Here is a 54,840-nt window from a genome sequence, read left to right as displayed (position 1 = left end):
TGGCGCTGACCGGATTCACCGTGCTGGCCATGCTGCTGGTGAGCGGGGTCTTCGTGCTGTTTGGCGCCCTGGCCGGCATGTTTGCCCTCATCATCAAGCTGGCGCCCTGGTTGCTGGTGGTGCTGGTGGTGTGCTGGCTCCTCAGCAACAGGCGCAAGCAGTCGAACACCTACCGTTAAGCCTCCCTGATTTCGCATCCTTCCTTGGCCACTGCTTGCAGTGGCCCTTTTTATGGGGGCGACACAGGGTCGGTGTGCGGGTTGGCAAGCCAGGAAAGGCTCCAGCCGTGCCACAGCGCCGGCTCGTGTACCAGGCGCTCCTTGAACGCCTTGCTCTGCTGCTTGAGGCGGTACTCGAGGCGCAGCGCCTCGCGTTGGCTGGGGACCTCCTGCTGCCATACCAGGGAGAGGGGCCCCTTGCCGCGCAGGGCTCTGGCCCCCTTGCCGCTCTGGTGCTGACGCAGTCGCCGCTCGGGATCCGTGCTGATCCCCGCATAGAGTGCCCCGGTGCCGGTGCGCACCAGATAGACAAACCAGCGGGAGGGAGTGGTGGTGGCGAGGGTCACGAGGTGCGCCACCTGGCCCGCTGGCGCCCAAGCCGGTGCAGGGGCAGCAGGCTCACCAGCAGGCCGGCCCAGACGAAGGCAAAGCCCACGGATTTCACCGGATCCGGGATCTCGCCAAACCAGAAGAGGGCGAGCAGGAAGGCGAGGCTCGGCTCTATGTATTGCAACAGCCCCACCGTGCTCATGGGCGTGCGCGCCACTGCATAGCAGAACAGCCCCACCGGCAGCAGGGTGGCGGGGGCGCTGCCCATCAGCAGCAGTCGCTCGGTCCAGTCACCGGCCATAAACTGGCTGGTGCCCTGCAAGGTCAGCCAGCCGATGATGAGAAGGGCGATGGGCAACTGCACCAGGGACTCCAGATAGAGGCTGGTACCGGCGTCCAGTCTCACCTTCTTCTTAATGAGGCCGTAGAGGGCGAAGTTGGCCCCCATCACGAGGGAGAACCAGGGCAGTTGGCCGTAGGAGAAGAGCATGTAGGCGAGCCCCGCCAGGGCGAGCGCCACCGCCAGGTGTTTTTGCGGGGTGAGCTTCTCTTTGAGGAAGAGCACCGCAAAAGCGATGTTGAAGAGCGGGGTCATGAAGAAGGCGAGGCTGGTGGCCAGCACCTGGCCCGTGGTCAGGCACCAGGTGAACATGCACCAGCTGATGGACATCACGGGGCCCGCCAGCAGCACGAGGCCGAGCTGCCGGGGATCGCCGCGCAGGGCCCCCCAGGGCACCCGCTGGCCGAGGAGCAGAAGCAGGCCTCCCAGCAGCACCACGGACCAGAGCACCCGGTGGGAAAGCAGTTCCCACATGTTGATCTCGGGCATGAACTGGTAATAGAGGGGCAGCATGCCCCACAGCACGAATGAGAGGGCCGCGCTGCCGGTGCCCATCCAGTTCTTCATCTCTCTCCGTTTATTAAACTAAACAATGGCGGCTGCATGATAAGTATCCGCCGCCCCTTTCACAAGCGGGAGCGGGGAGAAAACTCTGGTACTATCGGGCCCATGAACCGACTCGATCCCCTGTTTGAACAGATCCGGGCCTGCCGCCTGTGCGAGGCCCACCTGCCGCTCGGCCCAAGGCCGGTGATCCGCGGCAACGAGCGCGCCCGTCTGCTCATCATCGGCCAGGCCCCCGGCACCCGGGTACACGCCAGCGGCATCCCCTGGGATGATCCCTCCGGCGATCGGCTGCGCTTGTGGCTCGGGGTGGACAAGGCCACCTTTTACGATGAATCCCGCATCGCCATCATGCCCATGGGGCTCTGTTACCCGGGCAGGGGCAAGTCGGGGGATCTGCCGCCGCGCCCGGAATGTGCCCCCACCTGGCACGACAAGGTACTGATGCTGCTGCCCAACATCGAGCTGACTCTGCTCATCGGCCAGTATGCGCAGGCTTACTACCTGAGGGCGGCGGCGAAAGGATCGCTCACCGAGACGGTGCGACACTGGGCGGACTATGGCCCGGCCTGGTTGCCGCTGCCGCACCCGTCCCCGCGCAACACCCTCTGGCTCAGGAAGAACCCCTGGTTCGAGCAGGCAGTGATCCCCCATCTGCAGCAGAGGGTCGCCCCCCTGCTTGACCCGGCAGGCTAGAGCGCCGGCTCGGCCTGGGGCTTGGGCTTGCTGCGGGCCATGGCGACCAGCGGCAGTATGATGCACAGGCACCCCAACAGCAGCGGCAGCCCCGGCTGTTCGTCAAACAGCCAGACCCCGATGGCGACCGCCATCAGCAGCCCGGTGTACTCCGCCGAGGCGATCTTGCTCGCCTCCGCCTTGCGATAGGCCATCACGCACAGCCCCGCGTAGACCATGATGAGCGCCGAGGAGCCGAAGGCGGGCCACCACATCTGCCATTGCCACTCGCCCCCTTCCCACCAGGCCAGCGCCAGGATGAAGGGCATGCTCAGCACATTGGTGAAAAACAGGGTCTGGGCGATGGGCTGCTGGAGCGGGATGCGCTTGATCAGCAGGTTGTTGACCGCCAGGGAGAGCGCCACCCCGAGCGCCGCCAGGGCGGCCCAGTTTACCTCGGTCGGGCGCAGCACGATGAGCACTCCGACGAAGCCGAGCAGCGCCGTCAGCACCTTCTGGCGCGAGAGTGCCTCCCCCGCCAGCCAGACCGCGAGCGGCACCATCAGCAGCGGGGCGGCATAGAAGAGGGCGTTGGCGGTGGCGAGCGGCAGCCGGGTGAGGGCGACCACCATCAGGCAGACACCGACGGCCCAGATATGGGCCCGCAGCAGGTGCCACTTGAGGGCTACCGGCGGGTTGCGCCGCCAGGACCAGAGCAGCCAGGGGGCGAGCAGCAGGGCCGCGGAGAGCTGGCGGAAAAAGACAAACTGGAAGATGGGCTGGTCCGGCTCCAGCACCTTGACCAGGGCATCGGAGAAGACCGCCACCATGTTGCCGAGCACCAGATAGAGGATGCCTATTCCGACTGCATTCATACCACCTCCAGATTCAGATGAGGGGAGGGTAGCCCGCGGCCTGTTATCCAGTAAAATGATAAAAAATCATCACGCATGAGAAATTTGGATAATGAAGCTGCCCCCCCTGCGCGCCGTTCAATATTTCGAGGTGGTTGCCCGCCTGCTGAGTTTTTCCCGCGCCGCCCTGGAGCTCAATGTCAGCCAGAGTGCGGTCAGTCACCAGATCCGTCTGCTGGAGGATTTTCTGGGGGAGCGGCTGCTGCTGCGCCAGGGGCGGCTGCTCTCCCTGACGCCCCAGGGGGAGATCTATTTCGAGGGGATCGCCGCCGGGCTGGTCCAGATTGCCCAGAGCAGCGAGCAGTTGCGCGGTGGCGGCGAGATGCGGGTGCGGCTCGCGGTCTACAGCTCCTTTGCGGTGAAGTGGCTGATCCCGCGCCTGGCCGGGCTGCGCCAGCTCTATCCCGAGCTGGATCTCAGCCTGGAGATGGTGGCGGAAGATCCCGAGCTCTCCGACAGGGTGGCGGACGGTTTCATCACCGTCTCCCCCGAAGGGCCGGGTTACATGCACGATCTGCTCTATCGGGAGCGGCTGATGCCGGTGTGCAGTCGCCGGATGTGGCAGCAGGTGGAAGGGGAGTGGCCCGCCACCCTGTGGCAGTTGCCGCTGCTCTCCATCCAGGCTATCTACCGCGAGAAGGGGGAAGATTGGCGGCGCTGGGCCGAAATGGGGGGGCTGACCATTCCCCCCGAGGCGAGGGTGCACCATTTCAGCCATATCCTGCTCGCGCTGGAGGCGGCGAACTGGGACCAGGGAATGGCGCTCATCAATGACTACATGTTGCAGCCGGAAGATCCGCGTCTGGTGCGGCTGCCCCTGCACGCCCTCGAGACCGGCGACAATTTCTATTTCGTCTTCAAGCGCTCGCGCGCCCATGAACCCGCCATCAGCCGGTTGCGTCAGTGGCTGTGGCAGGAGTCGCAGGCGAGCCTGAGACCCGGGGAAAACGAGCCTCTCAGGCGCGTCTGAACGGGCTGGGCGCCCTATGCAGAATGGACGGCACAGCCCACGACGCAGGAGTCTGATTCGGGAGGCCTGATGGCACTGGCGAGACCAGGGCCATCAGGAGCGGGTCAGGTGCGCTTGAACTGGCTCAGTACAAAGAGGGTGGTGGCGCAGACTACGACCGAGGGACCGGCCGGGGTGTCCTGATACGAGGAGAGGGCAAGGCCCCCCAGCACGGCGAGACAGCCTGTCAGGGCGGCAAAGCCGGCCATCTGCTCCGGAGTCTGGCTGAAGCGGCGGGCGGTGGCGGCGGGAATGATCAGCAAGGAGGTGATGATGAGCGCCCCGACGAACTTCATGGCCACGGCGATGACCAGGCCTATCAGCAACATCAGCACGCAGCGCAGCACATCCACCCGCACCCCTTCCACCCGGGCCAGCTCTTCCGAGATGGTCATGGAGAGCAGGGGGTCCCAGAGCCGCCACAGGGTGAGCAGCACCAGGGCGCCGCCGCCGTAGATCCAGAGCAGGTCCATGGGCTGCACCGAGAGCAGGTCGCCAAACAGGTAGGCCATCAGATCCACCCGCACGTTGTCCATGAAGCTCAGGGTGACCAGACCCAGCGACAGGGCGCTGTGGGCCAGAATGCCGAGCAGGGTGTCGGTGGCCACCTGCTGGTTGCGGCTCATGATGACCAGCAGCATCGCCATGGCGAGGCAGCAGACCACGACCGCCAGGGTGAGGTCCACCTGCAGCAGGATGCCGAGGGCGATGCCGAAGAGGCAGGCATGGGAGAGGGTGTCGCCAAAATAGGCCATCTTGCGCCACACCACGAAGCTGCCAAGCGGCCCGGCCAGCAGGGCGATGCCGAGTCCGGCCGCGAGGGCGTATAACAGAAAGCTGTCCACGTGAAGATCCTAGTTGTTGCGAGAGGGCAGGCGGATGACGGGAGCCTGCGGTTCATGATGATGGTGTTCACCATCGCAGCGGTGATGGTGGGTATAGACCGCCAGCACCTCCCGCTCCGGCCGCCCGAACAGGCGGGCAAATTCCGGGTGGCGGGCCACGCTCTGTGGCTCGCCGTGGCAGCAGACGTGGCGATTGAGGCAGATCACCTCGTGAGTGCTGGCCATCACCAGGTGCAGATCGTGGGAGACCATCAGCACGGCGCAGTGGAACTCGGCGGCCAGCTGGCTGATGAGGGCATAGAGCTCGATCTGTCCCGTGATATCTACCCCTTGCACCGGTTCGTCCAGCACCAGCAGCTCGGGTTTGACCAGCAGGGCGCGGGCCAGCAGCACCCGCTGCATCTCGCCACCGGAGAGCTTTTGCATCCGGTTGTCCAGCAGATCCTGGGCACCGACCCGATTGAGCGCCTCCTCGATGGAGAGGCGGCTGTTCTTGCCAAGTTGCAGGAAGCGGCGCACCGTCAGGGGGAGGGTGGGGTCCAGATAGAGGCGCTGGGGTACATAGCCGACTCGCAGATCGCGGCGGCGGACGATGTCCCCCGAATCTGGGCGGAGCAAGCCCAGCACCAGCTTGCTCAGAGTGCTCTTGCCCGCCCCGTTGGGGCCGACCAGGGTGGTGATTTTGCCTTTGTTCAGGGTAAAGGAGACCTTGTCGAGCACGAGTCGTCCGTCAAATGAGAGACAGACCTCTTTCAGCTCCACCAGTTGGGTCATGACAGCTCCGGGGTTTACAGCCTGTGAGAGTTATAATATAACAGCGACGTTGGTTTGTTATATTATCACACACATATTCCCTGACGAGACCTCTATGCGAATTCTTGCTCTGATCACTGCCCTGATGGCGGTGAGTCTGCCTGTCCGTGCCCTCGAGGTGCTGACCACCATCAAACCCCTGGGCTTCATCGCGGCGGCGATCACCGATGGCGTGAGCGAGCCCGGGGTGCTGCTGCCCACCGGCGCGTCGCCCCACGATTTTTCCCTGCGCCCTTCCGATATTCGCAGCATCAACGAGGCCGATCTGGTTGTGTGGGTCGGTCCCGAGCTGGAAGGCTTCATGGCCAAACCCCTGGCCCAGCATCCTCATGTATTGACCCTGACCCAGGTTCCCGGCATGCCGCTGTACAACTATGCGACCCAGGGGGAACATGACGATCATCACCATGATGACAAGGATCATGACCATGCCGCCCACGACCACGGCTCGCACGACGAGGGCCATGAAGGGCACCACCACGAAGGGGTGGATCCCCACATCTGGCTGGGTCCAACCCAGGCCAAGGTGATTGCCAAGGCGATTGCGACCGAACTGGGCAAGCTGGATCCTGCCAACCAGGCGCGCTATGCCGCCAATCTCGCGGCCTTCGAAGGCAAGGTTGACGCCCTGGACAAGGTGATCGCCGTGCAGATGAAGGCGGTGGATCAGAAGGGCTACTTCGTATTCCACGAAGCCTATGGATACTGGGAGCGTCACTACGGCATGAGCTCCAAGGGACACTTCACCGTGAGCCCGGAGCGTCGCCCGGGAGCCAAGACGCTGATTGACATCCGCAAGGCGCTGGAAGAGAAAAAGGCGAGCTGCATCTACGCCGAGCCGCAGTTCTCCCCGGCGGTGATCGAGTCGGTTGCCCGCAATACCGGGGCCAAGGTGCTGCTGCTGGACGAAGTCGGCGAGCAGGTGCCGCTCGGTCCGGACGGTTATCCGCAATTCATGCAGCAATTGGCGGACGCCTTCGCCCAGTGCCGCTAGGCCTTGCCCGACATTGACGATAGAGGCGGCGCGGCCAACTATACTGACCTCCAGCATCTGATATGGAGTGTCAGTCATGAAATGGTTGCTCGTCTCTGTATGCACGCTGACCCTGCTGGGATCCGGCATACAGGCATCCGGTCTTTCCGAACACATCGCCAGCCCGGAACTCAGGGCAAAAATGCAGGCGGTCTATGGCGCCAGAGCGATCCAGCGGTCCGAGGCCTTCTCTCGTCTGCTGACGCCAAGGGCCGGAACGACGGACCAGCAGAAGCTGGAGCTGGTGAATAACTACTTCAACAACCTGACCTACAGCGAGGATCCCAGACTGTGGGGGGATGATGATTATTGGGCCAATCCGCTGGAGTTCATCGGGGCGAGAGGAGGGGATTGCGAGGACTACAGCATCGCCAAGTACTACACCCTGATGGAGCTGGGGGTCGACGAGAAGAAGCTGCGGCTGGCCTATGTGAAGGCAATTCGTTACAACCAGTTCCACATGGTGACGTTGTACTTCCCGACCATCAAGTCAGATCCCCTGGTGCTGGACAACATCAATGGCCGCATCCTGCCGGGGAGCAAGCGCAATGATCTGCAGCCGGTTTACAGTTTCGATGCCAAAAGCATCTGGATCATGAAATCTCGTCGCGAGGGAACCCTGGCGGGGAGCGCCGATCGCCTGGCCCAGTGGACCTCAATGCAGAGCCGCTTCTCCAGCGAGCATTTGCGCTCCCCCCGTCGCCAGCTATAACTTGTCCGCCGCCTTCAACTCCTCGAAATATTTTGCCGCGCCCGGATGCTGTTCGACACTCAGCACCGGGCCAATCTTGTTGCGCGCCTTGTGAAACAGGTTCGCATAGCCATAGGTCTGTTCGTTGAAACTGGTTTGCTGGCTCAGCATGGCCCGGGTCAGCCGATAGACCTCGTCATCCGGGGTGGCGGCATTGGTCACCAGGGTGGCCGCGATGGCGAAGGTCGGGGTTGCCTTGAGGTTGCCCGGGTAGATGCGTGCCGGCACCTGGCTGCGCTGATAATACCTGACCCCCTTGAGCAGCTGGTCCCTGACGGGCCCCTCGATCGCCAGGAAGCGCACGTCGCAGCGCTTGGCGGTGTCGAGCACGATACGGTTGGGATGACCCATGACGAGGCCATAGGCATCGATCTGTTTATTGCACAACGCTTCGGAGAGATTGGCGACGCTCTTCAAATCAAGATCCTGCTCCTTTGCACCCAAAACATTGAACAGGGCCAATGCCGTTTGACGAGTCCCTGAACTCTTCAGGCCCATGTCGATGGGGGCCAGCTTGAGCTGCTCCAGGGTGGTGATATCCCCATCGGCTCGCACCACTATGGTGAAAGGTTCGGCGTGGGTGGCAAAGAGCGCTCTCAGCTCGCGTTGTGGTTGGGCAACGAAAGGCCCCGTGCCCTGGCTGGCCTGATAGAGCCAGTCTGACTGGACGAGGGCATAGGGGACCTCTCCCGCTTTCAGCTGGCGGAGATTTTCGATGGACCCGGAGCTGGCCTGCAGTTTGCAGGGCATCGTGGGGTCACTTTTTTTGGCCAGTCTGCAGAACTCCTTGATGACCTGGTAATAGATGCCTTGCTCCCTCCCGGTGCCTATGGTCATGGTGGTCGCGTGCAGGGTCGGTTGCCACAGCAGGGCAAGCAGCAGCAGCGGGATCCTCATGATGCATTCTCCTGAGTGGCATAACCATCGATGCCCCAACTGCGCAGCATGTCTACATCGCTCACGTCGCCGGCTTCCGCCAGCAAGGTGTAGCCGGAAGCATGGAGGCATTGGGAGAGCAGGTTCCAATAAAGGGGGGACTGGGTGAGCTGGCAACTGATGAAGACGGGTCTGATGGGGTCGAGCCTGGCCAGATTGTCGTTGTTCATCGGGATATTGCTGAACGCCAGCTCAATCCCCTGGGACTGGAGTGCAGTCAGTCGCTCCTCGGCCAGGGGAGGGAAGATAGCCAGATCCCAGCGCCAGTCCAGTGTCTTGCCACGAGCGCTGGCCAGCACGGGGGCAAACTGCGCCCAGTCTGGATGGCCGAGCAGGCTGAGAGGCAGCTGGAGCCCTTCCGCCTTCTGGGTCAGCCAGTTGTTGAGCAGCCCCCGAATTTCATCCGGCGAACTGTCCGTGGTGGGGGGGTGCTTGGGTAGCAGGCGGCTGTAGAGCCTGATACTCCCCTGAGTGGAGAAGAAATGCTGCTGATAGGTGTTGCCATCGGTGTCGACCAGCCCAACGAGCTTCTGGTGGGTCGGGAGAGCGTCGTGCTTGCCAAGCTGGGTGATCTTGAGCCGCTGTTGCAGCAGGTCCCGCTTGCGTTCAGAGACCAGCTGGTTGATGGAGACAACGACTTCCTGCAATTCGCGAAGCCACGGGGTTGGCAGGTTGCCGCTGAACTGGCGTTTGCGGATCCGGGCCAGTTGCAGACTGATCTGTTCGAGGGGGCGCAGCAGGCGGCGGCACACCCAGGTGATCACCAGGCTGAACACCAGCAGGCCGGCGAGCAGCGCAAGTCCGGTACGACTGATGGCGTTCCACAGATGCTGGTAGGCGTAACCCTTGTGTCCCTCGAGCGTGAGGGTACCGAGAATGCGCCAGCCGTCGGTCAACTCCTGCTCAATCTTGACCGGTGGCATGTCGATAACTGAGGGGAGCTAGCCTGGAACATTTTGCTGTGCGGTGTGGAACACCTTCTGGAACAGCACCTGGCCATCCGGATCCAGCAGAACGACGGAGTTGACGAAGCCTCCGTCGAACATGGCGTTCACTATGGTCTCGGCAAGGACCTTGTCATCTTTGAGCAGAGTGCCCTGCAGCACCAGCCCCAGTGCGGTGATGGCGGTTTCAAGGTTGGCCGACATCTGGTCGAGAATAGACTGTCGTACCGTCGTGATCTCCAGCACGAGCAGCAGCGCGGCGCCGATGGTGAAGAGGATTAGGATGATTACATTTAACAATTTTGCCAATGACATACCCACTCCATGGAGATGTTTTTGCAACATTTTCTGGGCCGGAGAGCACCACAACCGGACTTGATTCTTAAAAATAGAAAAAAATGGCTGAAAATGACGATCATTTCTGCCCATGCTGGAAGGTTATGCATAAAATGTGAGTTTCGTGCATGGAGCTATGAACTTTTTGTAAGTATTTAGGTCTAAAAGCCAGATATTCGGTTTTCATAATAAAAACTCATAAAAACAGACCCACAACCACCACCCTTAGATCTAATAACAGGATAGCGGATGAAACGTCTCCGTCCCTTGGTAGCCCAGGCTGCCAATTGGGAACCCCCGGTTCCCCGCAAGCATTTCTATGCCATGCTATTGCTCACGGCCATGACGCTGTCAGCGGTAGCCGTATTGCCAGCTCCCGGTGACATCCTGGAGCGGCCACTGCGTCTGGAGTTGCCGATCGCCACCACGGGCACCGCAACCAACGAAGACAACACCGACTTCAACGACATTCCGGATCACGAGCTGGTCGAGTCAGCCGCTCCCGAAGACGACATCCCGGCGGATGCCACGCCTCAATGGCAAGATTACCGGGTTCGCAATGGCGAGAACCTGACCACCATCTTCAACAACCTGGGGCTGTCCACCACCACCCTCTACAAGGTGCTGGATGCGGATGCCAAGAACAACCTGGCGCGTCTCAAACCCGGTCAGACCATCGAGTTGCTGATCGATCAGGACAACATTCTGCAGCAGTTGAAGATCCGCCTGAACATCAAGCAGACCCTGGTGCTGGAGCGTACCGACGACACCTATAGCGCCAACATGCTCAATGAAGAGGTAGAGTGGCAGCAGAAGAGCTATGACGGTGTCATCAACGGCAGCTTCTACGTCAGCGCCCGCAATGCCGGTATCCCGGCCAACCACATCCAGAAGATTGCCAACCTGTTCCAGTGGCGCCTCAACTTCGCCAAGGATTTGAAAAAAGGTGACAAGTTCAAGGTGCTGGTCCGTCAGGAGACGGTCGACGGTAAGAGTACGGGCAATACCCAGTTGCTGGGGGTCGAGGTGTTCAGCCAGGGCAAGGCCGTGTCAGCCTGGTTGTCGGAAGATGGCAACTATTATGACGGTCAGGCAAACAGCCTGGAGCGCGGCTTCCGCCGTTATCCGACTCACAGCCGTTACCGGGTCAGCTCCAGTTTCAACCCGAATCGCCGTCATCCCATTACCGGGCAGGTCCGGCCCCATGAGGGGACCGACTTTGCCCTGCCGGTAGGCACGCCCATCATGGCGACCGGTGATGGTGTGGTCCTCAAGGCAACCAGCCACCCGCTGGCAGGCACCTATGTTGTGATCAAGCACGGCCGTACCCTGATGACCCGTTATCTGCACCTGAGCAAGCTGCTGGTCAAGCCGGGTCAGAAGGTGAAGATGGGTGACAAGATTGCCCTCTCCGGCAACACGGGCCGCTCCACCGGTGCTCACCTGCACTACGAGGTGCGCATCAACAACCGCCCGGTGGATCCCATGAAGATCAAGCTGCCGATGGCGGAGCCGCTCTCCGGTAAGGACAAGCGTCAGTTCCTCGCCAAGGTGAAGAGCTACCGCAAAGAGATGGAGGCGGGCTGAACGGCTCCCTCCTGACGAAAAAGGCCCCGCAAACTGGCGGGGCCTTTTCATTGCAGAACGGCTTCAATAACCCTTGTCAAAGTCGATCCTGCCGTCCAGCTGCTGACCATCGATGAAGCGGATGTAGTTGCGGATGAAGATCTGGGCCACATCTTCCGGGAAGCTGTAGGCGCTGTTGTGGGGCGTCACGATGAGATTGGGCTGGTGCCAGAGCGGGCTGTCAGCGGGCAGGGGTTCCTGCTCGAACACATCGAGCACCGCCATGGCGGGCTTGCCGGCTTGCAGTGCCGCCAGCAGATCCCCCTCATGGACGGCATTGCCCCTGCCGACGTTGAAGAAGATGGCGCCCGGTTTGCAGTGGCCGAAGCGTTCGGCGGTGAAGAGATGGCGTGTCTCGCGGGTGGCGGGCAGCACGCTGACGATGACATCGGCCTGGGCCAGCATCTTGTTGAGTGCCGGCAATTGGTACACCTGATCGAACCCGGCACGCTCACGGCCACTGTGGCTGATGCCGAGCACCCTCATGCCAAAATGTTTGCCGGTGTGGGCGATATGCTGCCCTATGCTGCCGGTGCCGAGCAGCAGCAGCGTCTTTCCCTTCAAGCCCTGATAGGGATGGCTCTGCCAGACGCCCTGTTGCTGCTGCTCGCGATAGAGTGGCAACTGGCGGGTCAGGCTGAGCAGATGGCCGAACACATACTCGCTCATCAAGGGGCCGAAGATGCCGCGGACATTGGTGAGCAGGTAGTCGCGGCGGCAACTGGCGTCCAGCAGCACGTCGACCCCGGCATAAGTGGACTGGAGCCAGCTGAGCTTGCCGGCCTTGGCCAGCAGCGGCTTGGCCCGGGCAGGCTCGGCCATCAGGATATGAGCGTCACCGATAAGCTGTTCGGCCTCGGCCTGATTGTCGGCCCGAAGAATGTGCAGATGGGGAAGATGGGCCGCCTTGAGCAGGCGTTCATAGTGGCTGTTGTCCTGACTCAACAGCAGCAGGGTACGTTGGCTCATACTCTTGTTCCTTATCGTGTTTATGGCAAGGCGAGAGGGATGCTGTCTCCATCTTACCCCAGTTGATCGGGCAAGATAGTCGAGCAGGGCGCTTTTTCATTTTTAGACGGGGCCCTCGTGGGCTACAATCTGCCCCACATTTTGCAAAGGATCCGACTCCAGTGTTTGGTGACAAGTTTTATAAGCGACTGGCCGAGCTGCAGCCCTGGCAGCAAACCGTCTATACCCTGGCGCTGGCAGAGCGCATGTACCCCAACTATGTGCTCTTTACCCAGGCCTCCGGTTTCGGGGATGCGAGGGCATTCCGTCACGCGCTGGATCAGATGTGGAACTACCTGACGGTCAAGGGATCCCGCGTCAATCTTGGTGCCATTCTGGAAGCGTTTGAAGTCTACATTCCCGATCCCCGCAAGTTTGAATCCTACGGCGCCTATCCGGCACTGGACGCCTGCGTGGCGCTGGGTTGTGCCTACAACTCGGTGATCTGCCGGGTGGGGGAAGAGGCCAACGACGCCAGCCATGCGTCTGTCGGCACGGTCGCCGGCTTCATAGAGATGCTGGAAGAGCGGGATCTCAGCGATGAGGAGCTCTATGAGCACGAGTACATGGAGGCCGAGCTGGAGTTCCAGGTCGAACTGCTCAAACGGGTGGCCCATGAACGGGACAGCGATCGCATCCTTGCCATCCGCGCCTTCGCGGCCCAGGACGGCGTCTCCAACATCGGCATCAGCCTGGAGGCGTAACGCCATCGCGTACTGCCCATAGAAAAAGCTCCCGGTCGGGAGTTTTTTTTATCTCTGAGCGTTCATTTTTTGGTGTGTGAGAAAGCATTTATGCATTTTTTTCAAATGGTTAACTTTTTTTCTCCTGATTCTTAGGGGCCATTCGTTGCTGTTGTAAGCTCGCTTCTATTGGTTGCACTTGACAGAGAATCACCGACGAGAACAACTCCATTACTGAGGTCATCTATGAATGCAACAGAGCTTTGGCTGCTTTCCCCCGAGCAATTCAACGAGTGACGGCGTGAGAACGATTATCCCCGTATCTGGGCGCTGCTGGTGGCGTCGCTGCCCCATTTCGACGACTGGATGGCGGAGCAGAAGATAGAAAAAAGCGTGATCTTCCAGATCGGCATCGCCCGCTTCATCAGCTCCCGCTGCGTGCTGAGCCTTTGTGTCTACATGAGCGACGACAAGGTCCGCCTGTATGAGAGCGCCTCGAGTGCACTGGAATCCCTGCGCAAGAGCGGCCTCATCCGCTCGGAGACCCGTTTCGAGCCTTACAGCATGTGGCTGGCGGGAAAACATGGCAATGACGAGGTGAAACGGGTGCAAAGCCTGCTTTCGGTCTCGGAGAACAACAAGGGGGAGGCCCAGGTGCTGGGCAAGCATCGTTTGCTCAACATCGGCGGTGTTACCCTCAAAAGCCCCATCATCTCCGGCCGGTTGCTCGATTTTACCTGTCTCGACGAGCTCTCTCTCGATGGGGCCGTCAACAACTCCAAGGTTTATCTGTGGCACTGCTCGGCCAAGGGGGTCAGGGTCAATGGCGGGGTGATCGGGCTCGATCTGTTCGACTCCCTGCTGTGGGACCACAGGGCCTGGGCCAAGAAGCGGGAGCTGGCGCTGGAGGACGGGGTCTTTCAGGACTTCACCATAGAGTGCGAGGAGATCCGCTTCCACTCCTCCCGGGCGGTGCTGAAAAACTTCAGCGTCAGCGCCAAGAACTTCGATGCCACCATGGAGCACACCAACCTGGACAAGGTGGAGGTGGTCTACAACGACAATGGGCGGATCGACCACAACGAGGCGAGCAAACTCTATCGCAATGCCAAGCGTCTCTTCTCCAGCGTGGGTGACACCGTCGACGCCGGCGAGTGCTACTACAAGGAGAAGCTGCACGAGATGAAGTCCCTGGCGAGCCCGCGGGAGCTGTTCCGGGAGCGCTGGTTGCGCAGCGGTCCGATGACGAAGTGCTGGCTCTCCCTGTTGTGCTATCTCAAGTGCGCGGGCAAGTTCATCAGCTTCATCACCTGGGGGTTTGGGGAGCGTCCCATCAGAAGCCTGCTGATGTCGATGGGGGTGATCCTGCTGGCGACCCTGACCTATTTCCTGGCACCGGAGTCTGCAACCCACGGCCATCTGGGGCGCTCCCTCTATTTCAGCATCGTCACCTTCGTGACCCTGGGTTATGGGGACATCTCCCAGACCTCCTCGCCGCTGCAACTGCTGTCGGCCATCGAAGCCTTCTGCGGCATGTTCCTGACCGGTCTCTTCCTCGCGGGTTTTGCCTCGAAAACCAAGCAGTATTGACGGGAGTGCCGGCGGCGGGTGCCATCAGTGCCCGCCTCCGGTGCCCTCCTGCTGTCTTCCCATCCCTCCCGGCTGGCTCGGCGACCCTGCTTGACGCAGCGGCGGTGGAGCGACTTTATTTAAAGTCATCGCATGCCATGGCAAGCGATGGCGCCACCAGCGCCCGGACATGACGCAATCAGAGGAGAAAGCCCGGTATCGATCCGCCAACCACCGATGTAGAGAAGGAATAACGCTATGATATTGAATCACTTATGGGGATTGTATGCCCATCCCCACACCGAATGGCATACCATAGACGAGCGGCACGACAGCTTCAGAAACAGTCTGACCCACATCCTGCTCGTGGCCCTTATCCCTCCCATCTGCGCCTACTATTCCGCCGTTCACATCGGCTGGAGCATCGGGGTCGGTGATCCCATCACCCTGACCGCCAACAGTGCATTCAAGCTGTCGGTCGCCATGTACGTGACCCTCATCATCGGCGTGCTGGCACTCTCCTATCTGGTGCACTGGATGGGGCATACCTTCGGCTCGGATCCCAGCTACACGACCTCGCTGGAGCTGGCGGCCTACACCTCCACGCCACTCTTCATGGTGGGCTTCTCCGCTTTCTTCCCGCATCTCTGGTTCGTGATGCTCATCGGTTTGGTCGGGCTGACCTATTCCGTCTACCTGCTCTATATCGGCGTGCCCATCCTGATGCACATCACCAAGGAGCAGGGATTCATCTACGCCAGCTCAGTGGTGACGGTCGGCCTGGTGTTGCTGGTCTGCGTGCTGGCTGCCACGGCCATCCTGTGGGGATCCGGCTTCGGTCCCGTCTTCACCCAGTAGCCGTGCGTGCCGACGGCAACGACGACAAGGGCGCCTTGATGGCGCCCTTGTCGTTGATCTCTCGCCTGGTCGGCGTGTCTTTGCCAGACCCTGGAGGGAAGTCGTCTGCGTTGATCAGCGGGGATTGCCGCTGCCGATGCCAAACGGGATGCGGTAATCGCTGCTCTGATCGCCGAGGCTGACGGTCAGGTTGCCCTGGGCGCGGCTCGGGATCTGTACCTGTTGGGTACCCATCAGGTTGGCGTGGACGGAGGCTACCAGATCACCGGATTCATCGCGCACCTCCAGCATGGGGTTGGCCTTGCCGGCCATGGCGGCGCTGGCATGCCAGTTCACGAACAGCACACCCGGGGTGGCGTTGAAGTCGGCGGGGACGGAAGCCTGGGCAACACCGGCGCTCATCAGGCCTGCAACGGCCAGCATCTTGATCACGTTTTTCATGTTCATTCACTCTCTTGGTTTTTATGTCATTGGCAAGGCCTGACAGGCCTGCATCAATGCATCCTTGCAAGAGGTCATTCAAATGGTGTGTTGTTTTGTCACGGATGTTTGTCACCCATATGGATGGGGGACGGCCATGAACGACCAGTTGTTTTGCGGCTTGGCGCTCCTGCCTAAGCGATGCGTGAATATTAAGCGCCTCACCCGGTCATTGTTAGCGAGATAAACTGGCCTACACGTTCAAAAAATATGAATGATGTTTTGTGGGGGGGACATAGACGGGTTGGAGGGGAGTCACCCTTCCGGAGAGAGGTGCATGTCCCAGACCTGACACCGGATTGTCACATCCGGTGCGTACTGTGCGGTTTCATTTTAAAACTGCTTCAAGGATGGCTATGTTTCGCGTCTCTTCCCTTGCCGCCTGCGTGGCGGCCACCCTGCTGAGCGGCTGCAATTCGGGCAACGACTCCTCCTCGCCTGCCGTCGGCGACTATCAATACAGCACCAAGGCGGTCTATGCCGCCCGTCAGGCAATGAACAGCTATGAGGTTGCCCCTGAAGGCTTTAGTCCCGTCTTCACCGAACTGGTGGCACGCCATGGCTCCCGCTCGCTGTCCAGCCCCAAATACGATGTGCTGACCAAGCTGGTGTGGGAGGATGCCGCGAGGCAGGGGGCCTTGACCGAGCTGGGCCAACGGCTCGGCGCCAAGGTGGACGCCGTCACGGCCGCCAACCAGACCCTCGGCTATGGCCTGCTGAGTGCGCTCGGTAAGGAGGAGCACGCCAACCTGGCGACCCGGCTCGCCGAACGGCTGCCCACCCTGCTGGCCACTGAATCGACTCCCCTCTGCCTCAAGGTCGAGACATCGGGCAAGGATCGCGCCAACGAAAGCGCCTACTTCTTCATGCAGAGCCTGGCCAAACGGGTCTCTCTGGTGACAGACAGCCCCGACTGTTACGTCAGCCAGGAGAACCCTTCCGAGATCGACAAGGGGCTGCGCAACAAGTTCGAGCTCTACTTCCACAAGACCGAGCCGCAGGGGGAGTACACCCGGTATCTGCCCACCTTCCAGGCCTATCAGGCCTTTGTCGGGGACGAAGATAACGGGGTGGCTCCCGCTCCCGAGCTGACCGAGGCCCTCGATGCGCTCAAGGCCCTGCCCAGGACCCGGGTGATGGCCCGCGAGATGCTCGAGCGTCTCTACAGCAAGGCCTTCGTCGACGAGCTGGCCGCCGGGGTGGATTACGTGGCGGTGAATCCGGAAGACGGCGGCAAGACCCATGTGCGCGACGAGGTGGACGCCGCCCTCATGCTCTACAACCTCTTCATCATCGGCCCGGGGATGATCCGGGAGGCGCAGGCACAAGGCGGGTCCTGGGATTTCGAGCAGTTCATCACGCCAGAGGAGTCTGCCTGGTTCTCCTACCTTTCCGATGCCGAGGACTTCTACGAGAAGGGGCCGAGTCTTGCCAGCCAGAGCACCACCTACGCCGTGGCCCAGCCCCTGCTTGACGGCCTCTTCAACGAGGTACAGACCCAGGTGGTGGAAGAGGCGGGCGAGCATGTCGCCAAGCTGCGCTTCGCCCATGCGGAGACCCTGATCCCGCTGGCGGCCCTGATGAAGCTGGAAGGGAGCCGCCAGAGCGCCCAGCCCGGCGTGCTGATGAGCCAGGAAAACAACGAATGGCGTGGCGGCTGGGTCTCTCCCTATGCGGCCAATATCCAGTGGGATGTCTACCGCAACGAGGCCGGCCGGGTGCTGGTGAAGATGCTTTACAACGAGAAGGAGCTCGCCTTCAAGGCAGGTTGCTCCCCCATTGCGGTGGGCAGCTTCTTCTATGACTTCGGCGAGCTCAAACGCTGTTACGACTACTCGTCCTGACGCGCTCGTACCATCCCCGGGGCCGGTCATCGCCGGCCCCGATTTTTTTTGGTTCAGGCGGAGCCGGCTTGTCGACGACCCGCCTGCCAGGTGGTGCCCATGGAGGCGGCGATGATGGCGGTTATCCCGAGCCATTGGGACGGGGGCAACTGCTCGCCCAGCCATACCAGTCCCATCAAGGCTCCCATGGCCGGTTCACCGCTGGTGAGAATGCCGTAGCTCTTGAGGGGAAGGCGGCGCAGGGCAAACATCTCGAGAGAGTAGGGGATGGCGCTCGAGAGCAGCCCCACCCCGATGATGGTGAGGATCACGGGGACGGTGAATGAAGCCTCGATCGCACCCTCAAGCCCGAAGGGCAATACCAGCAGGGTGCCCACCCACATGCCCAGCGCCGGAGCCTGTGCGCCCAGCAAGGCTCCTGCCCGCTTTCCGGTGAGCATATAGAGCCCCCAGAAGAGGCCAGCCCCGAGAGCCAGTGCGGCACCCAGGGGATCGATGGCCTGCTGTGTTGCCCGCAGGGGCAAGAGCAGCAGCAGCCCGGCGATGGCCAGTATCAGCCAGATGAAGTCCGCCCGGTGGCGTGAGGAGATCAGAGCCACCGTCAGGGGGCCGATGAACTCGATGGCCAGGGCTACGCCGAGGGGAATGCGTGCGATGGCCAGATAGAAGAGCAGGTTCATGGCCCCAAGCGACAGGCCGTAGGGGATGGCGCCCAGCAGGGTGCGTCGGTCGAGGGGGGCACGCCAGATGCGAAACACCAGGGAGAGGAGGAGGGCGGCGCACCCCAGCCGGAACAGGGTCGTACCTGCGGCACCCAGCAAGGGAAACAGGGATTTGGCCAGGGAGGCGCCGAGGGTGATCGACAACATGGCGAGCAGGACGGCCAGAAGAGAGGAGAGGGCATTGGGATTGGGTTGCATGGTGTTCATACCGGGCAGGACGATGAGCAATAAAATATATCTGGATACTTGGGTAAACCGGTCTAATACTGGCCTTGTGCGATAATTTTTATCTAATGAACCCCATGACCGACAAATTTGATCTGCTCATCCTCGCCGAGCTGCAACAGGATGCTCGTCTGCCCACGCCGGAGCTGGCCCACAGGGTCGGTCTTTCCGCCCCAGCCTGCTACCGCCGCGTCCGCGCCTTGCGGGAGTCCGGTCTCATCGAGCGGGAAGTGGCGCTGGTGGCACCGTCCACCATGGGCTGGCCCATCACCATGCTGGTGCTGGTGACCCTGGAGCGGGATCATGGCCGCATCGTCGATGAGATGATCGCCAGCCTGCAGCGGGAACCCGAGGTGATGGATCTCTGGTATGTGACGGGGGAGCAGGACTTCGTGCTGCAAGTGGCCGCCAGGGACATGCAAAGTTACGAGCAGTTCACCCGTCGGGTGCTCCATGCCAGGGACCAGGTGCGCAGTTTCAAGACTCTGGTGGTCATGGGACAGCACAAGCGTTGCGGCGCCTTGCTGCCCGGGTAAAGAGGGGGTTGCGCCGAAGCCTTGCCGGCATTGCGGGAGCGCCGTCAGGGAAACGAACAGGGGCAGGTACGGCCTGCCCCTTCTGTGTCAGCCAGGTTCTCCGGGCGCCAGCTCCTCTGCCGTCATGGGGCGCAAGACCCGGCAGGGATTGCCGACCGCCACCACGCCTGCCGGAATGTCTCTGGTGACAACTGATCCCGCCCCGATGACGCTGTTGTCCCCTATGGTGACGCCCGGGCAGATGACGACGCTGCCCCCAATCCAGACGTTGTTGCCGATACGCACCGGCTTGCCGAACTCCACCCCCTTGATGCGCGGCGCTACCGCCACCGGGTGGGTAGCGGTGTAGATCTGCACTCCGGGGGCCAGCAGCACGTTGTCGCCTATGTGTACCTCGCACACATCCAGGATGGTGCAGTTGAAATTGGCGTAGAAATTCTCGCCGACAAAGATGTTGGCGCCATAGTCGCAGAAGAAAGGGGGCGTGATGAAACAGCGTTCTGCGCGGCCACCCAGCAGGCGGGTGAGGCGCTCATCCCAGTCAGGGGCATCGGTTCGCTCCCGGTTCAGTTCTCCCAGCAGGGCGCGGCACTGCTCCCGCGCAGCCCGCAGTTCGGGGTCCCCTGCATCATAGGGCGCTCCCGCCACCATCTTCTGCCACTCGGGGCCACGCACGGCGGGCCGCTGCACTGTTGTTGCGTCAGTCATCATTGCTCCATCAGCCAGATCAGGGATTCGTAAGGGCGCAGCTTGCAGGATTGCGGGCGGGCCGGGCTATCCGGGTAGTTGCCAAGCAGCAGTCGCCCCTCCCCGCTTTGCAGCTCGGCAGGCAAGGCAAACTCCACCGGCTCGCCGTAGAAGTTGCTCACAACCAGCAGGGTCTGACCGTTGGTGCGGCGGACATAGGCCCAGATCTGCGGATGCCCGGTCAGCAGCTCTTGATAATCTCCCTGAGTGAAGATGGGGTGCGCCTTGCGAAGGGCGATGAGATCCCGATAGTGCCAGAACACCGAGTGCTGGTCGGCGAGCGCCGCCTCGGCGTTGATCTCGGGGTAGTTGGCGGCTGGCTTGAGCCAGGGCGTCCCGCTGGTGAAACCGGCGTTGGCGGCGGCGCTCCACTGCATCGGGGTGCGCGAGTTGTCCCGGGACTTGGCGCCGAGAATGGCGAGGATCTCGGCCTCGCTCATCCCTTCCGCCTGCTTGATGGCGAAGATGTTGCGGCTCTCCACATCCTGATAGTCGTCGATGTGCTGATAGCCGGGGTTGGTCATGCCGATCTCCTCCCCCTGATAGATGTAGGGGGTGCCTTGCAGGCCGTGCAGCGTGCTGGCCAGCATCTTGGCGGCCACTACCCGCTGTTCGCCCTCGTCACCGAAACGGGAGACGATGCGCGGCTGATCGTGGTTGCACCAGAAGAGCGCCGACCACCCCTTGCCATGCATACCGCTCTGCCAGTGGTTGAAGATGCGCTTGAGTTCGAGGAAATCGAACGGGGCCTTGGTCCATTTGTCGCCGCCCGGGTAATCCACCTTGAGGTGATGGAAGTTGAACACCATGGAGAGCTCGGAACCATCCAGCGCGCCATAGCGCTGGCAGTGTTCCAGGCTGGTGGAAGACATCTCGCCCACCGTCATGGCCCCCACGGGGGCGAAGACGTCGCGGCTCACATCCTGCAAAAATTCGTGGATGCGCGGCCCGTCGGTGTAGAAGCGGCGGCCATCCCCCACCTCGTCGTCAGGGAATGCCTGATCCTTGGAGATGAGGTTGATGACGTCGAGGCGGAAACCGTCGACCCCTTTCTTCGCCCAGAAATGGATGATCTTCTTCACCTCGGCGCGCACGGCCGGGTTCTCCCAGTTGAGATCCGCCTGCTCGCGGGCAAAGAGGTGCAGGTAGTACTGGCCGGTGGCCGGGTCCAGCTCCCAGGCGCTGCCGCCAAACTTGGATTGCCAGTTGTTGGGCACGCCGCCGTCCACCGGATCTTTCCAGATGTAGTAGTCGCGATAGGGGCTGTGCTTGTCCCCCAGCGCCGACTTGAACCAGGCGTGCTCGGTGGAGGTGTGATTCACCACGATATCCATCACGATGCGGATGCCGCGCGCATGGGCGGCGCCCAGCAGGGCCTCGAAATCGCTCATGGTGCCGTAGGCGGGATCTATGTTGAGGTAATCGGCGATGTCGTAGCCGTTGTCCACCTGGGGGGAGACATAGACCGGGGTCAGCCAGAGGGCATCGACGCCGAGGGTCTTGAGGTAGTCGAGGCGGGCCATGATCCCCTTGAGATCACCGGTGCCACGGGCGCCGGAATCCTGAAAGCTTTTGGGGTAGATCTGGTAAATCACGGCGCTTTGCCACCAGGGTGTCTGTGTCATGGTTGGTTCGCTCATTGGTTGAAACCGGATTAGTTGGAACAGGGCAACGATAAAGGGCGGAGCCAGGGCTCCGCCGAGGTTGTGTGGATCAGGCCGTGGCCAGATCCAGCTTGCCGGCAGCCTGCTGGCGCTTGTAGACCAGCAGGGTCAGCAGGGCGGGGACCACGATGGCCACCAGCATGGCGACGGCGTAGATGCCCCAGTATTGCGGCTGGATGGAGAGGATGCCCGGCAGGCCGCCCACCCCGATGCCGTTGGCCATCACCCCGGCGAAGCCGCAGATGAGAGCCGCACAGCTTGAGCCCACCATGGCGCACAGCATGGGGAACTTGTACTTGAGGTTGATGCCGTACATGGCCGGCTCGGTCACCCCGAGATAGGCGGAGATGGCGGCCGGGACCGAGATCTCCCGCTCGTTCTCCTTGCGGCTGATCAGGATGATGCCGACGACCGCAGACGCCTGGGCGATGTTGGAGAGGGCGATCAGCGGCCAGATGGGGGTGCCGCCCATGCTCTGCATCAGTTGCAGGTCCACCGCGTTGGTGGTGTGGTGGATGCCGGTGATGACCAGGGGCGCATAGAGGAAGCCGAACAGGGCTGCGCCGATGGGGGCAAACGAACCCGTCATGGCCGCCTTGGCGGCAAAGCCGACGCCGTCACCAATCCAGCGGCCGAACGGACCGATCAGGGCGTGTGCCACGATCACCGCCAGCAGCAGGGAGATGAAGGGCACAATCACCAGGTAGAGATAGGCCGGGATGATGCGCTTGAGGCTGGTCTCCACCCAGGCGAGGAAGACACCCGCCAGCAGGGCCGGAATGACCTGGGCCTGATACCCCACCTTCTGGATGACGAAGAGGCCGAAGTCCCACACTTCCGGGGTCTGCTGGCCGATGCCATAGGCGTTCATCAGTTGCGGCGACACCAGCGTGATACCCAGCACGATGCCGAGGATCTCGGAGCCGCCCATCTTCTTCACCGCAGACCAGCAGACACCCACCGGCAGGAAGTGGAAGATGGCTTCACCCAGCAGCCAGAGGAAGGCGTGCACCTGGGCCCAGAACTGGCTGATCTCGGTGAGGGTGTGGGTGCCGTCGTCGAACATCTTGATGTCGCCGATGACGTTGCGAAAGCCCAGGATCAGACCACCGGTGATGATGGCGGGCAGCAGGGGGACGAAGATCTCCGCCAGGTGGGAGATGCCGCGCTCCAACGGGTTCATGTTGTGGCGGGCGGCCTGCTTGGCGGCCTCCTTGCTGCCACCGCTCACGCCGATCTCCTGGGTGAGCGCCTTGTACCACTGATCCACCTCGTTGCCGATCACCACCTGGAACTGGCCGCCCTGGGTGAAGCTCCCCTTCACCGAAGGGATGGTCTCGATGGCCTTGGGATCGGCCTTGGCCGGATCGGCCAGCACGAACCTGAGCCGGGTCAGGCAGTGGCTGACAGTGGTGATGTTCTCTTTGCCGCCGATCCGCTCGATCAGCTGCGCCAGATGCTGTGTGTTGACTTTTGACATGAGCCTTCCCTCTGTGACTCCATGAATAATGGTCGTGTCTTTACCGGCTGGCCAAGGACCGCCCGTTTATTGGTATCGTTCCCAATCAGCATGAAGCCAGTGGCTGGCATCGGCAATGGGAACGTTCCCAATTCGTGGCACTGGTCACAAAAAGCGCAAAACGCCGGGAATGGAGGAAAAGATAGACTACAGGGGCTGACAGGGGGCGATGGTCGCTCTGGGGGGCTGCCCCTCTTCAATCTGGTCGAGCAGCTGTCTGGCGGCCAGGATGCCGGCGTCCTTGTAGCCGAAATCCAGGCTGAGGGTGTTGGCAAAGAGGAAAGTCAGCATGGGATTGCTGCCAAGGCCGCTCACCAGGATGTCGGTGCGACCCTGCTCCTGCAGGTATTTGGCGGCGCCGATGGCCAGGGTGTCGCTGGCACAGACCATGGCCTGGGTGGTGGGGGTGAGCAGCTCGGCCGCGAGCCGATAGCCGCTTTGCAGACCGAGATCCCCGAGGGCGCTGCGGGGTGTGCGCCCCTGTTCCCGACAGTAGTCGAGGTAAGCCTGATGCCGACGCAGCCCAGTGGTGAGATCGCTGCGTTCCACCCCGAGATAGGCGACCTCGGTCAGGCCACGCTCCCCGAGGTGGGCGAGCACGGCGCGCACCGCCCCGTCATCGTCGAAGCAGACCGACGAGAAGCCGGGGCGCTCGCGGGCCATCAGCACCAGTTTCTCCCTGAGCGGCGCCATGGTGGCATAGTCCAGATCGTTGAAGGCAAACAGGATGATGCCGTCCACCCCGCGCCGCTCCAGCACCGCCAGGTGCTCGCTCACCTTGGCGGGGGAGAACTTGCTCTCCATCAGCACGGCGTCGTAGCCACGCTGGTAGAGGGTCTCCAGCATGCCGCGCACCGCCTGGTTCTCGGAGCTGGAGTCGAGGCGCGACACTACGATGCCGACCACCTGCTGGCTCTGGCTGCGCATGGCCCGCGCCGATTTGCTCGGGACGAAACCGTGCTGGGCGATCACCGATTCGACCCTGGCCCTGGTCTGGGCATTGACCTTGGGATCCTGATTGAGCACCCGGGAGACGGTCGACTTGCCGACCCCGCTGAGGCGAGCGATATCGAGGATGGTCAGTTTCTTTTCCATGGGGGATCCGTGACAGGGGAGGGCGACAACCGGGATGCAGACATTGTTGTGATTAACTCCTGTGAATACAAGCCCATGGCGTTAGAATGCCCTTTCCCAGGCGACTTTCTTCGCCGTTGCACAGGACGCGCATCATGGATCTGTTGGCAAGTCTGCACTTCTCTCTCTCCATCACGGGCCCCATCTGTCTGGTGCTGGTACTCGGCATCTGGCTCAAGCGGCTGGGTCTCTTGCCCGACAGCTTCGTCGAGTCCGCCTCCCGTCTGGTGTTCCAGGTCACCCTGCCAGCTCTCTTGTTCCTGAGCATGGTGCGCACCGATTTTTCCACCATGCCGAGCCCCTGGCTCATCCTCTATGGCCTGCTCGGCACCCTCGCCGGTTTCCTGGTGCTGGAGGTGCTGGCGGCCCGTTTCATCGGCGAGCAGAAATTGCGGGGCATCTTCGTGCAGGGCAGCTTTCGCGGCAACATGGGGATCATGGGGCTGGCCTATGTGCAAAACGCCTACGGCCCGGAGGGGATAGGGGCCGCCGCCCTGCTGGTGGGCTCCATCACAGTGCTCTACAACATCCTTGCGGTGATCACCCTGACCCGCAGCCTGGGGGGCGGAAAGGGGCTCGCCCCCATACTCAAGGGGATCGTCAAAAACCCCCTCATCATCGCCATTCTGGCGGCCCTGCCCTTCGGTCTGCTCGGCATCGAACTGCCCCAGCTGGTCATCACCACGGGCAACTATTTCGCCAACATGACCCTGCCGCTGGCCCTGCTGTGCACCGGCGCCAGCCTCAACCTCAAGGCCCTGCGCGGCGGCGCCATGCTGACCGGCTGGGCCACGGTCAACCGGCTGTGCTGCATCCCCGTGCTGCTGGTGCTGGGGGCCTGGGCGCTCGGCTTCAACCCGCAGGCCCTCGGCATCCTGTTCCTCATCAGCTCCACCCCCACCGCCGCCGCCAGCTATGTGATGACCCGCTCCATGGGCGGTGACAGCGCCCTGGCGGCCAACATCATCGCCACCACCACACTGGGCTCGCTCGTCACCACCAGCCTGGGGGCTGCCCTGATGAACTATCTGGGCTTGATGGGCTAGCCCGGCACTCAGGGCAGACCCAACTCTCTGGTCTGCCCTGACCCGTCTCCGACGAACAGCCTTCTCAGTCATTTCCTCCTGCTTTGGAAAGCGCTTGCCGCCCAGTGGGCCGGCAGGCTCCGAGTATTGCCCTCTGTCGCTCATCATTCCCCCTGCTGGCTGACGTCCTTATCCTCCTGGGCCGTATCATGACACCACGCTAGGTCGTGGCTGCCTGAACGACGCCTGCCCTTGATGCGCAGGCGCGCTGGACAGAGGGTTTCCTCCCTTATGTCGAGCTGTCGCCACCCCCCTCTCATGGCGTCATTATCTGATGTGGATCACTCCAATAATGGAAACCGGTTTCCGTGATTGGATTGGACTGATACATTCCGGACATCTCCCTTCCACCATCACCATGAGATGTCCATCATGCATTTATCGACAGCATTTCTGATGCGAAACCCGATCCAGGAATATGACTGGGGTAGCCGTGACGCTTTGACCCGGCTGTTCGGGATCACGAATCCGGAGCGCAAGCCACAGGCCGAGCTCTGGATGGGGGCTCATCCCAACGGCTGTTCACAGGTCGAGGTAGCTGGCCTGCCGACGCCTCTGTCCGAGCTGATCGCCGGGCGCGGCGTGGCGATACTGGGCGAATCCACCTACGCCCGCTTCGGGGGGCTGCCCTTCCTGTTCAAGGTGCTCTGTGCCGAGAAGGCGCTCTCCATTCAGGTTCACCCCAGCAAGGCTCAGGCCGAGGCCGGGTTTGCTCGCGAGGTGGCGGAGGGTATCGCCATCGATGCTCCCTACCGCAACTATCGCGATGACAACCACAAGCCCGAGCTGGTGTTCGCCCTGACCCCCTATCAGGCGATGAACGGTTTTCGTGACTTTGCCGCCATCCTGGCGCTGTTTGAGCGGGTGGCAGCGGCCAGTCTGGCGCCGCTGGTGGAGGCGTTCGCCGCCGACCAGAGCGAGGGCGGACTGGCACGTTTCTTCCGGGCTCTGCTGACTCTGGAGGGGGAGAGCAAAGAGACGGCACTCGCCGCCCTCATGATCTGTGCCGAGCGCGATCGTCAGGACGAGACCTTTGCCCTGGTGCTGGACCTGTTCACCCAGTATCCGGGGGACGTGGGTCTGTTTGCTCCCCTGTTGCTCAATGTGGTGACGCTGCAACCGGGCCAGGCCATGTATCTGGATGCCGGCACCCCCCACGCCTATGTCCATGGGACCGGGCTCGAGATCATGGCCAACTCCGACAACGTGCTGCGGGCCGGGCTGACCGCCAAGCATCTGGACGTGGACGAACTGCTCGCCTGCACCAAATGCCTGCCCAAGCCGGTCGAGACGCTCCTGATCTCGCCCCGTGCGGAGGAAGGGGCGCAACACTTCGATGTGCCTGTCCCCGACTTCACCTTCAGTGTCTACGGAGCGGGGGAACACAGGCTGGTCACGGCGAGCGCGGAGATCCTGTTTGCCATCAATGGCTCCCTCTCCCTGCACCGTGACGGTCAGCCCCCCCTGGTATTGGATAGGGGGCAGTCAGCCTTCCTGCCAGCCTGCCTCGGCCCTTATGAGGTGCAGGCCCAGGGCAGTTTTGCCCGCGCAGGCAACCGTTGAGTCAGGCCGCCTCGGGGCGGCCTGGTTGATCAGTGGGCCCTGCGCTCCGTCTCCTGGGCCAGCAGCATCCGCTCGTGAGCGATGAAGAAGGGGCGATAGAGCACGTAGCTGTTGAGGATGCAGACCAGCACCATGAGGGCGTTGGCCAGGCTGCCATTGGCGGCCCAGGCTGCCCCCAGGGGAGAGGGCATGGACCAGGGCAACATGGCGACGAAGCGATCCAGGTAGCCCCACTCGGTCAGCAGCCAGGCCAGGGTGGCATTGACCATGGGGACCCCGATGAAGGGCAGGAAGAAGAGCGGGTTCATGATGATGGGAAAACCGAACAGCAGGGGCTCGTTGATGTTGAACAGCGAGGGGATGAGGCCGAGCCGGCCGACCGAGTGCAGGGTTCGGCTGCGGCTGCGCATGGCCATGAAGACCAGGGGCAGTGTGGTGCCTATGCCTCCGATCAGCAGGTAGTAGTCCCAGAACCCCTGCAGGAAGATGTGGGGCAGGGGCTCCCCCGCCATCAGTGCGCCCTGGTTGGCGCTCAGACCCGCCATCCAGAACGGGGAGAGCAGGCCGTTGACGATGAGGGCCCCGTGCACCCCCATGAACCAGAGCAGGTGTGCCACCAGCAGGGCGATGAGCAGTGCCGGCAAGGTATCTGCACCGGTGACCAGGGGCTGGAACAGGTACTCCATCAGCTCGGGCAGCGATATCCCGAAATTCTGTTGCAGCCAGAGCCGCAGCAAGCTGAGGGAGAGGGTGATAAACAGCAGGGGAATGATCAGCTGGAATCCCTGCCGGGTCATCAGGGGGACCTCCTCGGGAAACTGGATGATCCAGCCGGCCCGCTGGAACAGGCGGATGACCTCCACCGTATAAAAGGCCGCCAGCAGGGCGGTGAAAATCCCGAGTCCTCCCAGGTAGCCGAAGACCCCTCCCTGCGCCGAGCGAAAGTCAATGAGCAGCAGGAAGGCGACGCAGCCGCACAGGCCGGAGAGGCGCTCCGGCATCTCATACGCCTTGGCCAGGCTGGCGGCGGCTCCGAAGGCGATGATGAGGGAGACCAGGCCGGCGGTATGGCTGTAGACAGGATACAGCCAGGGCATCAGCTGCTGGGAGAGGTCCCGCAGGGCGATGGCCAGCGGGTGGGCGTTGTCGCTGGCGACAGGGGGATAGAGGATGGGCACCAGCAGACTGCCGACGATGATGAAGGGCATGGCGAGCTGAAACCCGTCTCTGAGTGCCATCACGTGCCGACTGCGTGTCAGCCAGTTGGCAACCGGTATCATTCTTTGTTCAACAATGCTGGCCAGCATCCCCATCACTTGCATGTTCATTGCGGCATCTTTCCTCTTCTCGCCAGGCGCTATGGCGTGCCTCCATTCTGCTCTCTTTCGGACTCAGCGTCCGTATTCACCAACCGAGTTTCCCTGTTTTTCTAGCTGGCTCACAAAAAAGGCGCGCTTCTCCGGGGAATGGTCGACCTGGATCACAAATGAAATGAATCAAAATGGAAACCGGTTTCCATTTATTTCCGAGATCGGCACAATCCCTCCCATACCACCCCAAGGAGATTATCTGATGAAGAAGATCATGTTGTGCTGCTCCTCCGGCATGTCCACCAGCCTGCTGGTCAAGAAGATGAAGGAAGAGGCGGCGAAACGCGGCCTGGAGGCCGAGATCAACGCCTTCGGTGCCAGCGAGTTCGACAACCAGATGCCCCACTACCAGGTCGTGCTGCTCGGCCCCCAGGTCAAGTACATGCAGGCGGAGCTGGCCGGGCGTGCGGCACCGCACGGCGTGCCGGTGGCCACCATCGACATGATCGATTACGGCATGCAGCGGGGCGACAAGGTGTTGGACCATGCGCTGTCGCTGATCGGCTAACCCGGCTCATTTCACAAGGAACAGTCCATGAACTCGCTTTACGACCGCTTCGTCTCGGTGATCGAGCAGAAGATAAGCCCACTGGCCGGCCGTCTCGGTCAGCAGAAGTACATCCAGGCCATCCGCGATGGTTTCATCGCCGCGCTGCCTTTCATGATCGTCGGCAGCTTCATGCTGGTGTTCATCTTCCCCCCCTTCTCGCAAGAGACCCAGTGGGGCTTTGCCCGGGCCTGGCTTGACTTCGCCGGCACCTATCAGGCCCAGCTGCTGCTGCCGTTCCAGCTCAGCATGGGGCTGATGACCCTGTTCATCTCGGTGGGCATCGGTGCCAGCCTAGCCCGGCAGAACGGACTGGATCCGGTCACCACGGGCCTGCTCTGCCTGATGGCCTTCATGCTGGTGGCCGCGCCCGTCAAGGATGGCCAGATCTCGATGCAGTACTTCTCGGGCCAGGGGATCTTCACGGCCCTGATCACCGCCATCTATGCCGCCGAAGTCTATGCCTTCCTCAAGAAGCACAACATCACCATCAAGCTGCCTCCCCAGGTGCCGACCGGGGTGGCGCGCTCGTTCGAGGTGCTGATCCCGGTGTTGCTCATTATCCTGACCCTGCATCCGCTCAATCTGATCCTTGAGAGCAGCACGGGGATGATCCTGCCCGAGGCCATCATGGCCCTGATCAAGCCCCTGGTCGCCGCCTCCGACACCCTGCCCGCCATGCTGCTGGCCGTGCTGCTGTGCCAGATCCTCTGGTTTGCCGGGATCCACGGCGCCCTGATCGTTACCGGCATCATGAACCCCTTCTGGATGGCCAATCTGGCCAACAACCAGGCGGCCATGGCGGCGGGCGAGGCACTGCCCCACATCTTCCTGCAGGGCTTCTGGGATCACTACCTGCTCATCGGCGGTGTCGGCTCCACCCTGCCGCTGGCCTTCCTGCTGTTGCGCAGCAAGGCGGCCCACCTGAGATCCATCGGCAAGATGGGCGTGGTGCCGGGTCTGTTCAACATCAACGAACCCATCCTGTTTGGCGCCCCTATCGTGATGAACCCGGTGTTCTTCCTGCCCTTCATCCTGGTGCCCATGATCAACGCCACCCTGGCCTGGTTCGCGCTGGATCTGGGGCTAGTGGCACGGGTGGCGTCCCTGACCCCCTGGACCACTCCTGCCCCCATCGGCGCCTCCTGGGCCGCGAACTGGGCCATCAGCCCGGCGCTGATGTGCATCCTGTGCATGTGCTCGGCCGCCGTCATGTATTACCCCTTCCTGAAAGCCTACGAGCGCAGCCTGCTCAAGCAGGAAGAGGAGAGAGAAGAAGCTGAAAAAGCCTTCACCGGCGACGTCGCCATGGCGACCCGTCAGAACATCCGCTAATCGAACCACCGGCCGCCAGTCCATGGCGGCCTGACAGGAGACACACCATGCAGTTCCGTTTCCCCGACACCTTCTGGTGGGGCAGTGCCTCATCCGCCCCTCAGGCCGAGGGCGCTAGTCTCCAGGGCGGCAAGGCCCCGACCATCTGGGATCACTGGTTTGCCATCGAGCCGAACCGCTTCCACCAGCAGGTGGGACCGGCCGATACCTCCACCTTCTACCAGCATTTTCGGGATGACATCGCCCTGATGCAGGAGATAGGTCACAACAGTTTCCGCACCTCCATCTCCTGGGCGCGCCTCCTGCCCCAGGGGCGTGGCGAACCCAACCCGGAGGCGGTGCGCTTCTACCACGCCATGCTCGACGAGTTGCTGGCCCGTGGCATCACCCCCTTCATCAACCTGTTCCACTTCGACATGCCGATGTCCATGCAGGAGCAAGGGGGCTGGGAGAGTCGCGAGGTGGTCGACGCCTTCGCCGAGTTTGCCGCCACCTGCTTCCGGCTGTTCGGGGGCAAGGTCAAACACTGGTTCACCTTCAACGAGCCGATCGTGCCGGTCGAGGGGGGCTATCTCTATGACTTCCACTACCCGAACGTGGTGGACTTCCGCCGTGCCGCGACCGTGGCCTACCACACCATGCTGGCCCACGCCAAGGCGGTGCAGGCCTATCGCGCCCAAGGCCAGGATGGCCAGATCGGCATCATCCTGAACCTAACCCCTTCCTATCCACGTTCCCAGCATCCGGCGGATCTGAAGGCGGCCAACATTGCCGACCTCTTCTTCAACCGCAGCTTCCTCGACCCGGCGGTCAAGGGTGAATACCCGACCGAGCTGGTGGCGCTGCTGCGGGAATATGACCAGTTGCCGGCCAGCGAGCCGGAAGATCGCGCGCTGCTGGCCGCCGGCAAGGTGGACCTGCTCGGTGTCAACTACTACCAGCCGCGCCGGGTCAAGGCCCGCAGCAACGCGGTCAATCCCGCCAGCCCCTTCATGCCGGAGTGGTTCTTCGACTACTACGAGATGCCGGGTCGCAAGATGAACCCGCACCGGGGCTGGGAGATCTACGAGAAAGGCATCTACGACATCCTGGTCAACCTGCGGGACCACTACGGCAACATCCCCTGCTTCATCTCTGAAAACGGCATGGGGGTCGAGGGGGAGGAGAAGTTCCTCGGCGAGCAGGGCCAGATCCAGGACGACTACCGCATCGCCTTCATCCGCGATCACCTGAGCTGGGTGCACAAGGGAATAGGTGAGGGGTGCCAGTGCCTTGGCTATCACCTCTGGACCTTTGTCGACAACTGGTCGTGGAGCAACGCCTACAAGAACCGTTACGGCTTCGTCCGCCTCGATCTGGCGACCGGCGAGCGCCGCATCAAGAAGAGTGGCGAGTGGTTCGCCGACGTATCCCGCAACGGCGGCTTCTGAGCCGGCATCACAGCAACACCAAGGAGTACAAGATGTTTGATCTCGAAGAAACCGTCATGGGCATCATCATTAACGCCGGCCAGTCCCGCAGCCTGTGTTACGAGGCGCTGCGCAGCGCCAAGCAGGGGCAGTTTGCCGAGGCGGACGACCTGCTGCGGCAGGCCACCGAGGCGGCCAACGCCGCCCACGCGGTGCAGACCAGGCTGATCGAGGCGGATCAGGGGGAGGGCAAGATCCCGGTCACCCTGGTGCTGGTGCATGCCCAGGATCACCTGATGACCTCCATGCTGGCCAAGGAGCTGGTGTGCGAGCTCATCGAACTCTACCGCCGTCAGGCCGCCTGAGAGAGGAACGCGAGATGTTGCGACTGGGACTGGATATCGGTGGCACCAAGATGGAGGGGCTGCTGCTCGACGGCGAGGGCAACGAGCTGTGCCGGCGCCGCATCGCGACGCCGCAGCAGGGTTACCAGACCTTCATCGAGGTGGTGACCGGTTTTATCCGCGGCTTCGCCGAAGAGGCCGGTGCGCCGGTCAGCATCGGCATCGGCTTGCCGGGGGCGGTGCGTGCCGACAACGGCTGCATCAAGAACGCCAACTGCCTGTTCCTCAACGGCCATCCGCTCAAGGCGGATCTGGAGGCCGCCCTCGGCCAGCCGGTCTGGCTGGCCAACGATGCGGACTGCTTCACCCTGTCCGAGGCCGTTGACGGGGCGGGCAGCGGTGCCAACCTGGTGTTCGGGGTCATCCTGGGCACCGGCTGCGGCGGGGGCATAGTGGCGCATCAGCGCCTGCTGGTCGGTCCCAACGCCATCACTGGCGAGTGGGGACACAATCCGTTGCCCGGCTATGACCCGGTGCGCGATGGCCCGGCCCAGCCCTGCTACTGCGGTCGTCGCAACTGCATCGAGCGCTTCGTGTCGGGGACGGGGTTCGCAGGGCGCTTCGTCGAGCGCCATGGCCGCAGTCTGTCGCCGAAAGGGATCCTGACGGCGGCGGCCGAGGGGGACGAGGAGGCCCAGGCTCACTACGAGCACTTCCTCCATGCCCTGGGGCGCAGTCTGGCGAGCGTCATCAACCTGCTGGACCCGGATGTCATCGTCTTCGGTGGTGGCCTCTCCAACATAGCGCGCCTCTATGAGGACTTGCCGGCGGCCATCACCCCCTGGCTGTTCACCGACCGTTGTCTGACCCGGCTGCTGCCGGCGCGGCACGGGGACAGCAGCGGCGTACGCGGTGCGGCCTGGCTGCCCACCCCCTGATCTGACTCTCTCACCACAGTACCCATACACGGTGCCGGCTGCACCGTGGGGCCGCCCCTTGCCTGCGGCGCCCCTCAATGTCGTGGCCGGGGCCTTTTTTACCACGATAGGACGTTACAAAAAGGAAGAGCAAAGATGGAAAAAATGTACAAGGTCATGCCCCTTTCCCTGCTGACCCTGGCCATGTTCAGCGGCCCCGTGTTGGCCGACAAGTATGACTTCGCCATGCACGGCTATGTCCGCTCAGGCATCCTGGCCAATCAAGATGGCAACCGGGTGGACTCCGTCGGCCTGATGCCGGATGGCAAATGGCGCCTGGGCAACGAGGACAACACCAAACTCGAGCTGATCCCCCAGGTGACCCTGACCTCAGATGCCGGCCCGGTCGCCAAGATCCAGGCCAACCTGACCCATGAGACCGACTGCACGTCTGACTGGAACTGTGTGGATGACGACGGCCACGACATTCAGGTACGCGAGGCCTTTGCCCAGCTGACCAGGCTCGACTTCGCACCGGATGTGGTGTTCTGGGCCGGCAAGCGTTACAGCAGCTCGAACACCTCCAGCCACCAGTACGACTGGGAGTACATCCAGTACAACGGTACCGGGGGCGGGGCGGACAACATCGACATCGGTTTCGCCAAGTTTGACGTCGGCGTCTATGCCTTCACCCCGAGCGACGAGGCCAAGGCCTATCCCCACGACGCGAATGAGCAGGGTTATCCGGACGACTACTCCCTCAACCTCTGGTTCAAGAAGATTGGGGGCGGCCCCATCGATCTGCAACTGGTCGCCCACCACATGAACCAGAACGAGAACAACGCCTGGAAGGAGAGTGCCGAGAAGGGCTATGGCGTCACCGGCATCTACAACTTTGACGGTTTCTACGGTCTGACCGGCGGTTACTCCCGCTTCGTGGCCCAGCTCGGCAAGGGCTTGGCGGCGGGCGACTCCCTCGGCAAGAACGGCTGGGGCTGGTCCAACCTGGATGACACCCAGTCCTGGCGCCTGGTGCTCGACGGCCTGGCCTCTCTCGGCAACGGTTGGGATGTCTCCACCTTCGCCTTCTACCAGAAGGACAAGAGCTACCGCTGGTGGACCGGGGATCAGGATGGTTGGGGCCGTTCCATGTGGGTTGCCGGGGTGCGTCCCATGCAGCAGATCACCCGGAACTTCGCCATGCAGTATGAGGTCGGCTACGAGTACCTCGACGATGACAACTACAAGGGCGTGGCGGGCAGCAAGGGCAAGGGGGGCATGACCAAGGCGACCATAGCGCCGACCCTGACCTTCGACTCCGGCTTCTGGAGCCGTCCGCAGCTGCGTCTGTTCGCCACCTACGCCAAGTGGGATGAGGGCGTCTCCGATGCCATCGACGGCAACTACGACTGGGGGAGCGGCACCCTCTCAGCCGGGGCTTACTCCCGCGGTGGCAAGACGGATACCTGGAACTTCGGTGTCCAAGGCGAAGTGTGGTTCTAAGGAGCACGAGCATGAGATCTCTCTTACGCAATACCCTGAGTTTCTGTGTGCTGTCGGCCCTGGCCGGCAGCACACTGGCGGCGCCTTCCCACTTTGAGCACTTCATCACCCGCCAGGGGGCGGCGCTGATGGATGGCAAGCAGGGGTTCCGCTTTGCCGGCATCCACGCCCCCGAGCTGCACCGCATCGAAGACGATGCGCGCGGCGTGTGCAAGGCCGACCCGCGGGGCTGGGGCCAGTACTTCAAGTGGCCGACCGCCGAGGAGCAGGCCAACTGGATCCGCGCCATGGTGCAGACTGGCGCCAAGGCCCAGCGGGTCTATGTCCTCTCGGTGCAGCAGGAGAACGACCAGGCTTGTGAGCGCGAGACCCACATTCTGGCCCCTGCCACGGCAGACGGCATGCCCGTGCTCAATGAAAAGGCCATGGTGGTCTATGACAACATGATTGCCGAGGCCGACAAGCAGGGGCTACGGCTCATCCTGCCCTTCATCGATCACTGGTGGTGGTGGGGCGGGCGCGAGCAGCTGGCAGCCTTCTACAAGGAGACGGCAGACGACTTCTACGACACCTCGAGCAAGACCTACAAGGCCTATCAGGACATCATCCGCCAGGTGATCACCCGCAAGAACACGATCACCGGCCGTCACTACTATGACGAGAAGGCGATCATGGCCTGGGAGACCGGCAACGAGCTGGAGAACACCAATGAGGCATTCCTGACACGGACCGCGGCCTGGATCAAGCAGTTCGCTCCGCACCAGCTGGTCATCGACGGCACCTACAAGAAGATCAACGACTTCTCTCTCAAGGATCCGAACGTCGACATCATCAGCAACCACTACTACACCAACGCCGGCAACAACCACCCGGATCAGGTGAAGAAGGATCTGACCGCCATCGCCGGCAAGAAGGTCTATCTGGTGGGCGAGTTCGGCCTGCTCGATCACCGGGATCTGGACAACATAATGCAGTCCATCGTCCATACCGAGGTGGATGGTGCCAAGGCGGTGGGGGGCTTCATCTGGGGTTTCCGTGGCCACCGTCACGACGGGGGCTTCTACTGGCACAAGGAGTACACGGGCCACTACAGCTATCACCTGCCCGGATTCCCGATAGAGGGCAAGGCCAACCAGGAGATGGACGTCGTCGACCTGGTGCGCAAGGCGTCGGCCCAGATGGCCGGTCTGGCGCAGGCGCCTGCCCTGCCGGCACCGGACGCTCCGTTGCTGCGCCAGACCGATTCGCCGTTTGCCATCAACTGGATGGGGGCGCCGGTGGGCCGTGCCTATGACATCGAGCGCGCCACTTCCGCCAAGGGTCCCTGGACCCGGGTCGGCAAGGATGTCTCGGATGGCGTCAACGAATGGGACCCGAGCAGGATGAGCCTGTTCAGCGACGACTACGGCTCGCTCAAGCTGGGTCAGACCTACTACTACAGGGTCATTGCCAAGAATGAGTCGGGTGCCTCCCAACCTTCCAACGTGATTTCGGTCAAACACACCCAGCAGAATCTGCCGCCTGTGGTCGAAGTGGGTGGCGATCTGACCACCTCGGTGGATCAGGGCGTCCTGCTCAGCGCCGTCTGGCGTGACGACCAGCTGCCGACCCCGCAGGTCAAGGTGGGGTGGCGCAGCACCGGGCCCCTCGAGGCCAGGTTCTGCCACGGCGATCAGGCCTCGACCCGTGCCTGGTTCCCTCAGGAGGGCGAGTATGAGCTGACCTTCAGTGCCGATGACGGCCTCGCCCGGAGTGCCAGATCCATCAAGGTGAAGGTGGATCGGGCCAGGGGCGAGCTGCCGGTCAGCTACTGCGAGTTCAGCTCTGCCGAGCTGGTGGCCAAAGAGGGTGAGCTGAACGTGGTCAAGAGTGCCGAGAACCAGCTGGAGGTGGCGGCCGACGGTTTCGCCGGTCCGTTTGCCAGCGAGGGTGACAAGATCACCTGGCACGTCGAGGCCCCCTGGTCCGGCGCCTTCAACCTGCACCTGCACTTCAACGGTAAGTGGGGCGGCAAGAAGAACAGCGTCGTCATCAATGGCACCGATATTCACCCGATCGAATTCCCGCAGACCGACGAGGCCGGTCAGGTGCAGGTCGTCCCGGTGCAGCTCAAGCAGGGCAAGAACCTGGTGAGCTTCGGTAAATTCGCCGGTGACTGGGGGTATATGTTCGTGAAGTCCGTCAAGGTCGTGGCGGAATAACAGTACGGGCCGCATCCCATGGCGCGGCCCGTATTCACTCGTGTTTCATTCACATCGGAGAGCGAGTCGTCGGAGGCCTTTTTTGGCGAGTGTGAAATATCGCCTTGTGCGGATTATCCCGATACAGGGTGTCTCTTTCACATATTCAAAAATAGTGCGGCACGACCGTCTCCATGAAGGAGATAAAGATGAAGAAACATATTTTTCTCGGTGCTCTCTGGCTGGTGCTACCCGCGTTGTCCCTGTCTGCGATGGCGGCAGACTATCTGGTCGAGCAGTCGGCCGGAGATGGTCAACTGAATGTGGTCACCAGCGCCAAGGACCAGCTGACCCTGGGAGATGACGGTTTTCTCGGCCCCTTTGCCAGCGAGGGGGACAAGGTGACCTGGACGGTTGCGGTGCCCAGTGCCGGTGAGTACCAGCTTCGCCTCTTCTTCAACGCCAAGTGGGGCGGCAAGAAGAACACCCTGGTGGTCAACGGCGGCGAGCCGGTGCAGATCGACTTCCCCCAGACCGGTGAGGCCGGTGAAGAGAAGGTGATCCCGGTGACCCTGCAGGAGGGCAGCAACAGCATCAGCTTCGGCAAGGCGCCCAATGACTGGGGTTATATGTTCGTGAAATGGATCAAGATCGCGGCCAAATAATCGAACACCTGGCTGCCTGTGCGAGCCGGCAGCCACCTTATTCGCCCATCAGAAATAAATAACAAGAAGGGTCCTGATGCTCTGTGGATGATTTTATTGTCCGCCACAGAGAATGCCTCGGTGGTGTATTTCCATCACGACGTGACAATGAATGATGCGGTATCGCTGTCCTGGTTATGGAATAACCGCTTATCCCCTGGATAAATAAAAGGATAGAAAAGTGAAGAGAAAGACGATCATCGCTACCCTGCTGCTCGGCTGCAGCACCGTGCCCGCTCTGCTGCTGAGCCCTTCGGCCCTGGCCGCGACCACCTACCCGACCTGTGCCTCGGCGGCCAGCGACCCGGACGGTGACGGCTGGGGCTGGGAGAATGGCCAGAGCTGCCAGGTGGTGGCTGGGTCGGGCGGCGGCGCGACCACTTACCCGACCTGTGCCTCGGCGGCCAGCGATCCGGATGGTGACGGCTGGGGCTGGGAGAATGGCCAGAGCTGCCAGGTGGCCAGCTCCACACCGACACCGGGCACGGGGGACATGTATGTGAAGGATGGCCAGCTTTACTCCGCCAGTGGTCAGCGCTTCATCGCCCGCGGCATCAACCTGCAGTATGGCGACAACCCGGGGGCGGCCTTCGCGGCCATCACGCCGATCGCCAATACCGGCGCCAACATAGTGCGACTGCAACTGCGCAAGCACACCACGGCCCAGGAGCTGCGCGGTGCCCTCGATGCCATCGTCGCCCGCAACATGGTCGCCATGCCCATGTATTGGGAGAGCGACGTGACCTGCCAGAGCAACCCGCAGCCGCTGCAGACCGCCGTCGACTCGCTCTGGCTCGGCAGCTGGAAGGCCGTGATGCAGGATCCCAAGTACAAGGGCAAGATCCTGCTCAACATCGCCAATGAATGGGGTGAGGATACCAACAATTACGCCGACTTTATCACCACCTACAAGGGGCTCATCAAGGGACTGCGCGATGGCGGCTATACCATGCCGCTGGTGATCGATGCGGCCCACTGTGGCCAGTACGTGCAGAGCTTCCTCTCGGGTCGTGGCAGCGAGTTGCTCAATGCCGATGCCAGCAAGAACCTGCTGTTCTCCCTGCACGCCTACCACTGGCTCTGGGACACGCCTGCCGAGATCGATGCCGCCATTGCCCAGATGAAGGTGCAGAACCTGGCATTCCTGTTTGGCGAGTTCGGAGACAAGCGCTTCCAGGCCCCCAACAACGTCGATCACTATCATCTGCTTGGCAAGGCGCAGAGCGAGTCGGTAGGGTGGATAGCCTGGTCCTGGAAGGGGAATGGTGCCGGGGAAGAGGAGGTGCTAGACATGTCCTACGACTACGGCAGCATGGATCTCTCCCCAAGGGGAAATGACATCGTGTTCGGTGAGGCCGGCATTCGCCAGACGGCGTCCGCACTGCAATAGCATCTGGCTCACAGGGCGGGAGTCTGGAGGTTCCCGCCCCGTTGGGGGCATGGTAGGATGAAACCAGTTGTAAACCGGTTACCGGAATTGAACCCATGGCCAATATTACCGATGTATCGCGTCTTGCGAATGTGTCCAAAGCCACTGTTTCCCGCGTTCTGAGCGGCTCGCGCGGCGTGCGGGAAGAGAGTCGCCTGGCCGTGCTGCAGGCTGCAGAACAGCTGAATTTTCGACCCAATGCCACGGCCCGCTCTCTGGCGACCCAGGCGACGGATTGCGTGGGGATCATCCTCTCTTCCCAGCTTGGCAACCGGCTGGCCAGCATGCTGCCAGTGCTGGAAGGGGCGCTGACCAAGGCGGGCAAGAGCATGCTGGTGCGCTTCGCCGACGAGGCGGAGCAACAGCAGCGGGCGGTCGATGAGCTGTTGGGGGGGCGTTGTGACGGCGTGCTGGTGCTGGGAGCCAAGCAATCCATGGCGCCGGACGAGCGCCTCATCCAGCTCGATGGGGTGAGCGATTCGGACAACCTCAATCTCTGCTACGACCTGACGTTTGCCACCGAGAGCGCCTGCCGCTTCCTGCTTGGCAAGGGGCATCGCCAGTTGGTGCTGATGCTGGACGACAAGCTGTCGCCGGCGGGCAAGAGTGCCATCACGGGCTATCAACAGGCACTGCAGCAGCAATCCCTGCCCTACAACGGCCAATTGGTGATCGACGGTGCCGACAACCAGCAGGCGCTGCTCGGCCTGCTCAACCGCTATCTGCCCTTCACCGCCCTGGTGGTGCAGCAGGATGCCCAGGCGGCCGATGCCATGCGACTGCTGCGTGAGTTCAACCTCCACGTTCCCCAGGATGTGTCCGTCATCAGCCTGGAGGGGGCCACCCTAGCAAGCCAGCTGACTCCGCCATTGACCTGCATCGAATACCCGAGTGAACGGCTGGCCCAGGAGAGCGTGCGCGTGCTGCTGGCACAGCTGGCACAAGGCCTGCGTCCGGCCGACGAACCGCAGAAGTTCCAGGGGCGTCTGGTGGTGCGTGAGTCGGTACTGGCCCGCTAGGGCTTGACCTTGCCGGAGGCGGCAGCTTTAGGTTGAGGTCACATCGACAGAGGAGAGAGCCCATGACCATCGAACTCACCGTTACCGGCATGTCCTGCGGCGGCTGCGCTGCCAGCCTGCAAAAGGCCTTGCTGGCTCAGCCGTCAGTCCGCACCGCCACGGTCGACTTTGCCAGCCGCCAGGCCGTCATCGAGAGTGAGCTGAGCAAAGCCGAGTTGATCGCCCTGATCGAGGCGAGAGGCTTTCAGGTAGAGTGAATTATCACTTAATTGGTATAAATCAGACTAATATTCTGTTTAATTCTTTTTATTGGTGAGAGTGATCACTTAAATCCCGTTTGAAAAGAATAAAAATGCTGCAATTCCCTCATCCAAAAGGATTGCAGCATGACCCTTCCCATTCGCAAGACCCTGATCGCCGCCGTACTCGGCCTGACCCTCTCCCCCATGGCCATGGCGCTGCCCAGCGTGCACATTCTGGCCACCGGCGGCACCATCGCCGGGGCGGGCCAGTCCGCCACCCAGTCCAACTACGAGGCAGGCAAGGTGGCCATCGAGACGCTGATCGCCGCCGTGCCCGAGATGAAAAACGTGGCCGACGTGCAGGGTGAGCAGGTGGTCAAGATCGGCTCCCAGGACATGAACGACGAGGTGTGGCTCACGCTCGCCAAGCGCGTCAACGCGCTGCTGGCCAGGGATGACGTGGACGGCATCGTCATCACCCACGGCACCGACACCATGGAGGAGACCGCCTACTTCCTCAATCTGACCGTCAAGAGCGACAAGCCGGTGGTGCTGGTGGGCGCCATGCGCCCCTCCACCGCCATGAGCGCCGACGGCCCCATGAACCTCTACAACGCCGTGGTGACTGCCTCCGACCCCGCCTCAAAGGGACGTGGCGTCATGGTGGCGATGAACGACACCGTGCTGGATGCCCGGGACGTCACCAAGACAAACACCACAGGAGTGCAGACCTTTGCTTCCCCCAACTTCGGCCCGCTCGGCTACATCCACAACGGCAAGATCGACTACCAGCGCAGCCCGGCCCGCCAGCACACCAGCAAGACCCCGTTCGATGTGAGCAAGCTCGACAAGTTGCCCCAGGTCGGCATCGTCTACAGCTACGCCAACGCCTCGGATCTGCCGGCCAAGGCCCTGGTGGATGCCAAGTTCGACGGCATCGTCAGCGCCGGGGTGGGCAACGGCAACCTCTACCACACCCTGTTCGACACCCTGGCCAAGGCGAGCAAGGACGGCATTCGCGTGGTGCGTTCCGCCCGCGTGCCGACCGGCTCTACCACCCTGGATGCGGAGATCGATGATGCCAAGTACGGCTTCGTCGCCGCCGAGACCCTCAACCCGCAGAAAGCGCGGGTGCTGCTGATGCTCGCCCTGACCCAGAGCAAGGATCCGGCCCAGATCCAGCGCTGGTTCCAGCAGTTCTGAGACCTCGGATCGGTCTGATTGACACTACCCCGTGAGATGAAGGGCAGGATGGGATCCTGCCCTTTCTTGTTGCGCCAGAGGCAGAGGCCGGCCCTCAGCTCATCATCAGCCAGCCGCAGAAACCCAGGTAAACCAGCCCCACCAGGGCGAGCCTGCCCGCCGTCATCCGCTCCCGACTGAACCCCCTCCACTGCAGCGCGACCGCCAGCAGCGTCACCAGGGAGGAGGCCATCATGGTGCTGTCCAGCAGCCAGGGGGTGAACAGCAGGCAGAACGCCTTGGGAATGGTGCCCTGGATCATCATGGCGCCGGAGATATTCGCCAGTGCCAGCCGGTGCTTGCCCTGCCGCACCCAGATGAGCACGTTCATCAGCTCGGGCATTTCGGTGGCCACCGGGCTCAGCAGCAGGGCGGCCACTACCGGAGAGAGACCGAACAGCTCGCCCATGTTCTCCAGCTGGTGAACGAACAGCTGGGCCGCCAGCGCCACCACACCGAGCGCCACCAGGGTTTGCAGCAGCACCTTGCCGAGCGCCGGGATCCTGGTGTGCGGATCCAGCTTGAGGGGGGAGGGCAATTCGGCATCGTGGCTGTCGGTCTGTTTCAGCTCACGTCGCACATAGAGGAGGTACATCAGCACGAACAGGGGGGCCAGCCAGGTTTTACCGGTGAAGGCCATCATGCCAAGCAGCACGGCCAGCAGGAAGATACCGGCAAACCAGGCCTGATCGCGGCCTATCTCGCGCTGCACCTCACCATGAATGACCCTGTGCCCATGGTCCAGGCACAGCAGCAGGGTCACGCCAACGGCGGCATAGCCAAGGGTGGAGAGCACCAGGGGACCGCCGAGGGCCGCACCTATGCCTATCTGCTGCTGGGCGGGGGCATCCCCCATCAGCAGGGCGGTCAGGGTGACGATACATTCGGGCAGGGCCGTGCCGAGGGCCGCCAGCAGAGAACCGGTGGCACTTTGGGACAGTTTGAAATGATGGCCGGTCCATTCGATGCCGTTGACGAAGTATTCGCAGGCCAGATAGATGGTGACGGCAGAGATCAGAAATAACAGCAGGGTGATCAGCATGATGAGTAACCGCCAGGCGAGCAGAACAACCGATGGACCCGATACGGCTCGCCCGGCTGGCGTGCATATCGGGGCCAAAGGTCTTGCAGGACGATAGGTGCTATCGCCGCCCATGCCATGGATCTGCGGATCCAAGAGTGTTGACATGGGCCCTGCCCGGATTTCGGGCGGGTTGCTACTCCCCAGTGACAGTGCGGGCTTTTTACCAAGTGGCTCGGTGAGGCGCAAGACCAACAGGGGATGATCCGCGCGACAAGTTGTAAAAGGATGTGACAACCCTCGACTCTCCCGTCCGGGATCCTGATCTTTTTACGGGGATCCTTGTGCTGGCACAGCGATTGCTATGAGTTGGCTACTGTCCACATTGACTTGGGAAGGGTGAACGATGAAACGGTGGATCCAACATTTTTACCAGCTTAATCGCCTCAACTGGCTGATGGTCTGGCTGCTGCTCTGCTGCAGCATCATCCTGCTGTTTCCGGCCGGATTGATGAAAGGTGCCGTGAGCCAGTGGGCCACGGCTCATGCGGCCTGGCTTGGGGTCGGCATGTTGATCGCCATCTCCTATTTCTGCAGTCAGGGCTTCCTGATCGCCTGGGAGTGGGCCTGTGACGAGTGGCAGTCCCGCCGCCAGCAGGATCAACTGGCCCAGATGATTGGCTTCCTCGACTTCAACGAGAAGGCGGTGCTGCGGGAGTTCGTACTGCAACGGAAAAGCGTCATAAACCTGCCGATCACCGAACCCGCCGTCAAAAACCTGATGGATGCCGGCGTGCTCACCTACGCCTACGGCAAGCCGGCGCGAGAGAAGGAAGACGAGAACCAGATCCGCGCCCTGATGATCGCCCTGCCGGCTCGCCCTCTGCTGACCTACAAGGTTCTGGGACTGTCGCGGGGCAAGATGAGCGACGAGCAGGTGGAGCAGATCATGAACGCCAGACCCAAGTTCGCGCAGAAGAGCCTCCAGCGCTGACCTTTCCCCATCCCCATAAAAGAAAAGAGCCGGACATCTGTTCCGGCTCTTTGCTGTCTGGCGTTGCTTATTCGGTTCTGGCCTTGAGGTAGCCGGCGTAGTCGGGCACCTGGACGCTGAATGCCTGCTGCATGTGCGGGCTGTCCATGATGAAGTCCGCCGTCGCCTCGTTGGTGGCGACCGGGATGTTCCAGACGGCCGCGAGGCGCAGCAGGGCCTTGACGTCAGGATCGTGGGCGGCGGGATTGAGGGGATCCCAGAAGAAGATCATCACGTCTATCTTCCCTTCGGCGATGAGGGCGCCGAGCTGCTGATCCCCTCCCATGGGGCCGGAGAAGAGGCAGGTAATGGGCAGCTGCGCCTTCTTGCCGAGCAGGGTGCCCGTGGTGCCGGTCGCATAGAGATGGTGGAGCTTGAGCTCCTCCTTGCGGCGCAGCACCCAGTTCAGCAGAGGGGCTTTCATGTTGTCGTGAGCCACCAGGGCAACCCGTTTGTGGGGCGCCATCTCGCGTGCAATCAGTTCCATGGAGGTCATCCGTAGCAAAATGATGGGAATGGGGTCGTATCCTAATCGAAAGCGGCGCCTGCCGCTGCCCCATGCATCGTAACTGTGATCCCGGAGGCGGTTCAATCCGGCGCCTGCCATCCTGACAGCCTCTGGCCTGCCTTGTCAGCAACCAGGTTGGCTACCGTATCGTTGGGCAAGATCTCTGCCGCTGGTGCCATGAAAAAACCCGCCTGGGCGGGTTGGGATTGTCTCTTGATGTCATCGCGATTCAGGATGACTCGGCATGGAGCTGGGATTGCTGGTAGTTTTCCAGACCGATACGGGCGATGAGATCGAGCTGGGTTTCCAGCCAGTCCACATGCTCCTCTTCATCTTCCAGGATCTCCTGGAACAGGTCGCGGCTGACGTAGTCCTGCACGGACTCGGCATAGGTGATGGCGACTTTCAGGTCGGGGATGGCGTCCATCTCCAGAGACAAGTCACAGCGCAGCATCTCTTCCACCGTCTCACCGATGCGCAGCTTGCCCAGATCCTGCAAGTTGGGCAGCCCTTCCAGAAACAGCACCCGCTTGACCAGCTCGTCGGCATGTTTCATCTCATCGATGGATTCGTGATACTCCTTGTGCCCCAGCCCCTTGAGGCCCCAGTCATCATAGATGCGGGCATGCAGGAAGTATTGGTTGATGGCAACCAGCTCATTGGCCAGCACCTTGTTGAGGTGGGCAATGATTTTGGGATCTCCTTTCATCGACATTACTCCTCGTTTTCGAGCCTAGGCAACGATCACTAGAGCTTAGTCCAGAAACATGACCATAACGTGATGGGGGAAAGTCGTCCCCTGGAGGGCAGAAGGAGAGATGAAGATGAGAAGTCGGCGGTTTTACGCCACTTCGTAATAGAGCGGTGCCTGCTCTGACTCCATCTTGTCGATTTCGGTAGCGATGATCTCCATCGCCATGCGCACACATTTACCACATTGGGCACCGACTTCCAGCGACTGTTTCAACTGTCGGAATTCAGTCTTGCCTGCCTGTACCGCCTTGCGGATCTGGTTATCTGTGATGCCGCGGCACAAACACACGTACATAATCTGGACCTCATGCTGGAATGAGATGAAATCTAAATGAGAATAGTTCGTAGTGCAAAGAACGAATGGTAATAAGATCCCGTGCTTGCCAGTGATTCCACCCTTGGGGAGAATGCCTTTATAAGAGAGGATGCGAACATGTTCAAAAAACTATTCAATGCCCTGTTCAAGGGAGAGATCGCCCAGAGCCCCGAGGTTGAGCCCATCGAATACATGGGCTATCTCATCTATCCCGAGCCCATGGCGGAAGGGGGGCAATACAGGCTGGCAGGTCGCATCACCAGGGAGATCGACGGGCAGTTACAGACCCATCGCTTCATCCGCTCCGATCTCTTTGCCAACCCGGCGGATGCCGAGCGCTTCATGGTGCAAAAGGCCCATACCTTCATCGACCAGATGGGGGAGCGCATGTTTGAACCCCGTGTGAAGCCAGACGCCAGCCCAGCTCCATGATGTCAGCCTTGCGCCACGCTATCGCTCATGCCGGCGAGCGGCGTCTGATCTGGCTGGAAGGGGAGCAGGATGACTGCATCGTTCGTGCCGAATCCTTGCTGTGGGGGGCGGTGTTCTGGCTGGGGCAGGGTCCTGAGCGTCATGCTCCGCAGCCTGCCGCCAAGGCGCTTCAACGGCTCGGTCAGGAGTGCGACACCCTGGTATTCAATGCCTTCAGCGGTTTTCACCCCGATGCATTCGGTGCCTTGGCGGGGACATTGAGGGCTGGGGGGCTCTTGCTTCTGCTGACCCCGCCGCGGGAGGCATGGCCGACCTACCCAGACCCTGATCGTCAGAGGCTGGTCGCCCAGCCAGAGGAGGTCGATCGTGCCGGGCAGGGGTTCATCTCCCGTCTGGTACGGTTGCTGGAAGAAGATCCGGCGCGAGATCTGACGCCTGCCTCTTGTGATATTACCTGGCAGCCTCTCGACGGAGACCGGCCGCTGAGCGCGGATCAGGCCCGTGCGCTGCCCGCCATCCACAACGTGTTGCACGGCCATCGCCGCCGCCCCCTGGTGCTGAGTGCCGATCGCGGTCGTGGCAAGAGCGCCGTGCTGGGGCTGGCGAGCGCCGACTTGCTGAGTCGGGATCCGGCCTTGACGATAGCGGTGACGGCCCCTTCCCACGCTACAGTGGCGACACTTTTTGCCCATGCAGAGCGCGCGCTGGCAGAGATGCCTGAGCGGCTGGCCGGTCTGAGCTATGTGTCCCCTGATCGGGTGGCTCAAGGAGACGTGCTGGCGGATCTGCTGCTGGTAGATGAAGCCGCCGCCATCCCGACCCCACTGCTGGAGGCCATGCTGGCCCGCCACAGTCGTATTGTCTTCGCTACAACGGAGCACGGCTATGAGGGGACGGGGCGCGGCTTTCATCTGCGCTTCAAGCGGATACTCGATGAGCAAACCCCGGATTGGCAGGAGCTGCGCCTGGTGGAGCCCATTCGCTGGAGCCTGAGCGATCCGCTGGAGCCTCTGATCTTCCGGCTCCTTGGTCTGAATGCTGACATATCGGCACCTCATCCCCCGACATCACCGACCTGGCGCCTGGTCGGACAAGATGAGCTGGCCCGTGATGACGCGCTGCTCAATCGGGTGTTCGGCCTGCTCGTGCTGGCTCACTACCAGACCAGCCCCAGTGATCTGCGGTATTTGCTGGAGGGGCCGGATCTCGACATTCATCTGATGGAGCAGGGACAGGAGTTGCTCGGGGTGGCGCTGGTCGCGCGGGAGGGCAATATACCCCCTGATCTGGCACATGCGATCTGGGCCGGACGAAGGCGCCCTCGTGGACATCTGCTGCCCCAGTCGCTGCTGGCCCACGCCGGTTTCGTGACGGCGGGGGAGCGCTCTTATGCCAGGGTGATGCGCATCGCCATCCATCCTGCCCTTCATCGTCTCGGGCTGGGGTCCCGGTTGCTGGACAAGCTGGTATCACATTACCGGGCATTAGGGGTCGATTATCTGGGTTCTGCCTTCTCCGCCAGCCCAGATCTGCTGCCATTCTGGCTCAAGGCGGGATTGAAGGTGCTGCGTTTGGGTCTGCAGCGCGATGCGGCCAGCGGCAGTCATGCAGCTTTGCTGCTGATGCCGCTGCAATCGGAATATCACGCCGAGCTGGCGCAATGGCGACAGCGTTTCATGAGCCAGTTGCCGGCCCTGCTGGCGGGTGAACTCAAGAGGCTGGATACCGAACTGGTCTGGCTATCCCTCAGAGGCGGACCTGTCACTCATGTGCCGGATCTGGATGAATTCGAGCATCGGGAACTCGATTGCTTTGCCCACCATCACAAACCATTCGAATTGTGCCAGGGGACACTGCAACGCTGGCTGCTCCGGCAAGTGATGATGCTGGATGCGTTGAGTCAGGATGAACGACGGTTGCTGATCGCCACCATCTGGCAATATGCGTCCTGGTCCGAGCTGGCTGCCCGACAGGGTGTCGCGGGCAAACCCGCCCTGATAAAAGCATTGCGCTCCCTGCTGGCCAGACTGCTGGCTCAGCAAGCACCAGCGGGCTGACACCCGCCTCTGGCACGGCAGAAAACCGCGGAGCCCGGGAGGAACCCATGGCCCCTCCCGGGTTCTGCACATCGATTCGACTCACCATGGCTAAAGCTCTCCCCGTTCAAGACGTGGCCACCCCGGGACCCGTTTCTCCCTCTTCCCTGCTCGCGTTTTGCCTATTGCCACTGCTCTGATGAGCCTGGTCAGGGCTGTCTGCATTTTGGTTTTTTCTGAATATGGACTAATACTTGAATGTGAAATGAATTTTAATAAATGCATTATTTTCAGATGGTTAGCTTTTGGTGTATGGAATGCAGGCCATCTTCTCCAACGTGCACAGGGAGTGCAATGTGAGAAACGATGCAGCTCAGGCAGGTGCCTGAATGATGATGTGGTTCATCAGCAGCAGCGCCTTTGCCAATGAGATCCGGTTCAACATGACGCGCGGGGCGACCGCCATCAGCCAGCAGGTCTATGACCTGCACATGACGATTTTCTATATCTGTTGCGTCATCGGTCTGCTCGTCTTCGGCATCATGTTCTGGTCCATCGTGCACCATCGAAAATCGCGCGGTGCCAAAGCCGCCCAGTTTCACGAAAGCACCCGCATCGAGTTGCTGTGGACGGCCATCCCCGTGTTGATACTGATCGCGATGGCGGCACCGGCAACCTCGACCCTGTTGAAGATGGAGGATACCTCCAAGGCCGATCTCACCGTCCTCGTCACGGGCTCGCAATGGAAATGGCATTACAAATACCTCGAGTATCCGGTGGCGTTTTATTCCCTGCTGGCGACCAGCAAACAGCAGATCTCCGGTGATGCCCCCAAGGGCGGCAATTATCTGCTGGAGGTGGATAACCCTCTGGTATTGCCGGTCGGCAAGAAGATCCGTTTCCTGATGACCTCGGACGATGTCATTCACTCCTGGTGGGTTCCCGCCTTCGCCGTGAAAAAAGATGCCAATCCTGGCTACATCAACGAGTCCTGGACCCGGATCGACAAGCCGGGCACCTATCGTGGGCAGTGCGCCGAGCTGTGCGGGAAGGATCACGGTTTCATGCCCGTGGTTGTGGTGGCCAAATCCGCAGAGGAGTTCGAGAAGTGGATTGCCAGAAAGGGAGACGAGCAGGCAACTGCCAAGGCACAGCAACAGGCGCAGGCAGCGGAGACCATGACGTTGCCACAAGCCATGGCGCAGGGGGAGAAAGTCTATCTGGGCCACTGTGCGGCCTGTCATCAGCCCGCGGGTACCGGATTGCCGGGCATCTTCCCGGCGCTCAATGGCAGCAAGGTGACCACACAGGCGGAGCATCGGGCCCAGCATCTGGACATCGTCCTGCATGGCAAGAGCGGCACGGCGATGCAACCTTTTGGCAAACAGTTGACGGCGCAGGAACTGGCCGCCGTCATCACCTATGAGCGCAATGCCTGGGATAACAAGACCGGTGACCTTGTGCAGCCAGCCGAGGTGCAGTCCCTTCTCAACCCGGCCAATCTGGACAAGGACAAGTGAGGCGTCGGCATGAGTGATGGAATCACGGATACCCCGCACAGCGAACATGTCCACCAGCCAGCGGCCGGTCTGAGGCGCTGGCTCTACACCACCAATCACAAGGACATCGGTACCCTGTATCTGTGCTTTGCTCTCACCATGTTCTTTACCGGTGGCGCCATGGCCATGGTGATCCGGGCAGAACTGTTCCAGCCCGGACTGCAACTGGTGGAACCCCTGTTTTTCAACCAGATGACCACAGTACACGGCCTTATCATGGTCTTTGGTGCCGTCATGCCCGCCTTCACCGGCCTCGCCAACTGGCTGATCCCCATCATGATTGGGGCCCCTGACATGGCGCTGCCCCGCATGAACAACTGGAGCTTCTGGATCCTGCCGTTTGCTTTCCTCATCCTCCTGTCGAGCCTGTTTATGGAGGGAGGCGGCCCCAGTTCTGGCTGGACCTTCTATGCCCCCCTGTCCACCCAGTACAGCGGCAACAGCACGGCCCTGTTTGTCTTTGCCATTCACATCATGGGGATCTCCTCCATCATGGGGGCCATCAACGTCATCGTGACCATCTTCAACCTGCGGGCGCCGGGCATGGGCTGGATGCAGATGCCGCTGTTTGTCTGGACCTGGCTCATCACGGCGTTTCTGCTCATCGCTGTCATGCCGGTGCTGGCGGCTGCGGTGACCATGGTGCTGACGGACAAGTATTTCGGGACCAGTTTCTTCGATGCGGCCGGTGGGGGGGATCCTGTCCTGTTTCAGCACATTTTCTGGTTCTTCGGGCACCCGGAAGTCTACATCATGATATTGCCGGCTTTCGGCATCGTCTCCAGCATCATTCCGACCTTCTCCCGCAAGAAGCTGTTCGGTTATCGCTCCATGGTCTATGCCACCAGCAGCATCGCCTTGCTCTCCTTCATGGTCTGGGCTCACCACATGTTCACCACCGGATTGCCCGTGGTGGCGGAGCTGTTCTTCATGTACACCACCATGTTGATCGCGGTGCCGACAGGGGTAAAGGTATTCAACTGGCTTGCTACCATGTGGCGTGGTTCTCTGACATTCGAGACCCCCATGCTGTTTGCCATCGCCTTCATCACTCTGTTCACCATTGGCGGTTTCTCCGGGCTGATGCTGGCCATGACGCCGGCTGATTTTCAGTATCACGACACCTATTTCGTAGTGGCCCATTTCCACTATGTGCTGGTGACCGGTGCCGTCTTCTCGATCCTGGCTGCGGCCTACTACTGGTTGCCGAAATGGACGGGGCACATGTATGACGAGCGGCTCGGCCAATGGCATTTCTGGTGTTCGCTCGTCTCGGTCAATGTGCTGTTTTTCCCCATGCATTTTGTCGGGCTGGCGGGCATGCCTCGCCGCATTCCCGATTACGCCCTGCAATTTGCCGACTTCAACATGCTGATCAGCCTGGGGGGCTTTGCCTTCGGCTTGTCCCAGCTGCTGTTTGTCTGGGGCGTGATCAAATGCATCAGAGGCGGAGCCAAGGCGAGCGATCGGGTATGGGAGGGGGCCGAGGGGCTGGAATGGACGCTCTCTTCTCCCCCTCCCTATCACAGTTTCCAGACTCCGCCGGATATCCGGTCGGAAGAGCGTTAGGGAGGTCATATGACCCAGGTCAGTCATGCCCCCTTGCTCAGAAAACTGGCTCTGGTCGTGCTCGTCATGTTTGGTTTTGCCTTTGCGCTGGTGCCGCTTTATGACGTCTTCTGCCGGATCACCGGCCTCAATGGCAAGACGTCTGATCAAGCGGCCAGTACGGAGCGGGCGGTGATCGACAGCAAGCGGAGCATCCAGATCGAGTTTCTTGCTCATGCGGATACCCGGATGCCGTGGGAGTTCAGCGGTGAGACGGCTCGGCTGTCGGTGCGGCCGGGGGAGGTGAAGATGGTCAACTTTCGGGTGTTCAATCCCACGGAGCGGGCCATGGTGGGTCAGGCGGTCCCGTCGGTCTCTCCCGGTCCCGCCGCAGCCTATCTGAAGAAAGTGGAGTGTTTCTGCTTCAATCGCCAGGAGCTGAGGGCAGGGCAGAGCAAGCTGATGCCGCTCAAGTTCTATATCGATCCGGCACTACCGGGCAGCATCAATACCATCACGCTTTCCTACTCGCTCTATGACATCACGGAGTCCGTACCTGCACCGGCACTCGCACAGAGGAAATGACCATGGCCAAGGTGAACCAGACCTATTATGTCCCGGACCAGAGTCGCTGGCCCATCATTGGTGCCATTGCACTGTTTTTCCTGGCGTTGGGGGCGGGACATCTGGTCAATGAAGTGGCGAGTGGGCAGACCGGTTTCGGCCGGTATCTGATGATGGCCGGTGTCGCCCTGCTGGCATTCATGTTGTTTGGCTGGTTCCGTCACATCATCCGGGAGTCCATGACCGGGCTCTACAGCGCCCAGATGGACAGATCCTTCAGGCAGGGCATGGTCTGGTTCATCTTCTCCGAAGTGATGTTCTTTCTGGCTTTTTTCGGAGTGCTGTTCTATGCCCGCCAGCTTGCGGTGCCCTGGCTGGATGGTGCGGGCCACAGGGTGATGACGGGCCAGCTGCTGTGGCCGGATTTCACCGCTCACTGGCCCCTGCTCAAGACGCCCGGCGGGGCCACGACCCAGGCCATGCCCTGGCTGGGGATCCCCCTCATCAATACCTTGATCCTGCTCGGCTCCTCCGTGACCCTGCTGTTTGCACACATGAGTCTGGAAAACGGCAGACGCATGCGGCTCAAGGGGATGTTGCTGGCCACCGTGGTGCTCGGGCTGACATTCCTGTGGTTTCAAGGCTATGAGTATCTGCATGCCTATCGGGATCTCGGGTTGCGGCTGGATTCCGGCATCTATGGCAATACCTTCTTCATTCTGACCGGGTTCCATGGACTGCACGTGCTGCTGGGCACCCTTTTCCTGACCATCATCTGGCTGCGCATCATGTTGAGGGATCATTTCACCCCACAGCGTCATTTCGCTTTCCAGGCTGCGGCCTGGTACTGGCACTTCGTCGATGTGGTCTGGCTCTGTCTGTTCGTCTTTGTCTACCTGCTTTGATGCCGTGCTCAGTAGGGGCGAGGGTTGGGCTCCAGCCAGCCCATCGCGAGAGAGAGCAGCAGTATGATGACCACCAGCAGGGAGAAGAAGACGCGTCGGCCCAGAGGTACCGACATCTTTTGCGTATTGCCTGCACTGAGCATCAGCCAGAGGGCGTGAAACAGCTGGCCGATGATGAGCAGCAGCATGAGTATCAGAACGACCTTGATCAACATCTTGGGATCCTCCTCGATATGCGCGATTCGGCTGCACGAGACAAGCGACGACCATGGCATCACAGACGCTGGTTCGTCTTGTTGTTCACTCTGGTGGTGACGGCCGGTTTGTGCAAGCTGGCGTTCTGGCAGTGGCAGCGCGGAATGGAAAAAACGGCCTGGCTGGCGCAGATGGCAAAGATGCAGCAGGCCGGGCCAAGGACATTGGCCCAGATCGACTGGCAACACCCGGAGTCACTGGATGGCCAGCCTCTGCAAGGGAAAGCCGAGTGGGTCAGCCCTTATGTCTGGTTGCTGGACAACCAGATCGTCAACGGGGAGGTTGGCTATGACGTGCTCATCCCGGTACGCGCAGAGGGGGGATCCTCACTGTTGCTGGTCAACCTGGGATGGGTGCCCGCGCCATCCGACAGGTCGCAATTGCCCAATCCCGCCATCCCCGCCGCTATGACCCTTGAAGGTGTGCTGCGCATGGCTCCCGGTGGCTTCCTGCTGGGACAGAACATAGAACCAGGCCCCTACCCGAACCGGCTGCAATCCATCAGGGTCGAGACCCTGCGACAGGCAATCGGAGCCCCGCTTGCAGACGCCGTGTTGTATCAAAGACGAACCCCACTCCTCTATCACTACCAGCACAATGTCATGCCTCCCGAAAAACACCGGGCCTATGCGGTGCAATGGCTCGGCTTGGCGCTGGTGGTTCTGTCAGGGGGGGTCATGCTGACGAGGAGGTGCTCCCCATGAGCGGATGGCGACGCTGGCGGGTGCCAGCGCTCTTTGCAGCGGTGATCCTGCTGCCTGTGGTGCTGGCGGCTCTGACTCTTCACCAGGGCTGGTATGAAACCGGCACGCGCAGCAAGGGGCACTGGCTGCACCAGGAGATCTACCTGTTGCAACCGCTTCCTGCCCATCAGCACCAATGGCGACTGGTCTATCTGGTGGCCCCTCGCTGCGAGGGGCAATGCCGGCAGGTCCCCGCGCTGATGGCACGTATCCAGGCCGCACTTGGCCGTAATCTGGACAAGCTGGAGCTGGTCCAGTTGACGCCACCTCACGAGGCAAACAGTGAAATGAGGGAGGGGGATATACTGCTGGTGGACGCCCGCGGGCTGGCCATCTTGCGTTACGAGGTGCCCGGCAGCACGACGACCTGGCCGTTGCTTGGCAAGGCGGTACTGTCGGATCTGCAGCAACTGCTCAAATATCAGCGTGGGGTGCAGTGACGATGCAGCCGACATGGGACTCGCATCTTCTGGCTACTGCACGGTCAACGAGGCGGCATATGAAGATGCACAAGAGGCTGGCCTCCGTGGCCATTGCGCTGGCAGTTCTTGTCATCGCGCTCGGTGCTTATACCCGGTTGACGGATGCCGGGCTGGCATGCCCCGATTGGCCAGGTTGCTATGGTTCCCTTGCCATTCCCCGCGCCGAGCATGCGGAACTGGCGGCACAGCGCTATCCGGCCAGCCCGCTTGTTCCTCACAAGGCGCGCAGCGAGATGGTGCATCGCTACTTCGCCGGGGTGCTGGGAGGCGTGATTGTGCTCCTGTCCGGCTTGGGCTGGCGTACAGGCGGCCGACTGCGCCACCTCTCGCTCATCTTGCTGGTGCTGGTTGCGGGTCAGGCGGCACTGGGTATGTGGACGGTGACCCTGGCCCTGCATCCCCTGGTGGTGACCACTCATCTGCTGGGCGGCTTCGCCATCCTGACCTTGCTTTGGCTCTATCGGGCCGAATTGGCAGGTTTCCCTTCACCCCCGCCCGTACACCAGGGCGTTTCCTGGCTTGGCAGCATGGCCTGTGGCGTGTTGCTGCTGCAGATCGCGCTGGGGGGCTGGACGTCGGCGAACTATGCGGCCATGGCGTGTGTGGAGTTTCCCTTGTGCCAGGGCAACTGGCAGGCAGAGCTGAATTGGGCGCAAGCCTTTCATCTCCCTCTGGGGCACGCCAGCTATGAGTTCGGCGTGCTGGGCAAGGAGGCGCGCCAGACCATTCACATCGCCCATCGCCTGGGAGCGCTGACCACGGCCTTGCTGGTGGGGGCTTTCGCCCTCGCGCTGCTCTGCCAGCGGACGCCCCTGAGAGGATTTGGCTGGTTGTTGCTGGGTCTGCTGACCGTGCAGATTGCCTTGGGATTGGCGAACGTCCATCTGGCCCTGCCGCTGGCCAACGCCCTTGCACACAATCTGGTGGCCGCCCACCTGCTGGCCTGTTGTGTGCTGGCGCGCGGGAGCCTCTCTTTGCATCATCACGACCCCTTGGCATCCCCTGGGATGGTCAGGAGCCGGACATGAATGGGAGAGGGCGGGTACAGCGCTTCGCCCTCCGCCGGGTGCACGATTATTGTCAGTTGACCAAACCAAAGGTGGTCGCCCTGCTGCTCCTGACCGCCTGGGTGGGCATGCTGCTGGCCGAGCCGACACGCGCCTCTCTGGACAAGATGATACTGGGCCTGTCGGGGATTGGACTGCTCGCTGCCGGGGCGGCAGCCATGAACCATTCTCTGGATAGCGGCATCGATGCCCGGATGCCAAGAACGCGCTGGCGCCCGGTCGCCACGGGACGGATCACGCCGGGGCAGGCGATGAGTTTCGCGATCTGTCTGGCACTGTCGGGGTTTGTTCTGCTCCATTGGGGCGTAAATCCCCTGACTGCCTGGCTAACCCTGGCCAGCCTGTTCGGCTATGCGGTCGTCTATACCCTGCTGCTGAAGCGGGCCACGCCGCAGAATATCGTCAT

General features: G+C 61.6%; 54 protein-coding genes, 2 pseudogenes and 1 riboswitch (2 of these 57 running past the window's edge). Of the genes and pseudogenes, 36 read left to right on the top strand and 20 right to left on the bottom strand.

What is annotated here, in order from left to right; genetic code table 11:
* On the top strand, positions 1–179 hold the 3' portion of the coding sequence (gene pspG / locus J9892_RS17040) for an envelope stress response protein PspG (RefSeq protein ID WP_010672797.1). The gene continues 40 nt to the left of window position 1, outside the view; only the last 179 of its 219 coding nucleotides appear in the window; the start codon falls outside the window, past its left edge; the stop codon is at positions 177–179.
* A 50-nt stretch (positions 180–229) separates the two neighbouring features.
* Here pspG and J9892_RS17035 read toward each other — a convergent pair whose 3' ends face one another.
* Positions 230–565, bottom strand: a complete 336-nt coding sequence (locus tag J9892_RS17035; RefSeq protein ID WP_210538604.1) for a GIY-YIG nuclease family protein — start codon at positions 563–565, stop codon at positions 230–232.
* Positions 562–1,455 carry an EamA family transporter RarD gene (gene rarD / locus J9892_RS17030; RefSeq protein ID WP_043152937.1) on the bottom strand — a complete coding sequence of 298 codons (894 nt, stop codon included), beginning with the start codon at positions 1,453–1,455 and terminating at the stop codon, positions 562–564. Before rarD ends, J9892_RS17035 begins: the two co-directional genes overlap by 4 nt.
* Positions 1,456–1,557: 102 nt before the next feature.
* Between rarD and J9892_RS17025 the strand changes: the two genes are divergently transcribed.
* Positions 1,558–2,148 carry a uracil-DNA glycosylase family protein gene (locus tag J9892_RS17025; RefSeq protein ID WP_010672800.1) on the top strand — a complete coding sequence of 197 codons (591 nt, stop codon included), beginning with the start codon at positions 1,558–1,560 and terminating at the stop codon, positions 2,146–2,148.
* On the opposite strand, the gene J9892_RS17020 is transcribed toward J9892_RS17025, so the two are convergent.
* Positions 2,145–3,002: a DMT family transporter gene (locus tag J9892_RS17020; RefSeq protein ID WP_010672801.1), complete on the bottom strand. Its 858-nt coding sequence runs from the start codon at positions 3,000–3,002 to the stop codon at positions 2,145–2,147. The two genes, J9892_RS17025 and J9892_RS17020, sit on opposite strands and share 4 nt — an antisense overlap.
* A gap of 91 nt (positions 3,003–3,093) precedes the next feature.
* Here J9892_RS17020 and J9892_RS17015 point away from each other — a divergent pair, with 91 nt between their 5' ends.
* The gene (locus tag J9892_RS17015; RefSeq protein WP_042014956.1) at positions 3,094–4,011 is read left to right on the top strand and encodes a LysR substrate-binding domain-containing protein; all 918 of its coding nucleotides are present in this window, start codon (positions 3,094–3,096) and stop codon (positions 4,009–4,011) included.
* A 104-nt stretch (positions 4,012–4,115) separates the two neighbouring features.
* Here the strand turns inward: J9892_RS17015 and znuB are convergent, their stop codons facing one another.
* Both znuB and znuC read right to left on the bottom strand, forming a co-directional pair.
* Positions 4,116–4,895 carry a zinc ABC transporter permease subunit ZnuB gene (gene znuB / locus J9892_RS17010; protein WP_200164336.1) on the bottom strand — a complete coding sequence of 260 codons (780 nt, stop codon included), beginning with the start codon at positions 4,893–4,895 and terminating at the stop codon, positions 4,116–4,118.
* Between the two features lie 9 nt (positions 4,896–4,904).
* A complete protein-coding gene (znuC, locus tag J9892_RS17005) occupies positions 4,905–5,669 on the bottom strand; it encodes a zinc ABC transporter ATP-binding protein ZnuC (protein WP_200164337.1) in 765 nt (254 codons plus the stop codon).
* A gap of 94 nt (positions 5,670–5,763) precedes the next feature.
* Between znuC and znuA the strand changes: the two genes are divergently transcribed.
* The gene (gene znuA, locus J9892_RS17000) at positions 5,764–6,702 is read left to right on the top strand and encodes a zinc ABC transporter substrate-binding protein ZnuA (RefSeq protein WP_139737625.1); all 939 of its coding nucleotides are present in this window, start codon (positions 5,764–5,766) and stop codon (positions 6,700–6,702) included.
* Positions 6,703–6,778: 76 nt separating this feature from the next.
* A complete protein-coding gene (locus J9892_RS16995; protein WP_042878306.1) occupies positions 6,779–7,453 on the top strand; it encodes a transglutaminase-like cysteine peptidase in 675 nt (224 codons plus the stop codon).
* Here J9892_RS16995 and J9892_RS16990 read toward each other — a convergent pair.
* On the bottom strand, positions 7,448–8,389 hold the full coding sequence (locus tag J9892_RS16990) for a TAXI family TRAP transporter solute-binding subunit (RefSeq protein WP_200164338.1): 942 nt from the start codon (positions 8,387–8,389) through the stop codon (positions 7,448–7,450). The genes J9892_RS16995 and J9892_RS16990 overlap by 6 nt on opposite strands.
* A pseudogene (locus tag J9892_RS16985) lies at positions 8,386–9,687 on the bottom strand (LapD/MoxY N-terminal periplasmic domain-containing protein). Before J9892_RS16985 ends, J9892_RS16990 begins: the two are co-directional and overlap by 4 nt.
* Positions 9,688–9,957: 270 nt before the next feature.
* Between J9892_RS16985 and mepM the strand changes: the two are divergent.
* Positions 9,958–11,295 (top strand): murein DD-endopeptidase MepM, encoded by a 1,338-nt coding sequence (gene mepM, locus J9892_RS16980; protein ID WP_041212320.1) that lies wholly within the window; start codon positions 9,958–9,960, stop codon positions 11,293–11,295.
* A gap of 63 nt (positions 11,296–11,358) precedes the next feature.
* Here the strand turns inward: mepM and J9892_RS16975 are convergent, their stop codons facing one another.
* On the bottom strand, positions 11,359–12,303 hold the full coding sequence (locus tag J9892_RS16975; protein WP_043152907.1) for a D-2-hydroxyacid dehydrogenase: 945 nt from the start codon (positions 12,301–12,303) through the stop codon (positions 11,359–11,361).
* 161 nt (positions 12,304–12,464) lie between these two features.
* Here J9892_RS16975 and J9892_RS16970 point away from each other — a divergent pair, with 161 nt between their 5' ends.
* From J9892_RS16970 to J9892_RS16960, 3 genes and pseudogenes are all read left to right on the top strand, one after another.
* The gene (locus J9892_RS16970) at positions 12,465–13,046 is read left to right on the top strand and encodes a YjaG family protein (RefSeq protein WP_042864483.1); all 582 of its coding nucleotides are present in this window, start codon (positions 12,465–12,467) and stop codon (positions 13,044–13,046) included.
* Between the two features lie 225 nt (positions 13,047–13,271).
* Positions 13,272–14,615: pseudogene (locus tag J9892_RS16965) on the top strand (potassium channel family protein).
* 237 nt (positions 14,616–14,852) lie between these two features.
* On the top strand, positions 14,853–15,452 hold the full coding sequence (locus J9892_RS16960) for a Yip1 family protein (RefSeq protein ID WP_029314835.1): 600 nt from the start codon (positions 14,853–14,855) through the stop codon (positions 15,450–15,452).
* A gap of 114 nt (positions 15,453–15,566) precedes the next feature.
* Here the strand turns inward: J9892_RS16960 and J9892_RS16955 are convergent, their stop codons facing one another.
* On the bottom strand, positions 15,567–15,899 hold the full coding sequence (locus tag J9892_RS16955) for a hypothetical protein (protein WP_039039727.1): 333 nt from the start codon (positions 15,897–15,899) through the stop codon (positions 15,567–15,569).
* Between the two features lie 383 nt (positions 15,900–16,282).
* On the opposite strand from J9892_RS16955, the gene J9892_RS16950 reads away from it, so the two are divergent.
* Positions 16,283–17,776, top strand: a complete 1,494-nt coding sequence (locus tag J9892_RS16950; RefSeq protein WP_043152899.1) for a histidine-type phosphatase — start codon at positions 16,283–16,285, stop codon at positions 17,774–17,776.
* 53 nt (positions 17,777–17,829) lie between these two features.
* On the opposite strand, the gene J9892_RS16945 is transcribed toward J9892_RS16950, so the two are convergent.
* Complete coding sequence (locus tag J9892_RS16945) at positions 17,830–18,705, bottom strand: EamA family transporter (protein WP_043152972.1); 876 nt, start codon at positions 18,703–18,705, stop codon at positions 17,830–17,832.
* A 95-nt stretch (positions 18,706–18,800) separates the two neighbouring features.
* Here J9892_RS16945 and J9892_RS16940 point away from each other — a divergent pair, with 95 nt between their 5' ends.
* On the top strand, positions 18,801–19,259 hold the full coding sequence (locus tag J9892_RS16940; RefSeq protein WP_039039724.1) for an Lrp/AsnC family transcriptional regulator: 459 nt from the start codon (positions 18,801–18,803) through the stop codon (positions 19,257–19,259).
* An 87-nt stretch (positions 19,260–19,346) separates the two neighbouring features.
* On the opposite strand, the gene J9892_RS16935 is transcribed toward J9892_RS16940, so the two are convergent.
* The 4 genes from J9892_RS16935 to treR all read right to left on the bottom strand — a co-directional run bounded on the left by J9892_RS16935 (position 19,347) and on the right by treR (position 24,284).
* Positions 19,347–19,967 (bottom strand): sugar O-acetyltransferase, encoded by a 621-nt coding sequence (locus tag J9892_RS16935; RefSeq protein ID WP_043152895.1) that lies wholly within the window; start codon positions 19,965–19,967, stop codon positions 19,347–19,349.
* Complete coding sequence (gene treC, locus J9892_RS16930) at positions 19,967–21,631, bottom strand: alpha,alpha-phosphotrehalase (protein WP_210538603.1); 1,665 nt, start codon at positions 21,629–21,631, stop codon at positions 19,967–19,969. The genes J9892_RS16935 and treC overlap by 1 nt, the downstream gene beginning before the upstream one ends.
* Positions 21,632–21,719: 88 nt before the next feature.
* Positions 21,720–23,150, bottom strand: coding sequence for a PTS trehalose transporter subunit IIBC (gene treB / locus J9892_RS16925; RefSeq protein ID WP_104454813.1), 1,431 nt, complete (start codon positions 23,148–23,150; stop codon positions 21,720–21,722).
* Positions 23,151–23,336: 186 nt separating this feature from the next.
* Entirely contained in the window at positions 23,337–24,284 is a 948-nt protein-coding gene (gene treR / locus J9892_RS16920; protein ID WP_180907083.1) for a trehalose operon repressor TreR, read from the bottom strand.
* Between the two features lie 134 nt (positions 24,285–24,418).
* Here treR and J9892_RS16915 point away from each other — a divergent pair, with 134 nt between their 5' ends.
* Together J9892_RS16915 and manA are read left to right on the top strand one after the other, a co-directional pair.
* Positions 24,419–25,369 carry an AEC family transporter gene (locus tag J9892_RS16915; protein ID WP_200164343.1) on the top strand — a complete coding sequence of 317 codons (951 nt, stop codon included), beginning with the start codon at positions 24,419–24,421 and terminating at the stop codon, positions 25,367–25,369.
* Between the two features lie 402 nt (positions 25,370–25,771).
* On the top strand, positions 25,772–26,971 hold the full coding sequence (gene manA / locus J9892_RS16910) for a mannose-6-phosphate isomerase, class I (RefSeq protein WP_052814394.1): 1,200 nt from the start codon (positions 25,772–25,774) through the stop codon (positions 26,969–26,971).
* 29 nt (positions 26,972–27,000) lie between these two features.
* Here manA and J9892_RS16905 read toward each other — a convergent pair whose 3' ends face one another.
* Positions 27,001–28,299, bottom strand: a complete 1,299-nt coding sequence (locus J9892_RS16905; RefSeq protein ID WP_052814395.1) for a PTS transporter subunit EIIC — start codon at positions 28,297–28,299, stop codon at positions 27,001–27,003.
* A gap of 244 nt (positions 28,300–28,543) precedes the next feature.
* On the opposite strand from J9892_RS16905, the gene J9892_RS16900 reads away from it, so the two are divergent.
* From J9892_RS16900 to ansB, 12 genes are all read left to right on the top strand, one after another.
* Positions 28,544–28,849 carry a PTS sugar transporter subunit IIB gene (locus J9892_RS16900; RefSeq protein WP_041211761.1) on the top strand — a complete coding sequence of 102 codons (306 nt, stop codon included), beginning with the start codon at positions 28,544–28,546 and terminating at the stop codon, positions 28,847–28,849.
* 27 nt (positions 28,850–28,876) lie between these two features.
* Positions 28,877–30,223 carry a PTS sugar transporter subunit IIC gene (locus tag J9892_RS16895; protein WP_200164344.1) on the top strand — a complete coding sequence of 449 codons (1,347 nt, stop codon included), beginning with the start codon at positions 28,877–28,879 and terminating at the stop codon, positions 30,221–30,223.
* 47 nt (positions 30,224–30,270) lie between these two features.
* Complete coding sequence (locus J9892_RS16890; RefSeq protein ID WP_052814397.1) at positions 30,271–31,653, top strand: glycoside hydrolase family 1 protein; 1,383 nt, start codon at positions 30,271–30,273, stop codon at positions 31,651–31,653.
* 32 nt (positions 31,654–31,685) lie between these two features.
* Positions 31,686–31,997 (top strand): PTS N,N'-diacetylchitobiose transporter subunit IIA, encoded by a 312-nt coding sequence (gene chbA, locus J9892_RS16885; RefSeq protein ID WP_042070700.1) that lies wholly within the window; start codon positions 31,686–31,688, stop codon positions 31,995–31,997.
* A 14-nt stretch (positions 31,998–32,011) separates the two neighbouring features.
* The gene (locus tag J9892_RS16880) at positions 32,012–32,914 is read left to right on the top strand and encodes an ROK family protein (protein WP_042070701.1); all 903 of its coding nucleotides are present in this window, start codon (positions 32,012–32,014) and stop codon (positions 32,912–32,914) included.
* 135 nt (positions 32,915–33,049) lie between these two features.
* Positions 33,050–34,396, top strand: coding sequence for a carbohydrate porin (locus J9892_RS16875; RefSeq protein ID WP_200164345.1), 1,347 nt, complete (start codon positions 33,050–33,052; stop codon positions 34,394–34,396).
* An 11-nt stretch (positions 34,397–34,407) separates the two neighbouring features.
* A complete protein-coding gene (locus J9892_RS16870; RefSeq protein WP_052814398.1) occupies positions 34,408–36,597 on the top strand; it encodes a CBM35 domain-containing protein in 2,190 nt (729 codons plus the stop codon).
* A 188-nt stretch (positions 36,598–36,785) separates the two neighbouring features.
* The gene (locus J9892_RS16865; RefSeq protein WP_042070708.1) at positions 36,786–37,241 is read left to right on the top strand and encodes a CBM35 domain-containing protein; all 456 of its coding nucleotides are present in this window, start codon (positions 36,786–36,788) and stop codon (positions 37,239–37,241) included.
* Positions 37,242–37,461: 220 nt separating this feature from the next.
* Positions 37,462–38,670 carry a carbohydrate-binding domain-containing protein gene (locus J9892_RS16860; protein WP_052814400.1) on the top strand — a complete coding sequence of 403 codons (1,209 nt, stop codon included), beginning with the start codon at positions 37,462–37,464 and terminating at the stop codon, positions 38,668–38,670.
* Positions 38,671–38,765: 95 nt separating this feature from the next.
* Positions 38,766–39,728, top strand: a complete 963-nt coding sequence (locus tag J9892_RS16855; RefSeq protein WP_200164346.1) for a LacI family DNA-binding transcriptional regulator — start codon at positions 38,766–38,768, stop codon at positions 39,726–39,728.
* A gap of 62 nt (positions 39,729–39,790) precedes the next feature.
* The gene (locus tag J9892_RS16850; protein WP_042864882.1) at positions 39,791–39,985 is read left to right on the top strand and encodes a heavy metal-associated domain-containing protein; all 195 of its coding nucleotides are present in this window, start codon (positions 39,791–39,793) and stop codon (positions 39,983–39,985) included.
* 129 nt (positions 39,986–40,114) lie between these two features.
* Entirely contained in the window at positions 40,115–41,173 is a 1,059-nt protein-coding gene (gene ansB, locus J9892_RS16845; protein WP_048208529.1) for an L-asparaginase 2, read from the top strand.
* Positions 41,174–41,267: 94 nt separating this feature from the next.
* On the opposite strand, the gene J9892_RS16840 is transcribed toward ansB, so the two are convergent.
* Entirely contained in the window at positions 41,268–42,254 is a 987-nt protein-coding gene (locus J9892_RS16840) for a sodium:calcium antiporter (protein WP_237685111.1), read from the bottom strand.
* 89 nt (positions 42,255–42,343) lie between these two features.
* A riboswitch (yybP-ykoY riboswitch) is annotated at positions 42,344–42,450 on the bottom strand.
* 189 nt (positions 42,451–42,639) lie between these two features.
* Between J9892_RS16840 and J9892_RS16835 the strand changes: the two genes are divergently transcribed.
* Positions 42,640–43,227: a superinfection exclusion B family protein gene (locus J9892_RS16835; protein ID WP_041213974.1), complete on the top strand. Its 588-nt coding sequence runs from the start codon at positions 42,640–42,642 to the stop codon at positions 43,225–43,227.
* A 67-nt stretch (positions 43,228–43,294) separates the two neighbouring features.
* Here J9892_RS16835 and J9892_RS16830 read toward each other — a convergent pair whose 3' ends face one another.
* From J9892_RS16830 to J9892_RS16820, 3 genes are all read right to left on the bottom strand, one after another.
* Positions 43,295–43,753, bottom strand: coding sequence for a methylglyoxal synthase (locus J9892_RS16830; protein WP_041211864.1), 459 nt, complete (start codon positions 43,751–43,753; stop codon positions 43,295–43,297).
* Positions 43,754–44,003: 250 nt separating this feature from the next.
* The gene (gene bfr, locus J9892_RS16825; protein WP_010675778.1) at positions 44,004–44,483 is read right to left on the bottom strand and encodes a bacterioferritin; all 480 of its coding nucleotides are present in this window, start codon (positions 44,481–44,483) and stop codon (positions 44,004–44,006) included.
* A gap of 132 nt (positions 44,484–44,615) precedes the next feature.
* Entirely contained in the window at positions 44,616–44,822 is a 207-nt protein-coding gene (locus J9892_RS16820) for a bacterioferritin-associated ferredoxin (RefSeq protein ID WP_010675777.1), read from the bottom strand.
* 138 nt (positions 44,823–44,960) lie between these two features.
* Here J9892_RS16820 and J9892_RS16815 point away from each other — a divergent pair, with 138 nt between their 5' ends.
* The 6 genes from J9892_RS16815 to J9892_RS16790 all read left to right on the top strand — a co-directional run bounded on the left by J9892_RS16815 (position 44,961) and on the right by J9892_RS16790 (position 51,887).
* Positions 44,961–45,275, top strand: a complete 315-nt coding sequence (locus tag J9892_RS16815; protein WP_041211748.1) for an HlyU family transcriptional regulator — start codon at positions 44,961–44,963, stop codon at positions 45,273–45,275.
* Positions 45,272–47,332: a GNAT family N-acetyltransferase gene (locus J9892_RS16810; RefSeq protein ID WP_103261532.1), complete on the top strand. Its 2,061-nt coding sequence runs from the start codon at positions 45,272–45,274 to the stop codon at positions 47,330–47,332. The genes J9892_RS16815 and J9892_RS16810 overlap by 4 nt, the downstream gene beginning before the upstream one ends.
* Positions 47,333–47,700: 368 nt before the next feature.
* Positions 47,701–48,831, top strand: a complete 1,131-nt coding sequence (gene coxB / locus J9892_RS16805; RefSeq protein WP_234035468.1) for a cytochrome c oxidase subunit II — start codon at positions 47,701–47,703, stop codon at positions 48,829–48,831.
* A gap of 9 nt (positions 48,832–48,840) precedes the next feature.
* A complete protein-coding gene (gene ctaD, locus J9892_RS16800) occupies positions 48,841–50,439 on the top strand; it encodes a cytochrome c oxidase subunit I (protein WP_069784288.1) in 1,599 nt (532 codons plus the stop codon).
* A gap of 9 nt (positions 50,440–50,448) precedes the next feature.
* A complete protein-coding gene (locus J9892_RS16795; protein ID WP_200164348.1) occupies positions 50,449–51,003 on the top strand; it encodes a cytochrome c oxidase assembly protein in 555 nt (184 codons plus the stop codon).
* 2 nt (positions 51,004–51,005) lie between these two features.
* Positions 51,006–51,887: a cytochrome c oxidase subunit 3 gene (locus J9892_RS16790; protein WP_128312924.1), complete on the top strand. Its 882-nt coding sequence runs from the start codon at positions 51,006–51,008 to the stop codon at positions 51,885–51,887.
* 8 nt (positions 51,888–51,895) lie between these two features.
* Here the strand turns inward: J9892_RS16790 and J9892_RS16785 are convergent, their stop codons facing one another.
* Positions 51,896–52,102, bottom strand: a complete 207-nt coding sequence (locus tag J9892_RS16785; RefSeq protein WP_043152873.1) for a DUF2909 family protein — start codon at positions 52,100–52,102, stop codon at positions 51,896–51,898.
* Positions 52,103–52,120: 18 nt separating this feature from the next.
* On the opposite strand from J9892_RS16785, the gene J9892_RS16780 reads away from it, so the two are divergent.
* The 4 genes in view from J9892_RS16780 to cyoE are tightly spaced (at most 59 nt apart) and all read left to right on the top strand, a layout consistent with a single transcriptional unit that may run on beyond the window.
* Positions 52,121–52,846 (top strand): SURF1 family protein, encoded by a 726-nt coding sequence (locus tag J9892_RS16780; protein ID WP_246876694.1) that lies wholly within the window; start codon positions 52,121–52,123, stop codon positions 52,844–52,846.
* Positions 52,843–53,325, top strand: a complete 483-nt coding sequence (locus J9892_RS16775) for a hypothetical protein (RefSeq protein WP_200164349.1) — start codon at positions 52,843–52,845, stop codon at positions 53,323–53,325. Before J9892_RS16780 ends, J9892_RS16775 begins: the two co-directional genes overlap by 4 nt.
* Positions 53,326–53,384: 59 nt before the next feature.
* On the top strand, positions 53,385–54,395 hold the full coding sequence (locus J9892_RS16770) for a COX15/CtaA family protein (RefSeq protein WP_200164350.1): 1,011 nt from the start codon (positions 53,385–53,387) through the stop codon (positions 54,393–54,395).
* Positions 54,392–54,840 carry the 5' end (the start) of a heme o synthase gene (gene cyoE / locus J9892_RS16765; protein WP_200164351.1) on the top strand. 457 nt of this gene lie beyond the right edge of the window, so 449 of the gene's 906 nt are visible here — the first part of the coding sequence; it begins with the start codon at positions 54,392–54,394; its stop codon lies beyond the right edge, outside the window. Before J9892_RS16770 ends, cyoE begins: the two co-directional genes overlap by 4 nt.

The organism is Aeromonas sp. Prich7-2, assembly GCF_017939255.1.
In the GTDB taxonomy this organism is placed as follows: domain Bacteria; phylum Pseudomonadota; class Gammaproteobacteria; order Enterobacterales; family Aeromonadaceae; genus Aeromonas; species Aeromonas caviae.
Note: the sequence above shows the minus strand (reverse complement) of the source record. Positions and strands in the feature narration are given on the sequence as shown.

What these genes read in the sequence shown, in the direction of transcription:
- bfr (WP_010675778.1), bottom strand. Translation starts at nt 44,483, where the DNA reads ATGAAAGGAGATCCCAAAATCATTGCCCACCTCAACAAGGTGCTGGCC.
- J9892_RS16870 (WP_052814398.1), top strand. Translation starts at nt 34,408, where the DNA reads ATGAGATCTCTCTTACGCAATACCCTGAGTTTCTGTGTGCTGTCGGCC.
- znuC (WP_200164337.1), bottom strand. Translation starts at nt 5,669, where the DNA reads ATGACCCAACTGGTGGAGCTGAAAGAGGTCTGTCTCTCATTTGACGGA.
- J9892_RS16770 (WP_200164350.1), top strand. Translation starts at nt 53,385, where the DNA reads ATGAAGATGCACAAGAGGCTGGCCTCCGTGGCCATTGCGCTGGCAGTT.
- J9892_RS16940 (WP_039039724.1), top strand. Translation starts at nt 18,801, where the DNA reads ATGACCGACAAATTTGATCTGCTCATCCTCGCCGAGCTGCAACAGGAT.
- manA (WP_052814394.1), top strand. Translation starts at nt 25,772, where the DNA reads ATGTCCATCATGCATTTATCGACAGCATTTCTGATGCGAAACCCGATC.
- J9892_RS16795 (WP_200164348.1), top strand. Translation starts at nt 50,449, where the DNA reads ATGACCCAGGTCAGTCATGCCCCCTTGCTCAGAAAACTGGCTCTGGTC.
- J9892_RS16955 (WP_039039727.1), bottom strand. Translation starts at nt 15,899, where the DNA reads ATGAACATGAAAAACGTGATCAAGATGCTGGCCGTTGCAGGCCTGATG.
- J9892_RS16840 (WP_237685111.1), bottom strand. Translation starts at nt 42,254, where the DNA reads ATGCTGATCACCCTGCTGTTATTTCTGATCTCTGCCGTCACCATCTAT.
- J9892_RS16905 (WP_052814395.1), bottom strand. Translation starts at nt 28,299, where the DNA reads ATGAACATGCAAGTGATGGGGATGCTGGCCAGCATTGTTGAACAAAGA.
- J9892_RS16890 (WP_052814397.1), top strand. Translation starts at nt 30,271, where the DNA reads ATGCAGTTCCGTTTCCCCGACACCTTCTGGTGGGGCAGTGCCTCATCC.
- J9892_RS16820 (WP_010675777.1), bottom strand. Translation starts at nt 44,822, where the DNA reads ATGTACGTGTGTTTGTGCCGCGGCATCACAGATAACCAGATCCGCAAG.
- J9892_RS16785 (WP_043152873.1), bottom strand. Translation starts at nt 52,102, where the DNA reads ATGTTGATCAAGGTCGTTCTGATACTCATGCTGCTGCTCATCATCGGC.
- J9892_RS16810 (WP_103261532.1), top strand. Translation starts at nt 45,272, where the DNA reads ATGATGTCAGCCTTGCGCCACGCTATCGCTCATGCCGGCGAGCGGCGT.
- J9892_RS16875 (WP_200164345.1), top strand. Translation starts at nt 33,050, where the DNA reads ATGGAAAAAATGTACAAGGTCATGCCCCTTTCCCTGCTGACCCTGGCC.
- J9892_RS16975 (WP_043152907.1), bottom strand. Translation starts at nt 12,303, where the DNA reads ATGAGCCAACGTACCCTGCTGCTGTTGAGTCAGGACAACAGCCACTAT.
- rarD (WP_043152937.1), bottom strand. Translation starts at nt 1,455, where the DNA reads ATGAAGAACTGGATGGGCACCGGCAGCGCGGCCCTCTCATTCGTGCTG.
- J9892_RS16835 (WP_041213974.1), top strand. Translation starts at nt 42,640, where the DNA reads ATGAAACGGTGGATCCAACATTTTTACCAGCTTAATCGCCTCAACTGG.
- J9892_RS16915 (WP_200164343.1), top strand. Translation starts at nt 24,419, where the DNA reads ATGGATCTGTTGGCAAGTCTGCACTTCTCTCTCTCCATCACGGGCCCC.
- ctaD (WP_069784288.1), top strand. Translation starts at nt 48,841, where the DNA reads ATGAGTGATGGAATCACGGATACCCCGCACAGCGAACATGTCCACCAG.
- mepM (WP_041212320.1), top strand. Translation starts at nt 9,958, where the DNA reads ATGAAACGTCTCCGTCCCTTGGTAGCCCAGGCTGCCAATTGGGAACCC.
- J9892_RS16990 (WP_200164338.1), bottom strand. Translation starts at nt 8,389, where the DNA reads ATGAGGATCCCGCTGCTGCTGCTTGCCCTGCTGTGGCAACCGACCCTG.
- J9892_RS16960 (WP_029314835.1), top strand. Translation starts at nt 14,853, where the DNA reads ATGATATTGAATCACTTATGGGGATTGTATGCCCATCCCCACACCGAA.
- J9892_RS17025 (WP_010672800.1), top strand. Translation starts at nt 1,558, where the DNA reads ATGAACCGACTCGATCCCCTGTTTGAACAGATCCGGGCCTGCCGCCTG.
- J9892_RS16895 (WP_200164344.1), top strand. Translation starts at nt 28,877, where the DNA reads ATGAACTCGCTTTACGACCGCTTCGTCTCGGTGATCGAGCAGAAGATA.
- treR (WP_180907083.1), bottom strand. Translation starts at nt 24,284, where the DNA reads ATGGAAAAGAAACTGACCATCCTCGATATCGCTCGCCTCAGCGGGGTC.
- J9892_RS17020 (WP_010672801.1), bottom strand. Translation starts at nt 3,002, where the DNA reads ATGAATGCAGTCGGAATAGGCATCCTCTATCTGGTGCTCGGCAACATG.
- ansB (WP_048208529.1), top strand. Translation starts at nt 40,115, where the DNA reads ATGACCCTTCCCATTCGCAAGACCCTGATCGCCGCCGTACTCGGCCTG.
- J9892_RS16830 (WP_041211864.1), bottom strand. Translation starts at nt 43,753, where the DNA reads ATGGAACTGATTGCACGCGAGATGGCGCCCCACAAACGGGTTGCCCTG.
- J9892_RS16950 (WP_043152899.1), top strand. Translation starts at nt 16,283, where the DNA reads ATGGCTATGTTTCGCGTCTCTTCCCTTGCCGCCTGCGTGGCGGCCACC.
- J9892_RS16790 (WP_128312924.1), top strand. Translation starts at nt 51,006, where the DNA reads ATGGCCAAGGTGAACCAGACCTATTATGTCCCGGACCAGAGTCGCTGG.
- J9892_RS16880 (WP_042070701.1), top strand. Translation starts at nt 32,012, where the DNA reads ATGTTGCGACTGGGACTGGATATCGGTGGCACCAAGATGGAGGGGCTG.
- J9892_RS17015 (WP_042014956.1), top strand. Translation starts at nt 3,094, where the DNA reads ATGAAGCTGCCCCCCCTGCGCGCCGTTCAATATTTCGAGGTGGTTGCC.
- J9892_RS16850 (WP_042864882.1), top strand. Translation starts at nt 39,791, where the DNA reads ATGACCATCGAACTCACCGTTACCGGCATGTCCTGCGGCGGCTGCGCT.
- treB (WP_104454813.1), bottom strand. Translation starts at nt 23,150, where the DNA reads ATGTCAAAAGTCAACACACAGCATCTGGCGCAGCTGATCGAGCGGATC.
- J9892_RS16775 (WP_200164349.1), top strand. Translation starts at nt 52,843, where the DNA reads ATGAGCGGATGGCGACGCTGGCGGGTGCCAGCGCTCTTTGCAGCGGTG.
- chbA (WP_042070700.1), top strand. Translation starts at nt 31,686, where the DNA reads ATGTTTGATCTCGAAGAAACCGTCATGGGCATCATCATTAACGCCGGC.
- J9892_RS16995 (WP_042878306.1), top strand. Translation starts at nt 6,779, where the DNA reads ATGAAATGGTTGCTCGTCTCTGTATGCACGCTGACCCTGCTGGGATCC.
- J9892_RS16945 (WP_043152972.1), bottom strand. Translation starts at nt 18,705, where the DNA reads ATGAACACCATGCAACCCAATCCCAATGCCCTCTCCTCTCTTCTGGCC.
- J9892_RS16815 (WP_041211748.1), top strand. Translation starts at nt 44,961, where the DNA reads ATGTTCAAAAAACTATTCAATGCCCTGTTCAAGGGAGAGATCGCCCAG.
- J9892_RS16780 (WP_246876694.1), top strand. Translation starts at nt 52,121, where the DNA reads ATGCGCGATTCGGCTGCACGAGACAAGCGACGACCATGGCATCACAGA.
- J9892_RS16865 (WP_042070708.1), top strand. Translation starts at nt 36,786, where the DNA reads ATGAAGAAACATATTTTTCTCGGTGCTCTCTGGCTGGTGCTACCCGCG.
- J9892_RS16935 (WP_043152895.1), bottom strand. Translation starts at nt 19,967, where the DNA reads ATGACTGACGCAACAACAGTGCAGCGGCCCGCCGTGCGTGGCCCCGAG.
- J9892_RS16900 (WP_041211761.1), top strand. Translation starts at nt 28,544, where the DNA reads ATGAAGAAGATCATGTTGTGCTGCTCCTCCGGCATGTCCACCAGCCTG.
- znuA (WP_139737625.1), top strand. Translation starts at nt 5,764, where the DNA reads ATGCGAATTCTTGCTCTGATCACTGCCCTGATGGCGGTGAGTCTGCCT.
- treC (WP_210538603.1), bottom strand. Translation starts at nt 21,631, where the DNA reads ATGACACAGACACCCTGGTGGCAAAGCGCCGTGATTTACCAGATCTAC.
- coxB (WP_234035468.1), top strand. Translation starts at nt 47,701, where the DNA reads ATGATGATGTGGTTCATCAGCAGCAGCGCCTTTGCCAATGAGATCCGG.
- J9892_RS16855 (WP_200164346.1), top strand. Translation starts at nt 38,766, where the DNA reads ATGGCCAATATTACCGATGTATCGCGTCTTGCGAATGTGTCCAAAGCC.